This window comes from Cryobacterium sp. Y62, from assembly GCF_002929785.1.
Classification (GTDB): Bacteria; Actinomycetota; Actinomycetes; order Actinomycetales; family Microbacteriaceae; genus Cryobacterium.
Genome location: NZ_PJJK01000105.1, coordinates 1 through 57361, shown reverse-complemented (window position 1 = coordinate 57361; position 57361 = coordinate 1). Strand labels below are relative to the sequence as shown.

At 64.5% G+C, this 57361-nt stretch carries 53 protein-coding genes, 1 tRNA gene and 1 riboswitch (1 of these 55 cut by a window edge); of the genes, 37 read left to right on the top strand and 17 right to left on the bottom strand.

Annotation, left to right across the window (positions count from 1 at the left end; all coding sequences use genetic code 11):
• A protein-coding gene (locus tag CXY71_RS09645; protein WP_104135418.1) for an alkaline phosphatase family protein crosses the window boundary here: on the top strand, nt 1-416 show its 3' portion. The gene continues 481 nt to the left of window position 1, outside the view; the window shows 416 of its 897 coding nt (coding positions 482-897); its start codon lies off the left edge, out of view; it ends in the stop codon at nt 414-416.
• Between the two features lie 187 nt (nt 417-603).
• On the opposite strand, the gene CXY71_RS09640 is transcribed toward CXY71_RS09645, so the two are convergent.
• Nucleotides 604-978: a M23 family metallopeptidase gene (locus tag CXY71_RS09640; protein WP_233204577.1), complete on the bottom strand. Its 375-nt coding sequence runs from the start codon at nt 976-978 to the stop codon at nt 604-606.
• 608 nt (nt 979-1586) lie between these two features.
• Between CXY71_RS09640 and rpsB the strand changes: the two genes are divergently transcribed.
• The 9 genes from rpsB (at nt 1587) to CXY71_RS09595 (ending at nt 8487) form a co-directional block, all read left to right on the top strand.
• Nucleotides 1587-2543: a 30S ribosomal protein S2 gene (gene rpsB, locus CXY71_RS09635; RefSeq protein WP_104135417.1), complete on the top strand. Its 957-nt coding sequence runs from the start codon at nt 1587-1589 to the stop codon at nt 2541-2543.
• Between the two features lie 10 nt (nt 2544-2553).
• Nucleotides 2554-3381 carry a translation elongation factor Ts gene (gene tsf, locus CXY71_RS09630; RefSeq protein ID WP_104135416.1) on the top strand — a complete coding sequence of 276 codons (828 nt, stop codon included), beginning with the start codon at nt 2554-2556 and terminating at the stop codon, nt 3379-3381.
• A 125-nt stretch (nt 3382-3506) separates the two neighbouring features.
• On the top strand, nt 3507-4268 hold the full coding sequence (gene pyrH, locus CXY71_RS09625) for a UMP kinase (RefSeq protein ID WP_104135415.1): 762 nt from the start codon (nt 3507-3509) through the stop codon (nt 4266-4268).
• A 30-nt stretch (nt 4269-4298) separates the two neighbouring features.
• Nucleotides 4299-4853: a ribosome recycling factor gene (gene frr / locus CXY71_RS09620; RefSeq protein ID WP_092108831.1), complete on the top strand. Its 555-nt coding sequence runs from the start codon at nt 4299-4301 to the stop codon at nt 4851-4853.
• Between the two features lie 9 nt (nt 4854-4862).
• Nucleotides 4863-5876, top strand: coding sequence for a phosphatidate cytidylyltransferase (locus CXY71_RS09615; protein ID WP_104135414.1), 1014 nt, complete (start codon nt 4863-4865; stop codon nt 5874-5876).
• A 47-nt stretch (nt 5877-5923) separates the two neighbouring features.
• The gene (locus tag CXY71_RS09610) at nt 5924-6655 is read left to right on the top strand and encodes a DivIVA domain-containing protein (protein WP_104135413.1); all 732 of its coding nucleotides are present in this window, start codon (nt 5924-5926) and stop codon (nt 6653-6655) included.
• Nucleotides 6656-6709: 54 nt separating this feature from the next.
• Complete coding sequence (locus CXY71_RS09605) at nt 6710-7369, top strand: lytic transglycosylase domain-containing protein (protein WP_104135412.1); 660 nt, start codon at nt 6710-6712, stop codon at nt 7367-7369.
• A 60-nt stretch (nt 7370-7429) separates the two neighbouring features.
• On the top strand, nt 7430-7732 hold the full coding sequence (locus CXY71_RS09600; RefSeq protein WP_104135411.1) for a hypothetical protein: 303 nt from the start codon (nt 7430-7432) through the stop codon (nt 7730-7732).
• The gene (locus CXY71_RS09595; RefSeq protein WP_104135410.1) at nt 7729-8487 is read left to right on the top strand and encodes an alpha/beta hydrolase; all 759 of its coding nucleotides are present in this window, start codon (nt 7729-7731) and stop codon (nt 8485-8487) included. The genes CXY71_RS09600 and CXY71_RS09595 overlap by 4 nt, the downstream gene beginning before the upstream one ends.
• Before the next feature lie 14 nt (nt 8488-8501).
• Here the strand turns inward: CXY71_RS09595 and CXY71_RS09590 are convergent, their stop codons facing one another.
• Nucleotides 8502-9551, bottom strand: coding sequence for an AI-2E family transporter (locus tag CXY71_RS09590; RefSeq protein WP_104135409.1), 1050 nt, complete (start codon nt 9549-9551; stop codon nt 8502-8504).
• A gap of 23 nt (nt 9552-9574) precedes the next feature.
• Nucleotides 9575-11242 carry a hypothetical protein gene (locus CXY71_RS09585; RefSeq protein ID WP_104135408.1) on the bottom strand — a complete coding sequence of 556 codons (1668 nt, stop codon included), beginning with the start codon at nt 11240-11242 and terminating at the stop codon, nt 9575-9577.
• 244 nt (nt 11243-11486) lie between these two features.
• Between CXY71_RS09585 and CXY71_RS09580 the strand changes: the two genes are divergently transcribed.
• Nucleotides 11487-13304, top strand: coding sequence for a hypothetical protein (locus CXY71_RS09580; protein ID WP_104135407.1), 1818 nt, complete (start codon nt 11487-11489; stop codon nt 13302-13304).
• Nucleotides 13301-14278 (top strand): tetratricopeptide repeat protein, encoded by a 978-nt coding sequence (locus CXY71_RS09575; RefSeq protein ID WP_104135406.1) that lies wholly within the window; start codon nt 13301-13303, stop codon nt 14276-14278. The genes CXY71_RS09580 and CXY71_RS09575 overlap by 4 nt, the downstream gene beginning before the upstream one ends.
• Before the next feature lie 19 nt (nt 14279-14297).
• On the opposite strand, the gene glgB is transcribed toward CXY71_RS09575, so the two are convergent.
• Both glgB and CXY71_RS09565 read right to left on the bottom strand, forming a co-directional pair.
• On the bottom strand, nt 14298-16646 hold the full coding sequence (gene glgB, locus CXY71_RS09570; RefSeq protein ID WP_199184266.1) for a 1,4-alpha-glucan branching protein GlgB: 2349 nt from the start codon (nt 16644-16646) through the stop codon (nt 14298-14300).
• Nucleotides 16643-18739 (bottom strand): alpha-1,4-glucan--maltose-1-phosphate maltosyltransferase, encoded by a 2097-nt coding sequence (locus CXY71_RS09565; RefSeq protein WP_255411389.1) that lies wholly within the window; start codon nt 18737-18739, stop codon nt 16643-16645. The genes glgB and CXY71_RS09565 overlap by 4 nt, the downstream gene beginning before the upstream one ends.
• Before the next feature lie 114 nt (nt 18740-18853).
• Here CXY71_RS09565 and glgP point away from each other — a divergent pair, with 114 nt between their 5' ends.
• The gene (gene glgP / locus CXY71_RS09560; RefSeq protein ID WP_104135405.1) at nt 18854-21421 is read left to right on the top strand and encodes an alpha-glucan family phosphorylase; all 2568 of its coding nucleotides are present in this window, start codon (nt 18854-18856) and stop codon (nt 21419-21421) included.
• A gap of 34 nt (nt 21422-21455) precedes the next feature.
• Here the strand turns inward: glgP and glgX are convergent, their stop codons facing one another.
• Entirely contained in the window at nt 21456-23534 is a 2079-nt protein-coding gene (gene glgX / locus CXY71_RS09555; protein ID WP_104135442.1) for a glycogen debranching protein GlgX, read from the bottom strand.
• 56 nt (nt 23535-23590) lie between these two features.
• Between glgX and CXY71_RS09550 the strand changes: the two genes are divergently transcribed.
• From CXY71_RS09550 to ligA, 3 genes are read left to right on the top strand one after another with little or no spacing between them, the layout of a single operon-like run.
• Nucleotides 23591-24769, top strand: coding sequence for a cysteine desulfurase family protein (locus tag CXY71_RS09550; protein WP_104135404.1), 1179 nt, complete (start codon nt 23591-23593; stop codon nt 24767-24769).
• Between the two features lie 43 nt (nt 24770-24812).
• A complete protein-coding gene (gene mnmA, locus CXY71_RS09545) occupies nt 24813-25994 on the top strand; it encodes a tRNA 2-thiouridine(34) synthase MnmA (protein WP_255411390.1) in 1182 nt (393 codons plus the stop codon).
• Complete coding sequence (gene ligA / locus CXY71_RS09540) at nt 25987-28260, top strand: NAD-dependent DNA ligase LigA (RefSeq protein ID WP_104135402.1); 2274 nt, start codon at nt 25987-25989, stop codon at nt 28258-28260. Before mnmA ends, ligA begins: the two co-directional genes overlap by 8 nt.
• A 165-nt stretch (nt 28261-28425) precedes the next feature.
• Here the strand turns inward: ligA and CXY71_RS09535 are convergent, their stop codons facing one another.
• From CXY71_RS09535 to CXY71_RS09525, 3 genes are all read right to left on the bottom strand, one after another.
• The gene (locus CXY71_RS09535; RefSeq protein WP_104135401.1) at nt 28426-29568 is read right to left on the bottom strand and encodes a glutathione-independent formaldehyde dehydrogenase; all 1143 of its coding nucleotides are present in this window, start codon (nt 29566-29568) and stop codon (nt 28426-28428) included.
• Nucleotides 29569-29804: 236 nt separating this feature from the next.
• Nucleotides 29805-30626: an aldo/keto reductase gene (locus CXY71_RS09530; protein ID WP_104135400.1), complete on the bottom strand. Its 822-nt coding sequence runs from the start codon at nt 30624-30626 to the stop codon at nt 29805-29807.
• Nucleotides 30627-30665: 39 nt separating this feature from the next.
• Nucleotides 30666-31652, bottom strand: coding sequence for a zinc-binding dehydrogenase (locus CXY71_RS09525; RefSeq protein ID WP_104135399.1), 987 nt, complete (start codon nt 31650-31652; stop codon nt 30666-30668).
• 255 nt (nt 31653-31907) lie between these two features.
• On the opposite strand from CXY71_RS09525, the gene gatC reads away from it, so the two are divergent.
• Genes gatC through CXY71_RS09500 form a run of 5 tightly spaced genes read left to right on the top strand, consistent with a single transcriptional unit; the run spans nt 31908 to nt 36668 of the window.
• Nucleotides 31908-32204: an Asp-tRNA(Asn)/Glu-tRNA(Gln) amidotransferase subunit GatC gene (gene gatC, locus CXY71_RS09520; protein ID WP_104135398.1), complete on the top strand. Its 297-nt coding sequence runs from the start codon at nt 31908-31910 to the stop codon at nt 32202-32204.
• Between the two features lie 2 nt (nt 32205-32206).
• Nucleotides 32207-33754: an Asp-tRNA(Asn)/Glu-tRNA(Gln) amidotransferase subunit GatA gene (gatA, locus tag CXY71_RS09515; RefSeq protein ID WP_104135397.1), complete on the top strand. Its 1548-nt coding sequence runs from the start codon at nt 32207-32209 to the stop codon at nt 33752-33754.
• A complete protein-coding gene (gene gatB / locus CXY71_RS09510) occupies nt 33754-35277 on the top strand; it encodes an Asp-tRNA(Asn)/Glu-tRNA(Gln) amidotransferase subunit GatB (protein WP_104135396.1) in 1524 nt (507 codons plus the stop codon). Before gatA ends, gatB begins: the two co-directional genes overlap by 1 nt.
• Nucleotides 35278-35280: 3 nt before the next feature.
• The gene (locus tag CXY71_RS09505; protein WP_104135395.1) at nt 35281-35553 is read left to right on the top strand and encodes a hypothetical protein; all 273 of its coding nucleotides are present in this window, start codon (nt 35281-35283) and stop codon (nt 35551-35553) included.
• The gene (locus CXY71_RS09500; protein WP_104135394.1) at nt 35550-36668 is read left to right on the top strand and encodes a VIT1/CCC1 transporter family protein; all 1119 of its coding nucleotides are present in this window, start codon (nt 35550-35552) and stop codon (nt 36666-36668) included. The genes CXY71_RS09505 and CXY71_RS09500 overlap by 4 nt, the downstream gene beginning before the upstream one ends.
• On the opposite strand, the gene CXY71_RS09495 is transcribed toward CXY71_RS09500, so the two are convergent.
• Complete coding sequence (locus CXY71_RS09495; protein WP_104135393.1) at nt 36629-37453, bottom strand: cache domain-containing protein; 825 nt, start codon at nt 37451-37453, stop codon at nt 36629-36631. The genes CXY71_RS09500 and CXY71_RS09495 overlap by 40 nt on opposite strands.
• Entirely contained in the window at nt 37450-38256 is an 807-nt protein-coding gene (locus tag CXY71_RS09490) for a FadR/GntR family transcriptional regulator (RefSeq protein ID WP_104135392.1), read from the bottom strand. The genes CXY71_RS09495 and CXY71_RS09490 overlap by 4 nt, the downstream gene beginning before the upstream one ends.
• A gap of 83 nt (nt 38257-38339) precedes the next feature.
• Between CXY71_RS09490 and CXY71_RS09485 the strand changes: the two genes are divergently transcribed.
• The 6 genes from CXY71_RS09485 to CXY71_RS09460 all read left to right on the top strand — a co-directional run bounded on the left by CXY71_RS09485 (nt 38340) and on the right by CXY71_RS09460 (nt 44187).
• Nucleotides 38340-39422 carry an ABC transporter ATP-binding protein gene (locus CXY71_RS09485; protein WP_233198363.1) on the top strand — a complete coding sequence of 361 codons (1083 nt, stop codon included), beginning with the start codon at nt 38340-38342 and terminating at the stop codon, nt 39420-39422.
• 23 nt (nt 39423-39445) lie between these two features.
• Nucleotides 39446-40639 carry an ABC transporter substrate-binding protein gene (locus CXY71_RS09480; protein WP_233198364.1) on the top strand — a complete coding sequence of 398 codons (1194 nt, stop codon included), beginning with the start codon at nt 39446-39448 and terminating at the stop codon, nt 40637-40639.
• Nucleotides 40640-40660: 21 nt separating this feature from the next.
• A complete protein-coding gene (locus CXY71_RS09475; RefSeq protein WP_104135389.1) occupies nt 40661-41584 on the top strand; it encodes an ABC transporter permease in 924 nt (307 codons plus the stop codon).
• A gap of 9 nt (nt 41585-41593) precedes the next feature.
• Complete coding sequence (locus CXY71_RS09470) at nt 41594-42394, top strand: ABC transporter permease (RefSeq protein WP_104135388.1); 801 nt, start codon at nt 41594-41596, stop codon at nt 42392-42394.
• 225 nt (nt 42395-42619) lie between these two features.
• Complete coding sequence (dinB, locus tag CXY71_RS09465) at nt 42620-43834, top strand: DNA polymerase IV (RefSeq protein ID WP_104135387.1); 1215 nt, start codon at nt 42620-42622, stop codon at nt 43832-43834.
• 26 nt (nt 43835-43860) lie between these two features.
• A complete protein-coding gene (locus CXY71_RS09460) occupies nt 43861-44187 on the top strand; it encodes a hypothetical protein (RefSeq protein WP_104135386.1) in 327 nt (108 codons plus the stop codon).
• A gap of 65 nt (nt 44188-44252) precedes the next feature.
• Here the strand turns inward: CXY71_RS09460 and CXY71_RS20690 are convergent, their stop codons facing one another.
• Nucleotides 44253-44474 (bottom strand): hypothetical protein, encoded by a 222-nt coding sequence (locus CXY71_RS20690; RefSeq protein ID WP_146071768.1) that lies wholly within the window; start codon nt 44472-44474, stop codon nt 44253-44255.
• A gap of 43 nt (nt 44475-44517) precedes the next feature.
• Nucleotides 44518-44627, top strand: a riboswitch (TPP riboswitch).
• Nucleotides 44628-44660: 33 nt separating this feature from the next.
• Here CXY71_RS20690 and CXY71_RS09455 point away from each other — a divergent pair.
• The 5 genes from CXY71_RS09455 to CXY71_RS09435 are packed head-to-tail and all read left to right on the top strand — an operon-like array spanning nt 44661 to nt 48568.
• Nucleotides 44661-45311: an ECF transporter S component gene (locus CXY71_RS09455; protein ID WP_104135441.1), complete on the top strand. Its 651-nt coding sequence runs from the start codon at nt 44661-44663 to the stop codon at nt 45309-45311.
• 3 nt (nt 45312-45314) lie between these two features.
• Nucleotides 45315-46889 (top strand): ABC transporter ATP-binding protein, encoded by a 1575-nt coding sequence (locus tag CXY71_RS09450; protein WP_104135385.1) that lies wholly within the window; start codon nt 45315-45317, stop codon nt 46887-46889.
• Nucleotides 46886-47680, top strand: coding sequence for an energy-coupling factor transporter transmembrane protein EcfT (locus tag CXY71_RS09445; protein WP_104135384.1), 795 nt, complete (start codon nt 46886-46888; stop codon nt 47678-47680). The genes CXY71_RS09450 and CXY71_RS09445 overlap by 4 nt, the downstream gene beginning before the upstream one ends.
• Entirely contained in the window at nt 47673-48299 is a 627-nt protein-coding gene (locus CXY71_RS09440; RefSeq protein ID WP_233198365.1) for an AAA family ATPase, read from the top strand. Before CXY71_RS09445 ends, CXY71_RS09440 begins: the two co-directional genes overlap by 8 nt.
• Nucleotides 48296-48568: a hypothetical protein gene (locus CXY71_RS09435; RefSeq protein WP_104135383.1), complete on the top strand. Its 273-nt coding sequence runs from the start codon at nt 48296-48298 to the stop codon at nt 48566-48568. The genes CXY71_RS09440 and CXY71_RS09435 overlap by 4 nt, the downstream gene beginning before the upstream one ends.
• Here the strand turns inward: CXY71_RS09435 and CXY71_RS09430 are convergent, their stop codons facing one another.
• The 4 genes from CXY71_RS09430 to orn all read right to left on the bottom strand — a co-directional run bounded on the left by CXY71_RS09430 (nt 48569) and on the right by orn (nt 51090).
• The gene (locus CXY71_RS09430; protein ID WP_104135382.1) at nt 48569-49855 is read right to left on the bottom strand and encodes a D-alanyl-D-alanine carboxypeptidase family protein; all 1287 of its coding nucleotides are present in this window, start codon (nt 49853-49855) and stop codon (nt 48569-48571) included.
• 24 nt (nt 49856-49879) lie between these two features.
• Nucleotides 49880-50230, bottom strand: a complete 351-nt coding sequence (locus CXY71_RS09425; RefSeq protein WP_104135439.1) for a metallopeptidase family protein — start codon at nt 50228-50230, stop codon at nt 49880-49882.
• Nucleotides 50231-50295: 65 nt separating this feature from the next.
• Nucleotides 50296-50371 (bottom strand) — tRNA-His (locus CXY71_RS09420).
• Nucleotides 50372-50415: 44 nt separating this feature from the next.
• On the bottom strand, nt 50416-51090 hold the full coding sequence (gene orn, locus CXY71_RS09415) for an oligoribonuclease (protein ID WP_104135381.1): 675 nt from the start codon (nt 51088-51090) through the stop codon (nt 50416-50418).
• A 124-nt stretch (nt 51091-51214) separates the two neighbouring features.
• Here orn and CXY71_RS09410 point away from each other — a divergent pair, with 124 nt between their 5' ends.
• The 5 genes from CXY71_RS09410 to CXY71_RS09390 all read left to right on the top strand — a co-directional run bounded on the left by CXY71_RS09410 (nt 51215) and on the right by CXY71_RS09390 (nt 56576).
• Nucleotides 51215-51433, top strand: a complete 219-nt coding sequence (locus CXY71_RS09410; protein WP_233195426.1) for a thioredoxin — start codon at nt 51215-51217, stop codon at nt 51431-51433.
• Between the two features lie 3 nt (nt 51434-51436).
• Complete coding sequence (locus CXY71_RS09405) at nt 51437-52948, top strand: ABC transporter substrate-binding protein (protein ID WP_104135438.1); 1512 nt, start codon at nt 51437-51439, stop codon at nt 52946-52948.
• A gap of 78 nt (nt 52949-53026) precedes the next feature.
• Nucleotides 53027-53974 (top strand): ABC transporter permease, encoded by a 948-nt coding sequence (locus tag CXY71_RS09400; protein ID WP_104135380.1) that lies wholly within the window; start codon nt 53027-53029, stop codon nt 53972-53974.
• Nucleotides 53971-54828, top strand: coding sequence for an ABC transporter permease (locus CXY71_RS09395; RefSeq protein WP_104135379.1), 858 nt, complete (start codon nt 53971-53973; stop codon nt 54826-54828). The genes CXY71_RS09400 and CXY71_RS09395 overlap by 4 nt, the downstream gene beginning before the upstream one ends.
• Complete coding sequence (locus tag CXY71_RS09390; RefSeq protein WP_368665877.1) at nt 54825-56576, top strand: dipeptide ABC transporter ATP-binding protein; 1752 nt, start codon at nt 54825-54827, stop codon at nt 56574-56576. The genes CXY71_RS09395 and CXY71_RS09390 overlap by 4 nt, the downstream gene beginning before the upstream one ends.
• 275 nt (nt 56577-56851) lie before the next feature.
• On the opposite strand, the gene CXY71_RS09385 is transcribed toward CXY71_RS09390, so the two are convergent.
• Complete coding sequence (locus tag CXY71_RS09385; protein ID WP_104135378.1) at nt 56852-57211, bottom strand: DNA-binding protein; 360 nt, start codon at nt 57209-57211, stop codon at nt 56852-56854.
• Nucleotides 57212-57361: the final 150 nt, after the last annotated feature.

The window sequence follows — 57361 nt, the reverse complement described above, 5'->3', positions numbered from 1 at the left end:
TCCGCGCCGCGTTCGTCTACTTTGGCGAGGCCGACGAGGCGTGCCATGAGTTCGGGATGGGTGATGAGTATGAGACTGCGATTCGTCGCTGCGATGCACATCTCGGCAAGCTCCTCAATGCTATTGAGGCCCGACCTGACAGCGACGAGTGGATTGTGATTGTCACGACCGACCATGGCCATGTGGATGCAGGCGGGCACGGTGGCGACAGCCTTGTTGAGCGGCAGGTCTGGATTGCGTGCTCGGAGCCGAGTTTGGAGTACGAGCTTCGTGATTCCGCCACGATCGCGTCCGTCGCAGTTCGGGTCACGACCGGTTCTCGGGCAGCGTGGCCAGCAGGCCAGTCGGCTATGGCTTGCTCCGATAGTTCTCCCCTGACGCCAAGTGTCCCGGCGTCCAGGGCGCGCCGATCGTGATCAACCTTGTTGGGCGCGACGTGCGCTGCCGTGGTGGAGGTCCGTTCGATGACGGTGGCGAGATTGTCGGCATCCCAGAAGGTACCGCGTCGCTCGGGATGGTGTCCTGAAGTATTCCGTGAAGGCGTCGCGCACGAGATCGCACTCTCGCCTCACTGGGTGCTTGATCCAGTTCCATGCACCGCGATCACGGGCCAGTCGGCAGCAGAATGGCCCGTTGGAGGCCGCCGAGATATAGGAGTGGTGAGACGTAACGCCCATGCAGGCGTACCCCGAAGTGCAGACAGCTCGGTGGGCAGTGTCCGCCAGCTGCCACCGTGCCAATCTGCCGCCCAGCCAGCACCCGGTCGCCGACTGCCACGAGCGCCTGTACCGGCTCCACCGTTGTGATCACATCATCGGCCTGGGTGATCGAGAGCACCGGTCGATCAACGACCACGCCGACGAACGACACGACGCCATCGTGCGGAGCCAGCACGGTCTCGCCCGACTGCGCCGCCAGGTCGATGCCGCGATGACCGGCGGCATACGGCGACACCGGCGCAATGAACGGGGCGATCATTCGGTGCGGCTCGGGGAGCGGCCAGCGCCACCCATCCGCTGCCGCAGTAGCGACCGTCCGAAGTTCCGCGCTCGCCGCGGGACACGAACTGATGAGAAGAATCAGCACCATTAAAACGGATGCCGTCAGCCTGCGAGTGTGAATACGGCCCGTCCGAACGTTCCCCGCTAACAGTTGCACCATCGGACCGCGTACAGTCTGCATGCGCCTAACCTTGCCGTGTGTCAACCGTGCGGAACGGGTTGCGCACGCATCGGTGCACTGAACCGAAGAACCATGCCTGTGCAGGAGTCGCTCCGCCGCGTCCGTCTCATCTGCGTCCGTCTCATCTGCGCCCGTCTCATCCACCGCCGCCCCATTCGGTCTCACGCGTACGGTCCCGACCCCCGGCCGACGGTGGTACGCTATCCCTAGCAGCGCTTTGTGCGCTGACTACGCGTGCCCATTTGGCCGCCATGTCCAATCGGTCCCGTCCAGTCAGATTCTTGCAAGTGAATCTAACGAAAACAGGGCGGACGTGTGCCGGGTACCAGGAGCGATGATCGACCGATCATCGCACAAACCGATTGGTGTGCGCGCGAGCGCGCATCAGAACAGGAGTACGGCACATGGCCGTCGTAACCATTCGCCAACTGCTTGACAGCGGCGTGCACTTCGGGCACCAGACCCGCCGTTGGAACCCGAAGATGAAGCGCTTCATCTTCACCGAGCGTTCCGGCATCTACATCATCGACCTGCAGCAGTCGCTCGGGTTCGTTGACAAGGCCTATGACTTCGTCAAGGAGACCGTTGCCCACGGCGGCACCATTCTCTTCGTTGGCACCAAGAAGCAGGCCCAGGAATCCATCTCAGAGCAGGCGCAGCGCGTAGGCCAGCCCTACGTCAACCAGCGCTGGCTCGGTGGACTCCTTACCAACTTCCAGACCGTTTCCAAGCGTCTGGCCCGCATGAAAGAACTCGAAGAGCTCGACTTCGAAGACACCGCCAAGAGCGGTTTCACGAAGAAGGAAATGCTCATCAAGAAGCGTGAGCTCGTCAAGCTGCACAAGAGCCTCGGCGGAATCCGCAACCTCACGAAGACCCCGTCCGCGCTGTGGGTTGTTGACACCAACAAGGAGCACCTCGCCATTGACGAGGCGCGCAAGCTCGGCATCCCCGTCATCGCCATCCTCGACACCAACTGCGACCCCGACGACGTGCAATACCCGATTCCGGGCAACGACGACGCCATCCGCTCTGTTGGCCTGCTGACCCGCATCATCGCGGACGCAGCAGCCGAGGGCCTGATCCAGCGCCACGCCAAGCCGGAGGCTGAAGTAGAGCCCCTCGCCGCGTGGGAAGCTGAACTGCTTCAGGCCTCCGACGCCGAAACCACCCCAGCGCAATCCTCTGCCGAGACCGAGAAGGTTGCCGATGCCGCAGTCGCCGCCGTCGACGTCGTTGCAGAGCCCGCCGTCGCTGACACCAACACCAGTATCGCCGACGCTGTCGCCGACTCCGACGTTGCCGCCGCACTGGCTGCCGTCGCCGACGAGCCGACCGCTGTCGCCGAAGAGACCAAGTAAGGAAGCCGGTATGGCAAACTTCACACTCGAAAACGTCAAGGCTCTTCGCGAGAACCTCGGCACCGGAATGGTCGACACCAAGAACGCCCTCGTTGAAGCCGACGGCGACATGGACAAGGCCATCGAGATCCTGCGTCTCAAGGGTGCAAAGGGCAACGCCAAGCGCGCTGACCGTTCTACCTCTGAGGGACTAGTCGCTGCCAAGGAAATCGGCACGACCGCCTACATGATCGAACTTGCCTGCGAGACCGACTTCGTTGCCAAGGGTGACAAGTTCGTCGTTCTGGCCGACAAGGTACTCGACGCGATCGCCGCCGCTGGCGCGACCACGGTTGAGGCTGGACTGGCCGCAACGGCCGGCACCCAGAGTGTTGCCGAACTCATCGACGGCGAAGCGGCCATCATCGGCGAGAAGTTCGAACTTCGCCGTGTTGCCGCCGTCACGGGCGAATCGTTCTCGATCTACCTGCACAAGACCAGCAAGGACCTGCCCCCGCAGGTCGGCGTTGTTCTCGGCTTCTCCGGAGCCGACGTGGAGACTGCTCGTAGCGTCGCCCAGCACATCTCGTTCGCCAACCCCGAGTACCTCGCGGCCAGCGATGTTCCTGCTGACCTGGTAGAGACCGAGCGCAAGATCGTCACCGAGATCTCGAAGAACGAGGGCAAGCCGGAAGCGGCACTGCCCAAGATCGTTGAGGGGCGGGTCAAGGCGTACCTCAAGCAGGTCGCCCTGCTCGAACAGGACTACGCCAAGGACAACAAGGTATCCGTCGCGAAGGTTCTCGATGATGCAAAACTGACCGTGTCGGGCTTCGCCCGGTTCAAGGTCGGCGCCTAACAACGAATGACGGAGGTCGGATTGCGAAAGCGATCCGGCCTCCGTTTCTATGTGTGCCCCCCGGCGGGGTACGCACGCGCACTTGGTAGTTTGGTATTACCCCACTTCGGAAGGCCCCGCACGACATGACTGACACGGCCAGCATCCCCACCCATAGCAGCCCAGTGAACGCCACTGCCATCGTTAAGAAACGTCGGGTTCTGCTGAAACTATCCGGTGAGGCCTTCGGCGGCGGTGCCGTTGGAGTCAACCCGGATGTCGTCAGTTCGCTGGCGCGTGAAATCGCTGAGGGTGCCAAGCAGGTCGAGGTCGCCATCGTGGTCGGCGGTGGTAACTTCTTCCGCGGCGCCGAGCTCTCCCAACGCGGCATGGACCGCGGGCGCGCCGACTATATGGGCATGCTCGGCACCGTCATGAACGCCTTGGCTCTGCAGGACTTCCTGGAACAGGCCGGCGCTGAAACCCGAGTGCAATCTGCCATCTCGATGACCCAAGTCGCTGAGCAGTACATTCCGCGACGCGCGGAGCGTCACCTCGAGAAGGGCCGCGTCGTCATCTTCGGTGCCGGCGCGGGCCTGCCGTACTTCTCCACCGACACCGTCGCGGCCCAACGAGCCCTCGAAATCGATGCCGACGTTGTGCTCGTCGCCAAGAACGGCGTCGATGGCGTCTACTCCGACGACCCGCGCACCAACCCCGATGCGCAGAAGATTCACCACATCACTTACCTCGACGCGCTCCAGCGCGGCCTCAAGGTGGTCGACTCCACCGCCTTCAGCCTGTGCATGGACAACCATATGCCAATGCAGGTCTTCGGCATGGCCCCGGAAGGCAACGTCACCGCAGCCATCCTGGGCACCGATCTGGGCACTCGCGTCTCCAACTAGAATTGTTCCACCACCAATAAAGGAGTCACCGTGATCGCGGATGTTCTTTCCGACGCCACTGCGCGCATGAACCGGGCCCTCGAGGCTGCCAAAGACGATTTTGGAACAGTGCGCACAGGACGCGCCAACCCGCAGATGTTCGCGAAGATCCTGGTGAGCTACTACGGCACCCTGACCCCGCTGGAGCAACTCGCGTCCCTGCAGAACCAGGAAGCGCGCACCATGTTGATCGGTCCGTACGATAAGGCAGCGCTGCGCGACATCGAGATCGCCATTCGCGACACTCCGAACCTGGGCGCCAACGTCGGCAACGACGGCACCACCATCCGCGCGACCCTTCCCGAACTCACCACGGAACGCCGTAAGGAATTCGTGAAAATCGTCAAGGCTAAGGCAGAGGATGCCCGCATCTCGGTGCGTAACATCCGCCGCAAGGCCAAGGATGAGCTCGACGCGCTCAAGAGCGAGGTCGGCGACGACGAGGTCGGTCGGGCCGAGAAAGAGCTGGAGCTAATCACCAAGAGCCACGTGGACGGCATTGATGACGCATTCAAGCGCAAGGAAGCCGAACTCCTCGAGATCTAGGGACCTCAGATGAACGACAAACCCGGGAACGACCAGCCGCACAAGCGCGGTCACGGTGTTAGTCGTGCCGAGTTTCGGGCGCAGGTGAAGACGACGCGGGCCGATTTTGAACGCCAGGTGCAAACCACCAAGGCTGATTTCGAGCGGCAGGTGCAGGCGACGCGTGCCCAGCTCGATGCCACCAACGAACGCATCGAAGCACGCACCGGGCGCAACCTTATTCTCGCGATCCTGATCGGGCTCGTGCTCGGCGGTGCGATGCTGGTCAGCCTCATCATCATCAAGCAACTATTCATGATCTTTGCGGTCGTGATCGTCGCTTTCTGTGCCTTCGAACTGGCCCAGGCGCTGCGACATGCCGGACACAATGTTCCGCGCATCCCGGTCATCATCTCTGCCGTCGCGATCGTCCCGGCCGCGTTCTACGGCGAGGCGATTGGCCAGTGGCTCGTGATGCTCAGCGGGATCGGGCTGATTGCCCTGTGGCGGCTGGCGCTTCTCGTGATACCGTCACATCGAGCCCCGGTCCGGTCCATTGTCGGCGACGTGGGTGGCGGCATTCTGATTCAGGTGTACGTCGTGTTCCTGGCGAGCTTCGCGGTGCTGCTCGTCGCCCAGCCCGAAGGGCAGTGGTGGGCACTCGCTTTCCTGATCCTGGTTATTTCCGCCGACACCGGGGCCTACGTCAGCGGGCTCAATTTTGGCAAGCATCCGATGGCACCCTCGATCAGTCCCAAGAAGACCTGGGAAGGCTTTATCGGTGCCGGTCTGATCTGTATGATCGCCGGCGTTCTGTTGTCCATCTTCATGCTGGATCAGGAGTGGTGGTTCGGGCTGGTCTTCGGCGTCGTGATTCTGCTCGCTGCGACGTTCGGCGATCTGGCCGAATCGCTGATCAAACGCGACCTCGGTATCAAGGACATGAGTTCCTGGCTGCCGGGGCACGGCGGTTTTCTGGACCGGCTGGACTCAATCCTGCCGTCGGCCGCCGCCGCCTACGCCCTTTACCTGGTCTTTGCGTAAGCAGACCCGATTCGCCCCCCTTCAGCACCACACGAGAGAATAAGGCTATGAGCACCATATTTCCCCGAGTGGGCAAGAAGACTCTCGGCTACAACCTGAGCCAGGTCGATACCTTCCTGGCCGCGGCCCGACGCGCGTACGATCGGCCCGACCTGACCGACGATGCAGCGGATGCCGATACCGGGGTCGTTGAATCCGGCTTCGAATCCGTGGACGAGATCGCTGCCCGCAGTCGCGCTGACCACCACGAGAGCCCGGTATCGGGCACTGTGTTGAACGGTACAGAAGCCATCCACGCCATCGTCACGGCCAAGGCCGCCGCGGAAGCGGACCGCGCCGGCGCGACCTTGACGGCCGAAGCAATTCGACACACCGCCTTCGCCATGCACAAGGGCGGATACTCTCCGGAACATGTCGACGCGGCTCTAGAGCGACTCGAGGACGCCTTCGCAGCCCGGGAACGCGATCACGCCACGCGCACCGGCGGAGAGCATGCGTGGCTGGTCGATGCCGAGAAGGCCGCCACCGTACTTGTCGCCCGCCTCAGCCGTGCGCCCGGGCACCGATTCACCCGTACCAGTGTGCTCGCGGTCGGCTACAAACGGGTCGATGTCGACCGGTTTGCGAACAAACTGGTGAAGTATTTTCAACACGGTCGTGAGCTCACCGTCGACGAAGTGCGAACCTCTGTTTTTCGCCCTGAACGGGGCGGATACCGCGAAGCCCAGGTTGACCTGGTGCTCGACAGCGTCGTCGACGTGATGCTGGCGGTACGTTGAATTGGTGACCGTTATCTGGCCGTTACCCAAATTGTGGGCTAGGGTCATCTAGTAATGGGTAGGCATCTGCAAATAATCGAATCCGTCCCGGCCGCGACGCGGCCGCCGGTTCGTCGAACTCGACGTCGGGCTAAGCCGACTCACTTTCTGTTCGGATTCACCGCCGCTTTCGCGTTCGTGCTCGTGACTGTCGTCGATCCCTACTCGGGTGCCACTGCATCCCCCTACTTTCAACTCGCCGGCAGCACCACCGATGAGGGGCCGGTTCAGGCCGTGCTCGTGGCTGGCAGCTACACCAATACCATCACTCGCGACGGCTTCACCGTCACCGAGAAGCCCAAACCGGTTCCGGTGGTCGTCGCCGTGGAAAAGAAGCGAAGCGTGGCCGCACCGTCCGCCGCTGTGCCGGATCCCGGCTCGGCTCAGGCCTATGCCTACGACGCTGTTGCGGGTCGCGGCTGGGGCGAAGACCAGTACAACTGCCTGATTTCATTGTGGCAGAAGGAATCGGGCTGGCGCGTGAACGCCGAGAACAGTTCGAGCGGTGCCTACGGCATTCCGCAGGCGCTTCCGGGCTCCAAGATGGCCACGGCCGGTGACGACTGGGCGACCAACGCCGGAACCCAGATTGAATGGGGCCTCGGTTACATAACAGCCCGCTACGGAACCCCGTGTGGCGCCTGGGCGAAGTCCCAAGCCTCGGGCTGGTACTAGCCTCACGGTCTCGCTGCCCTGCCGGTACGGCGCTGTTGGGCAGCGACCTAGACTGGTGTGATGGCGCGCAGCAATCGACCCCGAGGCCGCAAGTCAGCTCCGCGAGACGATGACGAAGACGCCGACCTGAACAACCTGCTGGCGGGCTGGCGCCGTAGCGAGATACGCCGCGACGGGCTGTGGCATGTTCAACCGGTTCCGGCCAAGCAAGCCGCGAAGACGTATTTGTGTCCCGGCTGCACCCTCGACATCGCGCCTGGTACGGCGCACATGGTCACCTGGCGCGGCGACGGAGTGCTCGGCGACGCGGCCGACCTGTCCAACCGGCGGCACTGGCACACTCACTGTTGGAGAATCAAATGACCGAGGAGACGTCCGTGACCCTGCCGGTCGACATTCGTGGCGGCATCAAACTGCCCGCCAGTATCGAGTACATCGAACTCAAAACCAGCGATGGCCTCACCCTGGTGGGTGAGTTGGCGACTCCGATCGGGCGTGCGCCGGTGGCGACACTCGTGACGCTGCATCCTTTGCCCACGGCCGGGGGATTCATGGACTCGCACATTCTGCGCAAGGCGGCCAACCGCCTGCCGGCGATGGCCGATCTGGCCGTGCTTCGGTTCAACACCCGCGGGACCTCGTCGCCGCGCGGCACCAGCGGCGGTGATTTCGGGGAGGGCGTCACCGAACGCGCCGACGTGGCCGCGGCGATGGCTTTCGTCGCTGAACGCCACCTGCCCAATCCGTGGCTGGTCGGCTGGTCCTTCGGTACTGAGCTCGCCCTCAAATACGGACTGGAGCACCCGATCCGTGGGGCTATCCTGCTGTCACCGCCACTGCACCGCACGACGAAGGCCGAACTGGCCGCGTGGGCCGGAAATGAGCGGCAGCTGGTCGCGGTCATTCCCGAATTCGACGATTACCTGCGACCGGATGCCGCTCGCTTAAAGTTCGCAAGTGTGCCTGGCCTGCAATTCGTAGCAGTCGAGGGCGGTAAGCATCTGTGGGTCGGCGAAAACCTGACCCGGCGGGTGCTCACCGAGATCGTCACTACCGTCAACCCCGCTGCGCTGCCGCTACCCACCGAATGGATGAACGGCCTGCACGACGCGTTCTGAGCAAGTTCTGAAAACTAGAGCTCGTTTTGGCGGGGGATGACGACCTGCTTGACAATCATGATGACCGACGCGGCAACAGGGATGGCGATCAGCGCGCCGAGAATGCCGAGCAGGCTGCCGCCAGCCAGGGCCGCGATCACCACGACAGCGCCCGGCACTGACACGGCCCGGTTCATGATGTTCGGGCTGAGCACGTATGCCTCCACCTGCATATAGATGAGGTAGTAGATCGCCGCGACCAGAGCAGTCTGCGGCGAGCTGCCGATCTCTGGAATCAGGCAGGTCAGCACGATGATGACCGAGCCCGAAATGGTACCGATGAGCGGAATGAGCGAGAGCAGAAAGGCGATGAAGGCGAGCAACGCCGGAAACGGTGCGCCGATGATAGAGAGAAAAATAAAGCTCAAGACGCCATTGACCGAGGCGAGTGCGGCCTGGCCCACGATGTAGCGGCCGACTGCCGTGGTGATCTGCTCGCTGATATCGGTGAAACGCTCCCGCTTCGACGCGGGAACCAGCTGGTAGGTGGCGCGCTTCATGCTGTTTAGTGAGGCCGTGAAGTACAGCGTGAGAATGAGAATGATGAGAGCGCCGAACAGGCCACCGACAAACGCGAGACCCGACTGAACTACCGTCGTCGTGATGTTGGTGAGGTTGCCGCCCAGAAAATTGGTCACGGTCTTGGTGATCTCCGTGACGTCGAAGCCGGGAAACTGCTTCTGGAGATCAATGAGATAAGTCGAACTATTCACCGCTTTGACCAGTTCGGGGATGAGGTTGGACAGCTTGGTAACCTGGTCAACGATGATCGGAGCAATCGCGAAGACGACGCCGGTGAGCACACCGAGCACAGCGGCGACCACGGTCAGAATCGCAGCCCAGCGAGGAAACCGTTTCTTCTCCAACCAGGAGACGGCCGGATCGAGACCGAGCGCGATGAACAGCGCGGCTCCCACGTAGATGATGATCGTCTGCAGCGTGATTACCGAGGTGATGATCAAAAGGCCGAGGCCTACGCCCAGGGTGCCGACGAGTCCGAACCGAAACGCATTCTGAATTTTCACGTATCGTCTCCAGGAGTAGGGGATTACTCGGCTGCGACCCGCTCTGCCTGGGTCAAAACGCTGCGCAGGCTTTCAAAGTACCCCGCCACAGCGTCGCGCTCAATTCTAATCTGCGCCATGCGATCTTCGGCGTCAGCGACCAGAGCCCGCGACCGTGTCGTAGCGTTCTCGACGAGGGCCGAAGCGCTGGTCTGGGCGTCGTGCAGAATGCGGGCGGCAGTCTCATCGGCGAGGTCCTTATTCGCCTTGGCCTCGGCGCGGGCTCCCGTGTCCAGCTGCTCGTTGAGCGCACGCAGTTCGAGCGTGCGCTCGGTGGTTTCGGCGAGCTGCCTGGCGGCATCCGTTTGGAATTTCTGCGCCAGCGCCACCGCTCCCTGGTGAAGGGTGAGGTGCTCCTGCTCTGCCTCGTCGCGGCGGGCTTTCAACTCGACATCGAAGTCGGCTCGGATCTGGTCAATTTCTCGGGCCAGTTGGGCTGCCTCGTGCTGGCCGGTCGTGAGCGTGGCAGCGAGCTCGGTTTGCAGGTCGANTTGGGCTGCCTCGTGCTGGCCGGTCGTGAGCGTGGCAGCGAGCTCGGTTTGCAGGTCGATGCGCGCCTGCTCGGCCTCGGCCTCGGCCTCGAGGCGGGCTTGCTGGTTGTCCCGGGTCAGGTCGGCGCCGGCCTGTTCCACCTCGGCGGCGAGGGTGGCGCGTGCCTGCTCGATCTCGCGATCGGCCGTGGCGCGTTTGCGCTCGAGATCGCGGGCGAGATCGGTCTGCGCCTGCTCGCTCTCGATCTCGGCGACTGCGCGGGCCTGCTCGAGATCGCGGGCCACGTCGATGCGGCCCTGTTCCACCTCGGCGGCGAGCAGGGTGCGCGCCTGCTCGGCCTCGTGGGCGCGGCTCAGGCGGGCTTCTTCCGTGTCGCGCGCGAGATCCACGCGAGCCTGGTCGGTTTCGGCAGCCAGCGTCACGCGAGCCTGGTCCGTCTCCTGCTTCAGGGTCGCGCGCTGCTGGTCGAGTTCCAGTGCTACTTCGGCGCGAATGAGTTCTGTTTCGCGCGTCAGGCCGGCCGCTTCTTCGCGAGCCTCGGTGGCTTCACGCTGCGCGACGACGCGCACCTCGGCGGCTTCGCGATCCGCTTCAGAACGGATGGCTGACACCTCGCGTTTCACCGTGGCCCGGGCCTCGGCCGCCTCGGTGGCGACGGTCCCGCGAATCAGCGAAGCGTCCCGGGCAGCGTCCTGTATGACCAGCGACTGCTCGTCCTGGGTGCGTGCGCGCAAGTCATCCGTTTCAACGCGAGCATCGTCGAGCAGTCGCCGTGCTTTGACGGCGGCGTCGGAAAGGGTTCGTTCGGCCTGCTCAGTGGAAGTCCGTCGCAGCTGCTCGACCTCGTCGCTGGTCGTGGCGCGCAGTTTCTCAGCGTCGATATCGGCCTGGGCGATCACACGGGTGGACTGTTCCTCGGCGACGCGCAGGGTGTTTTCCAGCTTCGTGCCCAGACCGGAGAACGTGGGACTGCCGACCTCTTCGATCTCTGCGGTGAGGTCATCGATGTGCGCGGCCAATCGTTTGACCTCGCGGCTGGCCTCAGCATTTTGGGTATTGGCCTGGATGAGTTGCCGGCGCAGGGATTGGACCGCCTTGGCGACCTCATCTTTGTCATAGCCGCGAAATACCTGGGTGAAATCGGCGTCGTCGTCAGACACTTGTACTCCTTACACATGGGGCCGGGCCCCTCAATGGATCGTGCATTACGGGGCACCCGTCCAATTTTAGTGTGTTGCTGCCCTGCACGGTACGCGCCGACCGCCAAGTGCGCGCGAAAGAGCTATTAGGCTCCTTTCAGGCGAACGGAGTAACGTAGAAAACCGTGTCTGAGGACTTTCAGTCACGTGGGTCAGCCAAAGTGACTGAACAGTACCAACCAGCTCAATTGCTGAAGGGTGATACGTGCGTTTTGTTCTAGCCATCGTGGCATTCGTTCTCGCCGCCGTGATGATCGTGCTCGGCATCGCGCAGCGCACAATTCTGCTTGAACCGGCCTTCACTTCACTGAGCTCGACGGCCGCCGGCGAGACTTTGTACACAGTGATCGACCCGGGCGCCCTCGCGGCCTCCCCGGGGAGCCAGACAATCAACGTGCGCGGCGAGGGAACCATCTTTCTGGCCTACGGTCGCTCCGAAGACGTGGCCGCCTGGATCGGCGATGACGCCTACTCCACGGTGGCGCTGAGTGAGAAAACGGGCGAACTGACCTCCACAGTCACGGCTGCCGTCGAACCCGACACGGACGTCGACAGCTCGGACGAACCGGCTGCAGCGGATGCTGTCGAGCCCCTGATCGTCAGTCCGGCCGGTTCCGACCTGTGGCTCGAGGAGATCAGTGACACGGATTCGTTGACGACCACGCAGACCCTCCCGGAGGGCATTTCGGTGCTCGTTGCTTCGGACGGAATCGAACCGGCGCCGGCGAGCATCCGTTTGTCGTGGGCGTCGGATAATTCCACACCGTGGGCCGGCCCACTGCTCGCCGGCGGCGCACTGCTGCTGCTGTTCGGACTCGTGTCGTACCTGCTGGCTCTGCTGCACCTGCGCCGGTCACGGCGACCGCGCCGCAACGTTCCGCGCGGACCACGCCTGCCGCGCGCCCCCCGACCGAAAGCCATCAAGGCCAGTCAGATCACCTCGCCGCGCCGCGGTATTGCCCGCCGCATAGCAATCCTGCCGATGATCCTGGTGTCCGGTCTCGCCCTGAGCGGATGCTCGGCCGACCTCTGGCCCGATTTCAGCGCGACGACGATGGAAACGGCGACCCCGACCCCGACTCCGGTGTCCACCGACTCGGTCGAAGCGGCCGCCGAGCTGGCACCGCCGGCCGTCACGGTCTCCCAGCTTGAGATCATCATGGGCGAGATTTCGCTCCTGACGGCGGATGCCGACGCGACCCTCAACGCGGACACTCTTGCGACCCGCTTCACCGGCCCCGCGCTGGAACAGCGCCTGGCCAACTATGCGATACGGGCAGTCGACGCGACGGTGCCGCCACTGCTGGCGTTGCCGGGAGCCCCACTCACCTTCACGCTGCCTCAGCAGACGAATTCCTGGCCGCGAGTGGTGATGACTGTGATTCAGAACGAAACGGATGCCGAGATTCCACCAACCGCAATTATTCTGCAGCAAGAATCGCCGCGGGCGAACTATCTCATCGAGTATGCCTTCCAGCTTGAACCCGCTGCGCGGGTACCCGAAGTTGCTCCGGCTCTGATCGGGGCGCCGGCGATCGCCCCCGACAACAAACTTCTGCTGTTGCCGCCGAACGAACTGGCCGCGGTCTACGCCGATGTGCTCCTGCGGGGCGCTGCGAGCCCGTCCGTCGGCTTGTTCGAAGACGAAGTGGATGCCTTCCGTGCCCAGTTTGACGCCAGCCGCGCCGACCGGCAGGCAGCCCTGCCCACCACCGCATCGATCGAATTCGGCACGGCGGCGGGGGACGGCGGCACCATCGCCCTGGCCACCAACGACTCCGGCAGCATCGTGGCGGTCAGCGTCAACGAGACCGAGATCGTCAAACCGATCAACGACGGTGCCACGGTCAGCCCGAGCGGGGCTGCCAGCAAGGCGCTGTCGGGAATCTCATCGTCGGCCAAGGGTATTCTCAACACCTACAGTGACCAGCTGTTGTTCTACGTGCCGACGGCCGGATCGAGCGACAAAATCATCCTCCTGGGCTTTGCCCAAGGCCTCACCAAATCTGCGGAGCTTCCATGACCAACCTGCCCCCGTCCAGTTCCAATTTGCGCGGAGCGGTTGACCTCTCCTCGCTCGTCAACCGTGGCCAGGCTGCAGCGCCTGCTACATCCGGTGCCGCTGCGGGACCAGCGGCCGGTGGCGCTCCGGCCGGTGTCGTGCCGGTGCCGAGCCTCGTGCTCGATGGCACCGACGCGAACTTCGGAGAGCTGCTCGAGTTGTCCTCGCGCGTGCCGGTGATCGTCGGACTTTGGGCCTCCCAAAGCGAACCTTCTACGGCACTGATGAGCGTGCTGGAGAAGCTGATCACCGATCTGGCCGGCCGGTTCGTGCTGGCCCGCGTCGATATTGATGCCAACCCGCAACTCGCGCAGGCATTCCAAGCCCAGTCGGTACCGACGGTCGCCGCCGTCATCACCGGTCAGCCGGTACAGCTGTTCAACGGCCCGTTGGCCGAAGAACAGATCAGCGACGTGCTTAGCCGCGTGCTCGAACTCGCTGCCCAGCAGGGCGTGACCGGCACGGCCGAGGCGCCGGCCGTTGCCGCAGACGGAGAACCGGCCGAGGTGGTTGAAGAGCCCCTGCCGCCGCACCACCTCGAAGCCTACGCCGCGATCGAGGCCGGTGACTATGCCACCGCGCAGAGTGAATACCGCACGGCGCTCGCCCAGAACCCGAATGACACCATGGCCGTCGCCGGCCTTGCTCAGGTCAGCCTGCTGGCCCGCCTACAGGGCAAAACTATTGACCAGATTCGTAACGGTGCAGCATCCGCTCCCGATGATCTCGACGCACAGCTTCTAGTCGCCGACCTCGACTTGTCCGGTGGGCACATCGAGGATGCCTTTGACCGCCTGTTGAGCCTGTTTCCGGCCCAGCTTGCCCCTGGCCGCAACGCCATTCGCGAGCGCATCCTCGAGCTGTTCGAGGTCATCGGCCAAGACGACCCTCGGGTCCCTCCGACTCGCTCCCGTCTGACAGCCCTGCTCTACTGATCGTCTCGCCTGAAGAGGGTTAGCGGCGAAGGCGCAGCCAGAGACCGGCCAGGGGAGGCAGGGTCAGGGTTGCAGAGGCGGGGCGACCGGCCCAGGGCTCGTTGTAGGCCTCGACGTTTCCTTGGTTACCCACCCCGGAGCCGCCGAAGTCGCTGGCATCCGTATTGAGAATCTCTTCCCACGCTCCGGCGAACGGCAGACCGACTCGGTAGCCGGTGTGCGGCTGCCCGGCGAAGTTGAAAAAGCAGGCCACCGGAACGCCGTGGTTGTCCCAGCGCAGAAACGACACGACGTTTTGGCTGGCGGCGCCGGCGTCGAGAATCTCGAACCCACCCGCATCGTTGTCGCGGCTCCACAGGCTCGCGTTGTCGCGGTAGACCCGGTTGAGCTGACCGACCAGGTTGAACAGGCCGCGGTGCGCCGGCTGATCGAGCATCCACCAGTCCAGTGCGCGCTCCTCGCTCCACTCCGAACGCTGTCCGAACTCGCTGCCCATGAACAACAGTTGTTTGCCCGGGTGCGCCCACATGAACGAGAGATAGGCGCGCACGTTCGCAAGCTGCTGCCAGGAATCGCCGGGCATCTTCGAGACCAGGGCGCCCTTACCGTGTACGACCTCGTCGTGGCTGATCGGCAGCAGAAAATTTTCGCTGAACGCATAGATGAACGAGAACGTGATCTCGTTGTGATGATACGACCGGTACATCGGGTCGACCTGCATGTACTCGAGCGAATCGTGCATCCAGCCCATGTTCCACTTGAAGCCGAAACCGAGCCCGCCGCCGCTGGTCGGGGACGTCACCCCTCCCCAGTTGGTGGATTCCTCGGCGATCATGATGGTGCCGGGATTACGCTTGTAGGCGGTCGCGGTGATCTCCTGCAGCAGGCTGATCGCCTCGAGGTTCTCGTTGCCGCCATACTGGTTCGGCTCCCACTGGCCGTCTGCCCGCGAATAGTCGAGGTAGAGCATCGAGGCGACCGCGTCGACGCGCAGGGCATCAATGTGGAATTCCTCGAGCCAGTACAGGGCATTCGCGACGAGGAAGTTGCGCACCTGCAGCTGACCGAAGTCGAAGATGTAGGTGCCCCAGTCCAGCTGTTCACCGCGGCGCGGGTCCGGGTGCTCGTATAGGGCCTGGCCGTCGAAGCGGGCGAGGGCGAAGTCATCCTTCGGAAAGTGGCCGGGCACCCAATCCATGACCACGCCGATGCCGGCCTGGTGCAGCCGGTCGATCAGGTAGCGCAGGTCGTCTGGCGAGCCGAAACGGCTGGTCGGCGCGTAATAGCCGCTGACCTGATAGCCCCACGATCCGCCAAACGGATGCTCAGCCAGGGGCATGAATTCCACATGCGTGAAGCTGAGTTCGTTCAGGTACCCGACCAGCTCGTCGGCGAGTTCCCGGTAACCGAGCCCGGGTCGCCAGGAGCCCACGTGCATCTCATAGATGCTCATCGCCTGGTTGTGCGGATCGTTGGCGCTGCGGTTGGCGAGCCATTCGGCATCCGCCCACTCGTAGTTGGATGCGGTAACGACCGACGCCGTCTGTGGCGGAACTTCGGCGAGGCGGGCCATCGGGTCGGCCTTTTCGACCCAGACGCCGGACTGCGCGAGCAGCTGGAACTTGTAGTTGGTGCCGAGCGCGAGGCCCGGAATGAACAATTCCCACACGCCGGTGCTGCCCATGTTGCGCATGGCGTGGGTGGAGCCGTTCCATCCGTTGAAGTCACCGATGACCCGCGCGGCCTGCGCGTGCGGTGCCCAGACGGCAAACGAGGTACCGGTCGAAGGGGCCGTGACGCCCTGGTGCTGACGGTGGTGTGCCCCGAGAACGTCCCACAGGCGTTCGTGGCGGCCCTCGCCGATCAGATGCAGATCCAGTTCGCCGAGGGTCGGAATGAAACGGTACGGGTCGTCGCAGATCCACGGTGGCGCAGACTTATAGCGGGCCTCGATCGTGTAGTCGCTGAGCCCGACGGTGCTGTCCCCCTGCCAGATGCCGTGCGCAAGGTGAGCCAGCTCAACGTGCGACCCGTTGGCGAGAATCGCAAACACTTCGGTGGCGAGCGGTCGCAGCGCTCGGATGATGACGAGCGGGTCAGACACGCCGGCCGGGTGGGCAAGGTGTTGGCCGAGAATCTCGTGCGGGTTGTAGTACCGGCCGGCGGCGACGGCCTCGAGCACATGCTCGGGGATGGGCGCGGGTTCCATCGGGGCCGAGTTCTTCTGGGCTTTGCTGGGCCCGGATTTCGGGGACTGTGCTTTCTTGCCGTCGATTTTCTTTGCCGGACCCTTCGGGCTTGTGGACTCGTGCTCGTTGTTTTTCTGGTGTTTCTTGTCTTTCTTGTCTTTCTCTTTGTGACCGCTCATGCTGGGTCCCAAGTGTGCGGTGTGACGTGCAGAATATGTACCGGCTCTGTGAACGCGTCGAGTCGCACAAAGTTGTCGGCCGCCCAAGTCCAGGTGGCTCCGGAGACCAGATCGTGCACGTCAAAGCTGTCACCGCGTGCAATACCGAACCGGGTGACGTCCAGGTGCACGATACTTTCGCGCACGGAGTGCGGGTCGACGTTGGCGACGATAATGAGGGCATCCGCTTGGCCGGTGCCGGTGAACGCGGCGTCGAGGTACTTGCTATAGACCAGAATCGAGTCGTCGTCACTGGCATGGATATCGAGGTTACGCAGTTGCGCGAACGCCGGATGCTTCGCCCGAATGCGGTTGAGCAGCGTGAGGTAGGGTGCGAGGGATTTGCCGAGCTCCTCGGCCTTGCTCCAGTCGCGCGGCCGATACTCGTACTTCTCGTTGTCGATATTCTCTTCGGCGCCGGGCCGGGCGACGTTCTCGAAGAGGTCGAAACCCGCGTAGACACCCCAGCTGGGCGCTGCCGTCGCGGCGAGGGCCGCGCGAATCTTGAACGCGGCCGGGCCGCCGAACTGCAGGTATTCGGTAAGAATATCCGGCGTGTTCACGAACAGGTTGGGGCGCAGAAAGTCTGCCGTGTCGGTGGCGAGGCCGTCAAAGAATTCCTCGAGCTCAGTCTTCGTGTTGCGCCAGGTGAAGTAGGTGTACGACTGCTGAAAGCCGACCTTGCCGAGCGCCTGCATGAGCGCCGGGCGGGTGAACGCTTCGGCCAGAAACACCACGTCGGGGTCGGTCGCATTGACCTCCGCGATGAGCCACTCCCAGAAGTCCAGCGGCTTGGTGTGCGGGTTATCGACCCGGAAGATGCGCACGCCAAGGCTGATCCAGTAGCGCAGCAGGCGCAGCGCCTCGAGCCGGATGCCGGCCGGATCGTTGTCGAAATTGATCGGGTAGATGTCCTGATATTTTTTCGGCGGGTTTTCGGCGTAGGCGATGGTGCCGTCGGGCAGGGTCGTGAACCACTCCGGGTGCTCTTGTACCCAGGGATGGTCTGGGGAGGCCTGCAGGGCAAAGTCGAGGGCAATCTCAATGCCGAGGCCGGCCGCCTTTTTCAGAAAGGACGTGAAGTCGGCGATGGTACCGAGATCGGGGTGGATAGCGTCGTGACCGCCGTCGGCCGATCCGATCGCCCAGGGCGATCCAGGATCGCCGGCGGCTACGGTGAGTGAGTTGTTCGGACCCTTACGGAAGGCCTGCCCGATCGGGTGGATCGGCGGCAGGTAGAGCACGTCGAAACCCATCGCCGCGACGGCGGGGAGACGCTTCGCAGCGGTGCGGAACGTTCCGCTCTTCCAACTTCCATCTTTTTGCCGAACGGCGCCCTCCGAGCGCGGGAAGAACTCGTACCACGAACCCACCCCGGCCCTGGCACGTTCGACGATTATGGTGCGTTCGGCCGAGAGCGAAGCCAGCCCGGCGAGGGGGTGGGTGGCGATGGCTTGCCGCAGCGCGGCATCCGCTACCGCGAGTAGTCGTGTGGCGTCCGGTTTGCTGGTGTCGGCGAGGGCGGTCGCTGCAGCCTGAAACAGGCGGCGGGCCGCGAGCGGGCGATTCTGGTCGATGCCGCCCTGCAGCATCAGCGCGCCGCCGATACTGAACATGAGTTCTACGTCGATGCCGGCCGGAACCTTGATCTGCGCGTTGTGTTCCCAGGTGGCGAACTCGTCGGCGTAGGCGCGCACCCGATACCGCCAGTGGCCAGCGACGCCGAGGAGCACCGGCACGCCGTAACGGTCGGTCCCCTCGCCCTGCAGTAGCATGGGATGCCGGGTTTCGCTGCCGTCGGGCGCCGTGAGCTGCAGGTCGACACCGATCAGGTCGTGGCCCTCACGAAAAGCGGTGGCGCCGAACGGTACGACCTCGCCGGCGAAGGCGCGGGCCGGCCACTGATTGTCGTTCAGTTGGGGCGAGAGGTCGAGCACAGGAATGCGACCAACGGCCGCGCGGGACGCAACGCCGGCTGCCTGCGGAGACGCACCGGTCTTGGCGCTGCTCGATGTTATCGGCAGAGTCGTCTTTTTTGCTGCTGTCTTGGCCACAGAACGACCGTAGCGTGAAAGCATGGCAATCATGCCAGTCTCGCCCGCCTCGCGTGCGGGACGCGAACAATCGGCGTTACGTGTTCAACATCTGGCACCCCTAAGGTTGTCCTCGTGAAGGCCATCCGCAAATTTACCGTCCGTGCCGTCCTCCCCGAGCCCCTTGCGGCGCTGGAGGAGCTTGCCGGCAATCTTCGCTGGTCGTGGCACGAGCCCACCCGCCAGCTGTTCGAGCGCATCGCCCCCGAACTTTGGCGCGAGATCGGCACCGACCCGGTTGCCCTGCTCGGCGCGGTCGACCCGCACCGTCTCGACAACCTCGCCCAGGACCACGACTATGTGGCCGAGGTCAACGGCACCAGGGACGCCCTGCGTGACTATCTGGAGCAGCCGCGCTGGTACCAGAGCCTCGAGGGCGAGAAGCCCGCCGCGATCGCCTACTTCTCACCGGAATTCGGCATCGCCGCCGCCCTGCCGCAGTACTCTGGCGGCTTGGGCATTTTAGCCGGCGACCACCTCAAGAGCGCCTCTGACCTCGGCCTACCGCTCGTCGGCGTCGGCCTGTTCTACCGCGCCGGCTACTTCAGCCAGGCCATCTCGCCGGACGGCTGGCAGATGGAAAGCTACCCGCTGCTCGACCCCGATGGACTGCCGCTTTCCGTATTGCGCCGGGCCGACGGCTCCGCCGTACAGGTCTCGCTGGCTCTGCCGGATGACCGCACCCTGCACGCCCGAGTGTGGCAGGCCAAGGTCGGTCGGGTGCGCTTGCTGCTGCTCGATACCGACATTCCCGAAAACGCCGACGACCTGCGCCTGGTCACCGACCGACTCTACGGCGGCGGCGGCGAACACCGCCTGCTGCAGGAACTATTGCTCGGCATCGGGGGCGCGCGCGCCGTCAAACTGTGGAGCTCGCTGCACGGCCTGGCCGAACCCGAGGTGTTCCACACCAATGAGGGCCACGCCGGTTTTCTTGGCCTCGAGCGCATTTCGAGCCTGATCGGCGAGGGCTTGAGCTTTCAGGAAGCCCTGCAGGTGGCCCGCGCCGGAACCGTCTTTACTACCCACACCCCGGTCGCCGCCGGCATCGACCGGTTTGAACGTTCCCTGGTTCGCCGCTATTTCGGCACAGACCTGCTGCCGGGCGTCGATGTGGAGGACCTGCTCGCGCTCGGTGCCGAAAGCTACGCCGGCGGTTCCTCCGACGTGTTCAACATGGCCATCATGGGCCTGCGCCTGGGCCAGCACGCCAACGGCGTGTCGACCCTGCACGGGGAGGTCAGCCGCCGCATGTTCAACGGCCTCTGGCCCGGTTTTGATTCAGCGGATGTCCCAATAACGTCGATCACGAATGGTGTGCACGCTCCAAGCTGGACCGACCCGGCCCTCAAGAGCCTCGCGCTCAACAAACTCGGCACGAGTGACACGTCAACGGCCAACTGGGCCTCCGGCGAGGTTACGGACCAGGATCTTTGGTCGGTGCGCGGTCAAATGCGCCTGCAGTTCGTCGAGGATGCCCGCCGACGCCTGCTGAACGCTTGGCGCGACCAGAATCCGGGGGGCATCTCCCCGGCCTGGATCGGCCGGGTCTTCGACCCGAACGTGCTGACAATCGGATTCGCCCGCCGTGTTCCCACCTACAAGCGCCTGACCCTGATGATGCACGACCCCGAACGCTTGCGTGCCTTGCTGCTGCACCCGGAGCGTCCGATTCAGATCGTAATTGCCGGCAAATCTCACCCCGCCGATGAGGAGGGCAAACGACTGATCCAGAAGATCGTGCAGTTCGCCGCCGACCCGGCGCTTCGCGGCCGCATCGCGTTCCTGCCGGACTACAACATTGCGATGGCCCAGCTGATGTATCCGGGAACGGATGTCTGGCTCAACAATCCGCTCCGCCCGCTCGAAGCCTGCGGCACTAGCGGCATGAAGGCGGCACTGAATGGCGCGCTCAACCTGTCGATCCTCGATGGTTGGTGGCCGGAATACTACGACGGCAAGAACGGCTGGGCGATTCCCTCGGCCGATTCCGCCGGGGACTCCGCCGAACGCGACCGGCTCGAGGCCGAAGCGCTCTACGAGCTGATCGAGCATCAGGTCGCGCCGATGTTCTACGAGCGCAACGCCGACGACGTGCCTGAACGTTGGGTGTCTAACATTCGGCACACGCTTTCCACGCTGTCACCGCAGCTTTCGGCGGACCGGATGGTGAGCGAATACGTGCAGCGGCTGTATCGTCCGGCTGGCCACTTTGAGGCGCTGATGTCGGCCAACAACTACCGGGCCGCCCGCGAACTGGCCGCGTGGAAAGGCAAGATCGTCTTCGCCTGGCCGCAGGTTGCTGTGACTCACGTCGAATCCGGCGGGGTGTCCTCGGTGCCCGAGGTCGGTGACGACCTGCACCTCCGCGCGCACGTACAACTGAATGGGCTTTCCGCCGACGATGTGACCGTCGAGGTCGTCTATGGCAAGAGCCTCGGCACCGACGAACTGCGCGATGTCGCCATGCAGGCGCTGGCTCCGGCTCCGCTGAAGGATGCTCCGGCCGGCGGCGCGACCCTGTTCACCGGAACGGTCGAACTCGACCGGGCCGGAGCCTTCGGCTACACAGTACGGGTCGTGCCGAAGAACTCGTTACTGATCAGCCCTGCCGAGATGGGCTTGGTCGCCGTCGCGAACTAGCGGTTGCGGCCGGCCCGTCGCTTCACGCCGGCGGTCAGGGGCGCGCGGTGGCGCGCGGCACGAATGCGCCGTGCGCGCGCATGAGTTGCATCGAAGCACCCGGCACGAACAGGGGAGCGCTCGGTGCATGCTCGATGACCAAGTCGCGCAGGTCATCGTGACTGGAATCCCAGAGCAATGTGTAGGCATCCACTCCCTCGTGTTTGGGCAGCGTGACGGTCTGATCCTGCTCGCGAGCGTTCACCACGAGCAGGATGCGATTGAAGGCTTCGTGCTCCGGTGTGGACGCCGCCATGTACTGCAGGGTACGTTCAGTGGGCGAGTTCCAGGCGTCACCTTGCAGCGCCTCACCGGCGATGTTGTACCAGTCCAGCTGGCTTGCGCTCGGGGTGGTCTCGCCGAATCGACCGAAGTGCACCGGCCGCAATGCCGGGTTCTCCCGGCGCAGCTGCAACAGCCGTCGGGTGACCCGGTGCAGGTCCTGCTGCCAGTCATCAAAGTCCCAGTTGAGCCAGGTCAGTTCGCTGTCCTGGCAGTAGGCGTTGTTGTTACCGCGCTGGCTGCGACCGAATTCGTCACCGGCGGTGAGCATCGGAATTCCAGCCGACAGCAGCAGCGTGCCGAGCAGATTACGCATGGCCTTGCGCCGGGTCGCCAGAATCGCCACGTCGCGGGTCGGGCCCTCGACGCCGTGGTTGTACGAGCTGTTATTGTCGGTGCCGTCGCGGTTCGACTCGCCGTTGCCGAGGTTGTGCTTGCTGTTGTAGGCGGTCAGGTCAGCGAGCGTGAACCCGTCGTGCGCGGTGATGAAGTTGAGTGAAGCGAGTGGACCGCGCTCCTTGGAGAAGGTGTTTGACGAACCGGCGACGCGGGTCGCGAAGCGTCCGATGCCGCTGCCAGCCGAGCCGGTCCGGCGCAAGCTCTGCATGTCGGATAGCCAGAAGTCGCGCATCCGGTCGCGGTAGCGGTCGTTCCATTCGGTCCAGCCGGGCGGAAAGTTTCCGGTCTGCCAGCCGCCCTGGCCGACATCCCAGGGTTCGGCGATGAGCTTCACTCCGGCCAGGTCGGGGTCGTCACGAATCTGCGCGAGCAGCGGATGCTGTGGGTCGAACACGACGCCGGCGTCACGACCGAGGGTCGCGGCCAGGTCGAAGCGAAAACCGTCGATCTGTACCTCGTTCGCCCAATATCGCAGCGAATCGAGCACGAGCCGCCGGGGCACATCATGGCTGAAGTTGATGGTGTTGCCGCAGCCGGTCACGTCGATGTAGGCGCCGGACTCGTCCTGGCGGTAGTAGGCGGCGTTGTCGATGCCGCGCAGACTCGTCACCGGGCCATTGCGTCCCTCTTCGGCGGTGTGGTTGTAGACCACATCGAGGATGACCTCGAGCCCGGCCTCGTGCAGCAGCTTGACCATGCCCTTGAATTCTCGCAGTACGGCTTCCGGACCGGCCGACTGAGCGGCCTGGGTGGCATAGTCGGCGTGCGGCGAGAAGAAGTTGAGAGTGTTGTAGCCCCAATAGTTGATCAGGCCCTGTTTGATCAGGCGTTGCTCCGACACGAAGGCCTGCACCGGCAACAGTTCGATCGCGGTCACGCCGAGATCTTTCAGGTAATGGATGGTCGATTCATGGGCCAGACCGGCGTAAGTTCCGCGCAGGGCAGCCGGAACGAGCGGGTTGAGCCGGCTGATCCCGCGCACGTGCGCCTCGTAGACGACGGTGTGATCGAGCAGCGTCGCCGGTTTGGTGGCACCGTTCCAGTTGAACGCGTCATCGACGACCGAGGATTGCCACAGCCCGGCACCGACCCGAACCAAGCCGCGGGAATATGGCTCGATCAGGGTTTTCTCCGGGTGAAAAGAGTTATTGGGGTTTGCCGGACCCGACACCCGAATGCCGTAACGCCGTCCCGGCGACAGGGTCCGAGATTTTCCGGACCAGACGCCGTGCAGGTCCTTGGTCATCGGCACACTCTTGATGATCCAGTTGGGGTCGGTGTCGTCGAACAGACAGAGGTCCATGGCGTCGGCGTGTTCGGCCCAGACGCGCAGTTCGCCACCGGCGCTGGTGAGTCGCACGCCGAGATTGCGCAGGGGGTCGGCGGAACTCATGAGTTCAAGAGTAAGCCGTTCGCGCACCGGCATCCGCTCATCTGTAAAATGGTGGAATGGTTGTCTATTTGGATCATGCGGCGACCACGCCCATGCTTCCCGCCGCTATTGCCGCGTACGCCGAAGCGATGGGGGTCGTCGGTAACCCCGCGTCCGTGCACAGCCAGGGCCAGAATGCTAAACGGATGCTCGAAGAATCGCGCGAGATCGTGGCGGCGAGCCTCGTCTGTGACCCGATCGAAGTCGTTTTCACCGGCAGCGGTACCGAGGCGATCAACCTCGGCATCAAGGGATTGTACTGGGCGCGCGCGCCACGCCGGCGCATTTTGGTGCCCGGCGGGGAACACCACGCCACGCTCGATACGGTCGAGTGGCTAGCGCAGCACGAGGACGCCATCGTCGAGTGGATTGCGCTCGACGACCGGGGCCGCATCGACCTCGGCGCGCTCGAGGCCGCCATTGCGCGCGACCCGCTCGATATCGCTCTGGTCAGCGTGATCATGGCTAACAATGAGGTCGGCACCATCGAACCCGTCGCGGAGGTGGCAGCGCTCGCCGCAGCCCATGGCATTCCGGTGCACGTCGACGCGGTCGCGGCCTACGGTTATATACCGGTCGATTTTCGTGCGCTCGCGGCCGCGGGCGTGTCGGCGCTGAGCGTGTCGGCGCACAAAGTCGGCGGCCCGGTGGGTATCGGGGCGCTCGTGCTCGGCCGGGCGACGACCGTCGAACCTCTTATTCACGGTGGTGGCCAGCAGCGCAAGGTGCGTAGCGGCACCCAGGATGTCGCAGCGGCGGTCTCGTTCGCCGTGGCAGCATCCGCTCTCATCGCACACGGCGATGAAAACGCTCGCCTGATGGCGCTGCGCGATCGAGTGATCGCCGGTGTGGCCCTGGTCGCGCCCGGAGCTCAGCTCAACGGTGACTCGACTCACCGGCTGCCCGGCAACGCCCATTTCAGCTTTCCGGGCTGTGAGGGCGACTCGTTGCTGTTCGCCCTCGATGTCGCCGGGGTATCGGTGTCGACCGGATCGGCCTGCCAGGCCGGCGTGCCGGAACCCTCGCACGTGCTGCGGGCGATGGGACGCAGCGAGAGCGAATCCCGCGGGGCGCTGCGCATCACGCTCGGGCACACATCGACCGACGCCGACGTCGACGCACTGCTGGCGGCACTGCCTGCGGCGCACGCCCTGGCGCTCGCCGCGGGTATGGCCGATCGGGTGCCCGGGCACTGACCGTTACGTTTGCAGGGTCAGCACGGGCGCGTACACTCGTTGGGTGAAGGTTTTAGCAGCAATGAGTGGCGGTGTAGATTCCGCCGTCGCAGCCGCGCGCGCGGTCGAGGCAGGGCACGAGGTGGTCGGCGTGCATCTCGCACTGAGCCGCATGCCGGGCACGCTGCGCACCGGCAGCCGCGGCTGTTGCACCGTGGAAGATTCGATGGATGCCCAGCGCGCCGCCAACATCATGGGCATTCCGTACTACGTTTGGGATTTCTCCGAACGGTTTAAGCTCGACGTCGTTGACGACTTCATCGCCGAATACGCGGCTGGCCGCACCCCGAACCCCTGCATGCGCTGCAACGAGAAGATCAAGTTCGCCGCCCTGCTCGAGAAGGCCATGGCCCTCGGCTTCGACGCCGTATGCACCGGCCACTACGCGAGCATTCTGACGGATTCCTACGGCAACAAGCAACTGCACCGCGCGGCCGCATGGGCTAAAGATCAGTCCTACGTGCTTGGCGTGCTCACCGCCGACCAGATCAACCACTCCATGTTTCCGCTCGGCGCCACGCCGACCAAGGCCGAGGTACGGGCCGAAGCCGCTGAGCGCGGCTTCTCGGTGGCCAACAAGCCGGACTCCTACGACATCTGCTTCATTCCTGACGGTGACACCAAGGGCTGGCTCGGCGAACGCGTAGCCCCCGCCACCGGCGACATTCTGGACCGAGAGGGCAATACGCTCGGCCAGCACGACGGCGCCGTCGCGTTCACCGTGGGCCAGCGTAAGGGGCTGTCGATCGGCACCCCGGCCGCCGACGGCAAGCCGCGCTTCGTGCTCGAGGTGCGCCCGATCACCAACACCGTCGTCGTCGGCCCGAAAGAGGCGCTCGCCATCAAGGAGATCGCCGGCAACAAGTACACCTGGGCCGGGCTCGCGCCCGAGCACCCCGAGGTGGAGTTCGCCTGCCACGTGCAGATTCGTGCCCACGCCGACCCAGTGCCGGCTGTTGCTCAAGTCGTGTCCACCACCGCGTTCACCGGAGTAGACGGCACTGTCGAATTGCGCATCATCCCGAACGAGCCGCTCGCCGGCGTCGCCCCCGGGCAGACCGCCGTCGTCTATATCGGAACCCGGGTGCTCGGCCAGTGCACCATCGACCGCACGGTTAGCGCCGTGCCGGTTTTCATTGATTCTGCAAGCACCGCTTCGGCCAGCCCCGTCCCGGTCAATGCCTGAGTCCGTCGCCGACACCACCCCCGACGCGACGCCCCTGGATAGCCTCGTCGTCGCCTCTGCCGAGGCCGCCGACATCACCACCCGCGTGCTTGTCGCCCGTGATGCCTACTACAGGCAGGATGCGGCTGTTTTCTCCGACGCCGACTACGACCTCCTACTGCAGCGCCTTGCCGAACTTGAACGGCTCTACCCCGAGCTGCAAAGCCAGGACAGCCCAACCCAGACGGTCGGCGGGCGCGCTGAAACGACCCTGTTCGATCCGGTCACCCATGCCGAACGGATGCTCAGCCTCGACAACGTCTTCTCGATCGAAGAATTCGAGACCTGGGCTCGCAAGGCCGCGGAGAATTCCGGCCGCGCCGTGCACTACCTGTGCGAGCTCAAGATCGACGGTCTCGCGATCAACCTGCGCTACGCCAACGGGGTGCTCGTCTCGGCGGCCACCCGCGGCGACGGGGTCGTCGGCGAAGACGTCACCGAGAACATCGATCTGGTTCCCGGCATCCCGAGTCGGCTGGCCGGCACCGGGCATCCGTTGTTGATGGAGGTGCGTGGCGAAGTCTTCTTTCCTGTGGCGGCGTTCGACGAACTCAACGCCGCGCAATCCGCTGCGGGAGAGCGGGTGTTCGCGAACGCCCGCAACGCAGCGGCTGGGTCGCTGCGACAGAAGGCCGCTGGCAAGAACACCGACCAGCTGCGCCTCATGAAGGCGCGTCTGGGGCGGCTGCGCATGCTGGTTCACGGCATCGGCGCTTGGGAGAATCCGCCCGTGCAGACCCAGTCTGAGGTCTACGGCCTGCTCGAGGGTTGGGGGCTGCCGACCAGCAGTTACTTTCGCGTGGTTCCGTCGGTCGCCGAGGCGGCTGAATTCATCGAGTACTACGGAGCACACCGCGGCAGCGTTGTACACGAACTCGACGGCATCGTGGTCAAGATCGACGAGCTCGCCCTGCACGCCGAGCTTGGCGCCACCAACCGGGCGCCGCGCTGGGCCATCGCCTACAAGTACCCGCCGGAGCAGGTCAACACGAAACTGCTCGACATCGTCGTGAGTGTTGGCCGCACCGGGCGTGCCACCCCGTTTGCAGTAATGCAAAAAGTGCTCGTGGCCGGTTCCGAGGTGCGCCAGGCAACCCTGCACAATCAAGACGTTGTCAAAGCCAAGGGCGTGCTGATCGGCGACATCATCGTGCTTCGCAAGGCCGGTGACGTGATTCCCGAGGTGCTCGGGCCGGTCGTCGAGCTGCGCGACGGCACCGAACGCGAATTCGTCATGCCGCTGAACTGCCCGGAGTGTGGCACGCCGCTCGCCCCGGCCAAAGAGGGCGACATCGACCTGCGCTGCCCGAACGCCCGCAGCTGCCCCGCGCAGGTTCGTGGGCGGGTAGAGCACATCGGCAGCCGAGGCGGCCTCGATATCGAGGTGCTCGGCGAGGTCGCGGCCTCCGCGCTCACCCAACCGACCGTGCCGGCCGACCCGCCGTTGTCGACCGAGGCTGGCCTGTTCGACCTCGAACTCGCCGACCTGCTGCCGATCCAGGTGCTCGTGCGCGACGCCGAAACGGGCTTACCTAAGGAAGACGACGGGGTTGCGAAAATTCGTATGCCGTTCTGTCGCAATCCGAATCCCGCCGAGAAGAAGCAGGGTCTGACCGGTCTTCAGCCGTCGTCGAACGCACTTAAACTGCTGGTCGAGATTGAGAAAGCCAAGACGAAGCCGTTATGGCGCATTTTGGTGAGCCTGAACATCCGTCATGTCGGCCCGGTCGCCGCTCGTGCACTGGCCAACCACTTCGGTTCGCTCGATGCCATTCGTGCCGCGACCCGCGAAGAACTCGCCGGGGTCGACGGGGTCGGCAGTATTATCGCTGACGCCGTGCTCGACTGGTTCCAGGTGGATTGGCACGTCGATATCGTGACCCAGTGGGCCGCGGCCGGTGTGCAGTTTGCCACGCCGGGCCACGCCGGTCCAGGCGCGGCCGAGACCGCTGGGGGAGTGCTCGCCGGGCTGACCGTGGTCGCCACCGGATCGCTTGAGGGTTTCACTCGGGAGGGCGCGCAGGAAGCGATCATCGCCGCCGGCGGTAAGAGCGCGTCGAGCGTGTCGAAGAACACGGATTTTGTCGCCGCCGGGCCGGGCGCAGGATCCAAGCTCGGTAAGGCCGAAACCCTCGGCATCCGCATTCTCGACGCCGACGAGTTTCGCACCTTGCTCGCGGGAGGGCCGGACGGGTTGGCGCCCGCGTCCTCCCCGGTATCCACATAGGCGGTCGCACAGGCCCCTGGGGTCCCCGTAGAATATGAGCGGTCGCCCACCGGGCTGCCGGTGTTTCTCCGAGTGGGCGACCAGAGCCTGACGAACTTGAGTTCACGCCCTCGACGGTCGAGTCCGAGCGATGATCGCACCTTGGCGAGGCCGTTCAATAGTGGTCTATTCGGGCTTGAGGATGACTTTGGTCCATCCATTGTTACGGTCCCCGAAGTTCTTGTAGGCATTGGGGGCTTCGCTGAGCGGGATCTCGTGCGAAACGATCCAGGATGGCTTGGCCTTGCCCCCGGCAATCAGCTCACGCAATTGCCGATTGTATTTTTTCACCGGACATTGGCCGCTGCCCATGCTCTGGCCTTTGAGCCACTGCAGACCGTAGTCAATGGCAATCTTGCCCCGCTTGGCGTTCTCGTCGAAGCCGCCGGGATCTGCCGGCAGGAAGACGCCGACAACGCCGATGCCCCCGGTGATGCGCACGGACTGAATCAGCCGGTTCAGAGTCATAGCGGGATCTTCGGTGCCTTGTGGGTCGTGGGACTGATAGCCCACGCATTCACAACCCCGGTCCGCGCCGATACCCTTGGTCTGGTCCAAAACGAACTGAACCGGGTCCGTCTTTGAGTCATCAACGGCGATTGCGCCGATCTGTTCGGCCAGAGCCAGCCGGTCTGGGCGTCGGTCCACGACCCAGACTTTACTGGCACCCTTGATTGTCGCAGACAGGGCAGCCATCAGCCCGACCGGACCCGCACCGTAAATCGCGACTGTGTCCCCGGGGATAACGCCGGCCATCTCTGTAGCGTGGTAGCCGGTAGGAAAGATGTCCGAGAGCATGACGTAATCGTTTTGCTTTTCTATTGCGTCTTCACCCAGGCGCAGGCAGTTGTTGTCGCCATAGGGCACGCGCAGCATTTGGGCCTGCCCGCCGGGGTACGGACCCATTCCGGCGAAGCCGTAGGCGGCGCCTGCACCGATCGGGTCCGGTTGAGTGGTCATGCAATAGTTGGTGAAACCGCGTTCGCAATTCTTGCAAAAACCGCAGGAAATATTGAACGGCAGTACGACGTGCTCGCCGACTTTGACCGCATCGACTCCGTTACCGACCTCGATGACCTCGCCCATGTTCTCGTGGCCAAACGTGCGTCCAACCGCGAAATCGGTGCGTCCCTCATACATGTGCAAATCTGAACCGCAAATATTTGTCGCCGTAATGCGTACGAGAACATCAGTGGGACGTTCGATCTTGGCATCTGGAACTTCTTCAACATTGACCTCATTGGGGCCCTTGTAAACGACTGCTTTCATTTTTTCACTCCCTGAATTTTTGACCGTGTATGACGGAAGGTCCGTCTTCACTTTCGGAGGTATTGAATGGATGAATATCCGACAGCCTTAAGCTGTGCAGAAAATGAGCATGTCTCATTAATATCACGATCGGACGTGACCTGCCACTGTGCATCTCGTGGGAAGCCGGCAGGGCGGTGACGAAATTTAGAGAACTCCGCCTGGCCAGAGTGCACTTCAAGAAAGAGTGGACGGCGTCACAGAATATCGAGTGGTTGCTTGCTGCGGGGCGCCGGAAATGCGTTATCCAGAGACAGACAATCCTCGGAATCGAGGACTACCGCGCCCGCGCCGACATTCTGCTGCACGTGCTCGAGCGATGATGCCTTGGGGATCGCGATGACACCCGGTTGCCGGATGACCCAGGCGAGCGCGATCTGGGCACCAGTCACGCCGTGGCGCTCTCCGATTTCGGCCAGTAGTGGATGCGCAAGCAGGGTCGGTCCCTGACCGAGTGGCGAATAGGCCATGAGTGGCATGCCCCGGTGTTGTTGCCAAGGCAGGAGGTCGAACTCGATGCCCCGACTGCCGAGGTTGTAGAGCACCTGATTGGTGGCGCATCCGCCTGGTGCTCGCTCCAGGTCATCTTGGTCGAAATTCGATAAACCCCAGCTTCGTATCTTGCCCGCTGCACGGAGGTGTTCGAACCCGTCAACGGTCTCGGACAGTGGAAAACTGCCGGACCAATGCAGTAAATAGACATCGAGCCGATCGGTTTCGAGCCGGCGGAGGCTGCGCTCGCACGCCGCGACGACGCCGCTGCGACTCGCGTTATGTGGGTAGACCTTGCTGACCAAGACGACCTCATCGCGTTGGCCTCGGATGACCTCGCCGACCAGTTCTTCCGAGGCACCATCGCCATACATTTCGGCGGTGTCGATCACGGTCAGGCCGGCGTCGATCCCCGCCCGCAGGGCTGACACCTCGCTCTTTCGTTTTGCGGCGTCCTCACCGAGATGCCAGGTTCCCTGGCCGATGACGGGCACCCGAACGCCGTTGAAGAAGTCGGTTTCGCGCATGCAGTTCCTTCCCGAGTGTGCATTTCCAGACGGTCTGGCTTACGTATTCAGAATGCTGAGAACGATCTTGCCGAGGTGCGAGTTCGCGGCCATGAGATCTTGCGCCTGTTGGACTTCGGTCCAGGGCAGGATCCGATCGATCAAAGGGCGTAGTGCTTCGAAAGCCGGGTCGACCTCGGAGCGCAGCGCGGCGACGATGGCGGTTTTTTCGGCAGCGTCACGGGTGCGAAAGGTGACCCCGATGATGCTCAGTCGTTTAAAAGCCAGTGCTTCCAGATCAAGATCACCATGGGCACCGCCGAGGCGCCCCACACCGACCAGGCGTCCCAGGAGTGCTGCGCAGCGAATATTGTCCGCAAGATACGGACCGCCAACGTGGTCGATGATGACGTTGACCCCGCGGCCATCCGTCAGTTCCAAAACCCGATCTGCGAAACCGGCCTCACCGACCTCGACCACGTGATCGGCACCCTGAGAACGGAGCAGGTCCGTTGCCCGGTCCGTGCGAACGGTAGCAATGATCAGTCCAGCGCCCAGGTACTTTGCCAGCTGGACGCACTGAAGCCCCACCGACGAGGCAGCTGCATGAACGAGCACCGTTTCGCCCGGCTCAAGGCCACCCGCAGTGCGAAGTGCATTGTGCTCGGTCATCAATCCGAGGATGGCAGCAGCACCCTCCGCGTAGGTCCACGCCGGCGGAATCGGTACAACCAGCGCCGCGTCGACAACGACTTCCTCGCTCAAACCTCCACTGACGGTAGTCATGATGCGGTCCCCGACGTGAACGCCCTTCACCTCGCTTCCCACACTGACGACGTCGCCCGCGGCATCCAGCCCCACAACGACCGGAGCGCTGCCTGCGCTGATCGGCTGGTGGGTTCCCGCGCGCTGGCCCAGGTCGGCACGGTTCACCGACGCAGTCCGCACACGGATCTTCACCTGACGCGGGCTCGGTTCAGGGCTCGGGAGATCCCGCATCGAAAGCACGGATCCGCCCGGGTTCTGCTCAACAACAAAGGCTCTCATATCTGCCAGTGTGCTACGAAACGGTTACTGCCCGCTGAAATTTTGGCTTCGTGGAGGGTTCTTTTTCGTCGTCGGCGATACCGAAGGTCACTCGATCAACGCGAAAGCGGGCCACCCGGTGTCGGTTCCGGTACCGGGCAGCGGACACGGACTACACCAGAGGCGCGGGTGCGCACCTGGTGCGGTTGGCGGATCGGGCGTGCGGCGCCTGGCGAATAGGATTGGAGTATCCACCCCAATGCGTATCGGAGCACCATGTCTGAAATCACGGCCGAGCAGGTTGCCCATTTGGCATACCTCGCTCGGATCGACCTCAGCCCCCTCGAGATCACCAGTCTCACCCGTGACCTCGGCCAGATCGTCGACTCGATTGCCAAAGTGTCTGAGGTTGCCACAGCCGATACACCGGCCACGAGCCACCCGATGCCGCTGACCAACGTGTTCCGCGAAGACGTCGTCGTGCCCTCGCTGACGGTTGAGCAGGCTCTGTCCGGTGCCCCCGATCGCGCGGGGGACAAATTCCGCGTGCCCGCTATCCTGGACGAGGAGTAAGTATGCCCTATCTCACCAAGCTCTCCGCCGCTGCGCTGAGTGAACTGTTGGTCAGCAAGCAGGTCAGCGCCGTCGAAGCGACCCGCGCCCACCTTGACCACATCACGGCGGTCGACACCGACCTTCATGCTTTTCTGCACGTCGCCGGCGACGCCGCCCTCAACAACGCCGCGAAGATCGATGCCCGCCGGGCTGCGGATGAACCGCTGCACCCGCTCGCTGGTGTTCCGATCGCGATCAAAGACGTGCTCGCCACCCAGGACATGCCGACCACCGCGGGGTCCAGAATTCTGGAAGGCTGGGTGCCGCCGTACGATGCGACCGTCGTCGCCCGACTGCGTGCGGCCGGGCTGATTCTGCTCGGCAAGACCAACATGGACGAATTCGCCATGGGGTCCTCCACCGAGCACTCCGCTTATGGCGTCACCCGCAACCCCTGGGACCGCGACCGCATCCCCGGTGGCTCCGGCGGAGGCTCGGCCGCGGCCGTCGCGTCCTACCAGGCGCCGCTCGCCCTCGGCAGTGATACCGGCGGGTCCATTCGTCAGCCCGCCGCCGTCACCGGCTCGGTCGGCGTCAAGCCCACCTACGGTGGGGTCTCCCGCTACGGTGCCATCGCTCTCGCCTCGAGCCTCGACCAGGTCGGCCCGGTCTCCCGGTCTGTCTATGACGCCGCCCTGCTGCACGACGTCATCGGCGGACACGACCCGCTCGACTCCACCTCACTGACCGACAGCTGGCCATCGATGGCGGCCGCCGCCCGCGAAGGACTGCAGGACGGTGCCCTCAAGGGCGTGCGTGTCGGCGTCATCAAAGAGCTCTCGGGCGACGGCTTCCAGGCCGGCGTCACCCAGCGGTTCAACGAGACCCTCGCGCTGCTCGCCGCCGCCGGCGCCGAGATCACCGAGGTGTCCGCCCCGAACTTCGAGTACGCCGTCGCGGCCTACTACTTGATTCTGCCGGCCGAGGCGTCGAGCAACCTGGCCCGCTTCGACTCGGTGCGCTTCGGTATCCGGGTCAACCCGAAGAACGGCTCGCTCACCAGTGAGCACGTGATGAGCGCCACCCGCGAGGCCGGTTTCGGTGCAGAGGTCAAGCGCCGCATCATCCTTGGCACCTACGCCCTGAGTGCCGGCTACTACGACGCCTACTACGGCAGCGCGCAGAAGGTGCGCACGCTGATCCAGCGTGATTTTGCGGCCGCATTCAGTCAGGTCGACGTACTCATGTCGCCGAGTGCCCCGACCACCGCCTTCAAGTTCGGCGAGAAGCTCGCCGACCCGATGGCCATGTACCTCAACGACGTGACCACCATCCCGGCAAACCTTGCCGGAGTGCCCGGAATGAGTATCCCGATCGGACTGGCGCCGGAAGACGGTCTCCCCGTCGGCCTGCAGATCATGGCGCCTGCTAAAGCGGATGCCCGCCTCTATACCGTCGGTGCCGCCATCGAGCAGCTGCTCGAAACCAGCTGGGGACACACCATGCTCAGCCAGGCCCCAGCCCTGACCCCGACCGAAATGTTTGCCAGTGAAGAGGGAGCCGTCTGATGCCCAACGCAGAAAAGAAGAACCGGGCCGAATTGATGGACTTTGACCGCGCACTCGAACTGTTCGAGCCGGTGCTCGGCTTCGAGGTGCACGTCGAACTCAACACCAAGACCAAAATGTTCTGCGGCTGCGCCAACGAGTTCGGCTCCGGCGCCAACACGAACACCTGCCCGACCTGCCTCGGTCTGCCAGGCGGACTGCCGCAGGTGAACAAGAAGGCACTGGAATCCAGCATCCGCTTGGGGCTGGCGTTGGGTTGTGAGATCGCGGAGCACTCGCGATTCGCCCGCAAGAACTACTTCTACCCCGACACGGCGAAGAACTTTCAAACCAGCCAGTACGACGACCCGATCTGCCACGACGGATCGATCACGATCGAACTCGAAAGCGGCCGCCTGGTCACTGTCGAGATCGAACGCGCCCACATGGAAGACGATGCCGGCAAGCTCACCCACATGGGTGGCGCCACTGGACGCATCCAGGGCGCCGACTACTCACTCGTGGACTACAACCGCGGCGGCGTGCCGCTGGTCGAGATTGTCACCCAGATGATCGAGGGCGCCGAACACGACGCTCCCGAGATCGGCAAGACCTACGTCGCGGCTATTCGCGAGATCGCCAAGGCGCTCGGCGTCTCCAACGCCCGGATGGAAGAGGGCAACGTGCGCTGCGACGCCAACGTCTCCCTGCGCCCGCGCGGGTCGAACGTGCTCGGCACCCGCACCGAGACCAAGAACGTCAACTCGCTGCGCTCGGTCGAACGCGCCGTGCGCTACGAGATCCAGCGTCAGGCGGCCGTGTTGTCCGGCGGCGGCACCATCACGCAGGAGACTCGGCACTGGCACGAAGACACCGGCATCACCAGCGCCGGTCGGCCTAAGAGCGACGCCGATGACTACCGCTACTTTCCGGAGCCCGACCTGCTGCCCATGGCGCCGTCGCGCGAATGGGTCGAAGAGCTGCGGCTCACCCTGCCGGAGCCGCCCGCCGCCCGCCGCAAGCACCTGCAAGCCGCGTGGGGGTTTGTGAACCTCGAGTTTCAGGACGTCGTGAACTCAGACCTTCTCGACGCGGTCGAGGCGACGGTCGCGGCCGGGGCCTCCGCTCAGGCTGCGCGCAAGTGGTGGACTGGTGAAATCGCCCGCCTCGCCAATGTGGCCGGGGTCGCGGCCGACTCGCTCGTCACTCCGGTGCAGCTCGCCGCGCTGATCCAGCTGGTCGAAGCCGGTACCCTCACCGACCGCCTGGCCCGCCAGGTGCTAGAGGGCGTCATCGCCGGCGAAGGCACCCCTGTCGAGGTCGTCGAGAGCCGCGGCCTGGCCGTGGTCTCCGACGATGGCCCCCTCATCGCCGCCATCGATGCCGCGCTGCTCGGCCAGCCCGACGTGCTCGCCAAGATTCGGGGCGGCAAGCCGCAGGCCGCTGGCGCAGTGATCGGCGCGGTCATGAAGGCCATGCACGGGCAAGCGGATGCTGCGCGCGTGCGCGTACTCGTGCTCGAACGCGCCCAGGCGATCGAGTAACGCATGAGTGGTCAGGGCGCTGTTTTCGGAGTGGGCGTGCAGGTCATCGTGCGGCTCGATCGCAGCCGGTATCCCGAGTCTCTCAGTGACGACCCGATCGGCGTGATCGTGGCGGCGGGGGAGTCTGAGGGGGCCGGACTCTACGCACCGACCGTCGTGCGGGAAAAATTCTGGGTCGTTCGATTCGAGGAACCATTCTTCGGTCTCGACGGCTCTGGCCCGCACGACTCCGCGCGCATCCCGCAGAGCTTCCTGGAAGCGGCGCCGGAGGCGTGAATGCACTCACTCCAGAGCCGGGCGAGCGCGCCCCGTCGACCCGCGACATCCGTCGGTGGCGGCAGTACCTGGCTGACGAACAGGCCGAGGCCGCCGTGTATCGCGACCTCGCTAACCGTCGGGCTGGTGAGGAGCGCCAAATTTTGCTCGCCCTCGCCGAGGCGGAGGGGCGGCACGAAGAACACTGGCGGCAACTGCTCGGCAGCGATGTAGGCTCGCAGCGTCGTGGCGCGCTGCGTACCCGGTTTTTGGGGCTGCTCGCACGGCGGTTCGGGTCGGTGTTCGTTCTCGCCCTTGCCCAACGGGCCGAGGGCCGGTCGCCCTACGACGCGGATGCTGACGCGACCAACGCCATGGCGGCCGATGAGACCGTGCACGAAGAGGTCGTGCGCGGCCTCGCCGCCCGCGGGCGCAAACGCCTGTCCGGCACCTTTCGCGCTGCCGTGTTCGGTGTCAATGACGGCCTAGTCAGCAACCTCGCCCTCGTGCTCGGCATCGGCGCCACCGGCGTGCCGGCCGCGGCGATTCTGTTCACCGGGATTGCCGGATTGTTGGCCGGGGCGCTCTCGATGGGCGCTGGCGAATATGTCTCGGTGCGGTCCCAGCGGGAGTTGCTCGAGGCATCCACCCCGGCCGCACCGGCCAAGAGCGTGCTCTCGCACCTCGACCTCGCCGCCAACGAGCTGACCCTGGTTTACCGGGCTCGCGGCATGTCCGAGGCCGAGGCCGAGACCTATGCCCGTGGAGTGCTGGCCACCGCGTATGCGGTAACCGGTCCGATTTCCGCGGTCACCAACGCGATCGCCGAGCCCGCCGAGCCCGACGAGCACGAGGCTGTCGGCACGGGCACTGGCGCGGCGCTCTCAAGCTTTTGCTTCTTCGCATCGGGAGCGCTGCTGCCCGTGCTGCCCTACTTGTTCGGCCTGAGCGGCTACCCAGCCATGATCCTGGCGACCGTGCTCGTCGGCGTGGCATTGCTCGCGACCGGCGCCGTCGTCGGCCTGCTCTCCGGCGGGCCGCCGCTCAAGCGTGCCCTGCGGCAGCTCGTCATCGGCCTCGGCGCGGCCGCGGTGACCTACCTGCTCGGCTTGGTCTTCGGCACCTCGATCGGCTGACCCTCGGCCGGGCCGACCACGACGGCGAGTCCGGTCTGGCCGCACCACCGGAACGTGTGTGCCCCGTCGGCTAGGAGAGCCGGTGTCGGTGCCCGGTCGCGCAGGCGCTCGGTCAGCCCCGGCAGTCGCAGCAGTGCGCCGGTGGCGAGGTGGACGTCGGTCGAGACGACGACCCGCGCGCTGGCGTTGATGACCGTCACCGGCACACCGCCTGCGCCCAGGCGCGGCACGAGTTCGCGCTCGATCTGATCCACCGACAGGTCGATTCCGACCACGCCGATTAGCTCGGATCCGCCGCGGTAGACCGGCAGGGTCAGCGTGAGGGTGTACTCGTCGGTGCACAGATAGTCCACGTAGGGCCCGGTCACGTGCCGGCGCCCGGTCTGGGCGGGAATCCGCCACCATTCCAACGCCGTGTAGTCGCGGAAACTCTCATCGTGAGGATCTTCAACCGTTTCCAAATGATGGATGCCGGTGGCCGGCAGCGCAGACTCCGCCTGGTTCTGCCCGCCCAGCCACCAAGCCAGGTGCCAACCCAAGAAGCTCGGCGCGGAGACGAAGCCGGCCCCGATCACCATCCCATCGGAGTCGGCGAGTTCCGTTCTGACCAGGGTTTCGATCAGGGGATCGAGTGTGGTCTGGCCGCAGTCGGGCTGGCTGGCGCAGTCTTCGACCCGCGCGGCCCAGCCCTCGAGGCGCGCGAACACGGGGTCGAAGACGGCCGCTATCCGGGACACGCTGGCGAAGCTTTGCGCATCGCTGTGAATGAGCGACTCGAACGTCATGAGCGGGTCTCCTCGCGCTCCGGTGTCGTTGTTCTGGCTGGCATTTGTGACACGCTTTCCTGTTCCAGAATGGACTTGGCCTCGATCAGCCACTCGATGGAGTCGGTGATCTGGGTCACGGTGAGCTGCCGGGCCCGAGCGCCGTTCTCGGCGACGACGGCGGCGACCGTCTCGCGTTGCACCGCACGGCAGCGTTCCCGCCGGAGGGGGTCGCGCAGGCTGAGCCAGAGCAGGGAGCCGAATTCGGCCTGCAAGCGCAGTTCTTCGCGCACCAGTCGGGCGGACTGGCTCAGCGCGGCCACCTCGAGACGAAACGTGCCCTGGCCGCGGCGCGCGGCATCCGCTGTGCCGGCATCGGCGCGATCGAGAATGCGCTCGAGGTTGTCGATATCTGCCGCACTGGCGCGGTCGGCGGCGAGTTCGGCGGCCAGACCGGCGATCGCGGAATAGTGCACGCCGAGGTCGCGCATTTGAACCCGCGACCAGGCCAGCAGCCGTTCGTCCTGAAGGTCGTTCGCGCCCCGCCCGGCGAACGTGACAAAACTGCCACCGTCGCGGCCGCGCTTGGTGTGCACGAGCTTGTTGCGACGCAGAATCTCAAGTGCTTCTCGGGCGGTGACCGTGGCGACGCCGAGCTGCCTGGCCAGTTCGGCCTCGCTCGGCAGGCGTTCACCGTCGTGCAGCACCCCGAGCACGATGGCATCGGTGAGGCGCTGCAAAACCAGTTCGGCCCGGCCGGCTCCGTCAAGCGGGGTAAAAATAGCCGCGCGGGTTCCCGATCCGGCGCGGATGGACTGCGGCATGGGCTGCTCATTTCAGGTTGTGACCCGACCGTAACATCACGGCGCACTTTTATGACATCTAACTCCATATGATTAGCCTGTGAGTGAGCAGGGAGTCGTTCTATGAGCAGGAAAATATCGTGACCGGTGCGCAGCCCGCCATCCGCTTGACCGGGCTGACCAAGAGTTTTGGCTCGGTCAACGCCGTCGACGGGGTCGACCTCGATATCGTCGCGGGGGAATTCTTCTCCATGCTCGGACCGTCCGGTTCGGGCAAAACCACGGTGTTGCGCCTGATCGCCGGCTTTGAACAGCCCACCAGCGGTACGATTTCGCTGCTCGGCCAGGACGTCACCGACCGGGCGCCGTTTGACCGCGATGTCAATACCGTGTTTCAGGACTACGCCCTGTTTCCGCACATGAGCGTGCTCGATAACGTCGCCTACGGGCTGCGGGTGCGTGGGGTTGCCAAACGGGCCAGGCAGGAGCAGGCCAGACAGGCCCTCGACACCGTGCGGCTCGGTGGATTCGCCGATCGCAAGCCGAGCCAGCTCTCCGGCGGGCAACGCCAGCGGGTCGCCCTGGCACGGGCGACCGTCGTGCAACCCAAGGTGTTGCTGCTGGACGAACCTCTTGGTGCCCTCGACCTCAAGCTGCGCGAGCAGATGCAGGTCGAGCTTAAGGAACTGCAGCGCAATCTCGGCATCACCTTCATCTTCGTCACCCACGATCAGCAGGAGGCGCTCACCCTCAGCGACCGCATCGCGGTGTTCAACGAGGGCAGGATCGAGCAGCTCGGCACGCCGGCCGAGATCTACGAGCGACCATCTTCGCCCTTCGTCGCGGCTTTCGTGGGCACGTCCAATATTTTCGACGACGACATCTCTCGCGCGCTCCTTGGCCGAAACGGCACCCATTCGGTGCGTCCGGAGAAGATCAGCGTGACCACCGAGAACCTGCCCCTGAACGCCGATCGCACCGCGGCCGGCGTTCTCGCGGAGGTCATCTACGTCGGCAGCAGCACCCAGCTCATCGTCGATCTCGACGTCGGAACGCGCGTCGTCGTACTCGAACAAAACGATGCGCATCGTGTGGCGACAAACGGACGCGGCGCTCGGGTCACCGTGGGCTGGAACAGCTCCGACATCGTCACCCTCGCCGAGCCTGCCCTCTCTTCCCACCCCTGACCGATTCACGAATGGAGAACGTCATGAAACGCACCCCCGCACGCCGAACATCGCTCACCCTCACCGGTGTAGCGATCCTGACTACCGCACTGCTCCTCACCGCCTGCGGCACCAGCCAGGGCGGCGGCGCGACCGAACCGACCGAGGCTCAGACCGAACTCGGCGAGCTGGAGGGCAGCGTCTCCCTGCTGGCCTGGCCGGGCTACGTCGAGGACGGCAGCAACGACCCAGAGGTTGACTGGGTGAGCGCGTTCGAAGACGAGACCGGCTGCACCGTCACGAGCAAAACCTACGGCACTTCCGACGAAGCGTTCAGCCTCATGAAGACCGGTGACTACGACGTCGTCGCTGCCTCCGGTGACGCCTCGCTGCGGCTCGTGGCCGCCGGTGATGTCGCCCCCGTCAACACCGACCTCATTCCCAACTATGAGGGCATCTTCGACTTTCTAAAGATGCAGTCCTGGAACAGTGTCGACGGTGTCTCCTACGGCATTCCGCACGGCTACGGCGCCAACCTGCTGATGTACAACACGGAGGTCGTGACCCCGGCGCCAACGTCCTGGGACGTGGTGTTCGACAAGTCGTCCGCCTATAAGGGTGCTGTGACAGCCTACGATTCGCCGATTTCCATAGCGGATGCCGCCGTCTACCTCATGACGCACCAGCCGGAACTGAAAATTGAGAACCCGTACGCTCTGGACGAGACGCAGCTGGCGGCATCCGTTCAACTGCTCAAGGATCAGCGCGTGAACATCGGCGAATACTGGTCGGACTATCTCAAGGAGGTGCAGGCCTTCGAGACCGGCGACACCGTCGTCGGAACCACCTGGCAGGTTATCCGCGACTCGCTCGCCGAGGGCACCCCGGCCGAGGTCGTGCTGCCCGATGAAGGCGCGACCGGCTGGTCGGACACCTGGATGATCGCCGCCAACGCGAAGAGCCCCAACTGCGCCTACGCCTGGCTCGACTACATCGCGAGTCCGGAGGCCAACGCGCAGGCCACCGAGTACTTCGGTGAGGCGCCCTCCAACGCCGGTGCCTGCGACTTCACGGTCAACCCCGATCACTGCGAGAGTTACCACGCCGGCGATGCCGAGTACGCTGCGCAGATCTGGTACTGGTCAACGCCGATCGCTGAATGCCTCGATGGGCGCACCAACGTGAAATGCACCGACTACTCCGACTGGACCACGGCCTGGCAGGAAATCAAGGGCTAGCGCCCCGAATAGAGGTAGACCATGACGGTTGACGCTTCCGCGCCACCCCGTCGGGCGGTGGTGCCCCAGCCGCGGGGCACCATCGCCCGGCAGGGCTCGGTATTTCTCAGTCGGCATTCGCGCTTGCGGCTGTCTCTGCTACTAAGCGCGCCCCTGTTCTGGCTCGGGCTGGTCTACATCGCTGCCCTCGCCGCGCTGTTGATCACCGCTCTGTGGACCGTTGATTCGTTCACCGGGCAGATCTCGCAGACCTGGACGGTCGACAACATCGTGGCGGTGCTGACCGGTTCGCTCTATCAAACTGTGACGCTGCGAACGGTCGGTGTGGCGCTGCTCGTCACGATCATCGACATTGTGATCGCCCTGCCGATCGCGTTCTACATGGCGAAGGTGGCCAGCCCGCGCGCGCAACGCCTCCTCGTGATCGCCATTCTGATGCCGCTCTGGGCGAGCTACCTCGTCAAGGCCTACGCCTGGCGTTCGGTGCTGTCTCAGGGCGGCATCTTCGAATGGATGATGTCGCCGTTCGGTGGGCACAGCCCGGGTTACGGGCTGCCGGCGACGATCATCACGCTGTCGTATCTCTGGCTGCCGTACGTGATTCTGCCGATTTATGCGGGCCTGGAGCGGGTACCGGATTCGCTGCTGGAAGCATCCGCTGATCTCGGTGGTGGCACCTGGTCGACGCTGCGCCTGGTGGTGCTGCCGATGATCTGGCCGGCCATCATCGCCGGGTCGATCTTCAGCTTCTCGCTCTCCCTCGGCGACTACATCACCGTGAATATCGTCGGCGGTGCCAATCAGATGCTCGGCAACCTCGTCTATACCAATGTGGGCGCGGCGAACAATCTGCCGCTCGCTGCGGCAATCGCGCTCATTCCCATTCTGATCATCTTCGCCTACCTGGCTGCCGTGCGGCGCACGGGTGCGCTCAATAATCTGTAGGAGCCTGTCATGCGTCTGAGTCGACCGGCACGTGGACTGCTCGCGGCCATCACGGCCGTAGTGTTGGCCCTGATCTACCTCCCGCTGCTCGTGGTGTTCGTGAACTCGTTCAGCACCAGCAAGAATCTCACCTGGCCGCCGCCGGGCTTCACCCTGGAATGGTGGGCAAAGGCCTTTCAGAGCGAGGGTGCCCTCGAGGCGGTCTTGACCAGCCTGCAGGTGGCGCTCGCCTCGACGGCGGTCGCGCTCGTGCTCGGCACCCTCATCTCCCTCGGACTGCAGCGCTTCGAATTCTTCGGGCGGGACGCCATTAGCCTGCTGGTGATCCTGCCGATCGCGCTACCCGGCATCGTCACCGGCATCGCACTGAACAACGCCTTTCGCACCGGCCTGGGCGTACAGCTGTCGATTTTGACGCTCATCATCGCTCACGCCACGTTCTGCATCGTGACCGTGTTCAACAACGTGATCGCCCGACTGCGCCGTCTCGGCACCAGCCTCGAAGACGCATCCTCCGATCTCGGCGCCGGTATCTGGACCACGTTTCGGCTGGTCACCTTTCCGCAATTGCGCTCGGCGCTGTTCGCCGGGGGACTGCTCGCCTTCGCCCTGAGCTTCGATGAGATCATCGTGACGACGTTCACGGCCGGGTCGAGCGTGAAGACCCTGCCGTTGTGGATTTTGGATAACCTGTTCCGACCCAACCAGGCCCCGGTCGTCAACGTCATCGCTGTGGTGCTCGTGCTCGTCTCGATCATTCCCATCTACTTTGCGCAGCGCATCGCCGGCGCCGAGAAAGTTGTGCGCTAACCGTTCCCGCGGAGAAAGAGTCAGGCCGTGCCGTCTCGTGCCACCGGGGGCTAATTCAGGAAACGCGAACCACCGGCAACCGGGCGCCACGTGTTTTCGGGGCACGAACTGATCGCCCGTCCGGATTTCCTGACTTAGCCACCAGGAACGGCCATAACGGGGCAAGGGAGGGGCATCTGGCTCTCGTTGTAGTGGATAGGCGGAGGATCGGGTTAGGGTTCTTCGGTGGGTAGACAGGATGGCAGTGGACGGCAGGTGTCGGCGGGCGACGTCGACGACCGTTCGGCGACCGTGCTGCACGTCGACCTCGACGCGTTCTTCGTATCGGTCGAGCTGCTGTCGCACCCCGAGTACGTCAACCTGCCGGTGATCGTTGGCCACCGCGGTGGCCGGTCGGTCGTCACGGCGGCGAACTACATTGCCCGCAAATACGGTGTGAACTCGGCTATGCCGATGGTGCTCGCACTGCGGCAATGCCCGAATGCCATCGTGCTCGAGCCGCACATCGGGCTCTATCGCGACTTTTCCACCCGGGTCATGAGAATTTTCGATGACGTGACCCCGCTGGTGGAACGGCTGGGCATCGACGAGGCCTTTCTCGACGTGGCCGGCGCGACCAACCTATTCGGCTCACCGGCCGTGATCGGTGAGATCATTCGTGCGCGAGTGTTCGCCGAGACCGGGCTTATCTGCTCGGTGGGCGCGGCTTCCACCAAGTTCGTCGCCAAACTCGCCTCCGGCCTGGCCAAACCCAACGGACTGCTCGTCGTTCCCGCCGAGGATACGGTCGAGTTTCTGCATCCGCTGCCTGTCGCCGCGCTGTGGGGCGTCGGGGCCGCCACCGAGCAGGCGCTGAGTCGACTCGGCCTGAAACTGATCGGAGATATCGCGCACACGCCACTGGCGGTGCTGCGCAAAGCGCTGGGGGAAGCATCCGGTCAGAAACTGTTCGACCTGTCCTGGGGTCGCGACCCGCGCGCGGTGACGCTGGAGCGGGAGGAGAAGAGCATCGGCCACGAGGTGACCTTTGAACACGATGTGACGGATGTTGACCGGTTGCGCAGCGAATTGCTGCGGCAATGCGCTCTCGTGGCGGTGCGGCTGCGGCGGGGCGATCTCGTGGCCCGGCGTGTCTCCCTCAAGCTGCGCTACACCGACTTCAGCACGGTGACCCGGTCGCGCACGCTCGCCGAACCCAGCAATGTGGGCCGGCGCATCTACGAAGAGGCGGTGGCCGCGTTCGACCTGCTGGCGGCCTCAGGTATTCGGGTGCGGCTGATCGGGGTACGTGCAGAGCAGCTTGGCACGGCATCTGGCTCGGTCGGACTCTGGGACCCGGACGAAGACTGGCGCGGCGCGGAGCTGGCCGTGGATACCGTGACCGAGCGATTCGGTGTGGGAACCGTGCGGCCCGCCTCGCACTTCAAACCTCGCCCCTGACGTCTCAGTCGCGCTAACCTGTTGGCATGACCAGCCTCCCGGAAAAACTCGCAGAAACGTTCCGTTCCGCCGGTGTGAAGTCGGCATACGGTGAACCCGTGCAGATTGATGGCGTCACCCTGGTGCCTGTCGCGCTCGCCTACTACGGCTTCGGAGGCGGTGATGCCGGTGAGGGTGGAGCTGGTTCCGGCGGGGGAGGCGGCGGCGTGTCACTGCCGATCGGCGCCTACGTCAAGTCGGGCGGTACAGCCCGGTTTGAGCCGAACGTCATCGCCCTGCTCGCCGTCGGTGTGCCATTTCTCATCGTCGCCGGTCGCGCCCTGGCCCGGGTGATCAGAGCCCTAAAGAAGTAGACGTACCCTGTGCACCTGGCCCGGGCCCGGAAAGTGGGCCCATGATAGAACATGGGCGCACGGAGCTAAGGTAGGCCCGCACCGGTGTGGCGCAACCGCCGCGCGGCGCGCGGGCGACGCCCGAATCGTCGCCGCACCCAGCGCGGAACTCTTGGGCGCAGCCAAGCGGGAAAGTGCCAGGGGCCGCTCACCGACAGACCCTGCGCTATTCGCCGCCGCCGCAGAACGAACCGGCGCATGAGCAGCAGATACAGGGCCGCCAAAACGAGCAGAACGCCGATGCTCATGTCGTGATCACCATGCCGTCAGTCTAAGCGGGGCACTATACTTAGGTACGATCACGGGAGTCCGGTACACCGGGCTGAGAGGAAGCTGAATAAGCTTCGACCGTCGAACCTGATCTGGATAATGCCAGCGCAGGGAGGCTTCTCAATCCCGTGCCCTGTATTCACCTACGGAAAGGGCACGACACAGTGCACGCTACAACGAGTTCACTCAAGCAATCTGTTTCATCACAAGCCACTAAGCGCAACTTTCGCTGGCGCGTCGTCGACATCGTCGTAGCGAGCGTCATCGGTGTCGCGAGCGGTGTTATCTTCTGGGCCTGGGGCCTCGCGTGGTCCCCGCTCAGCGCGATTCTCGCGTTCACGCCCGGGCTTGAAGGCCTTTTAGCCGGCGGCTGGCTGTTCGCCGGTGTGCTTGGGGGCCTCATCATTCGCAAGCCCGGTGCGGCTCTGTACACCGAAGTTGTTGCCGCCGTCGTCTCCATGCTGATCGGAACCCAGTGGGGATTCTCCACCCTGATCTGGGGCGTCGTTGAAGGACTCGGTGCCGAAATCATTCTGGCCCTGTTCCTCTACTCCAACTGGCGGCTCGGCGTCGCACTGCTCGCCGGTGCCGGCGCGGGTGTTGCTGTTGGATTGCTCGACACAACTCTCACGAGCTATGCGGCACTGGATTTTGGCTACAAGGCCGTCTACTTCGTCTCCGCCGTCGTCTCTGGCACGGTGCTGGCCGGGTTGCTGTCCTGGCTCGCCGTGCGCGGTCTGGCCCGAACCGGCGCCCTCAGCCGGTTCGCCGCCGGTCGGGAAGGGTCGCGCGCGCCCGCTGCCGCGATCAGCTAGCGGATGCCTGAAACTTCGCCGATCCCGCACGGCCGCGACCCGCGGATCCCGGCCGTGCGGGTTCCCTCTGCTCTGATTCGAAACCCGCAGATCCGAGCGGCGCACATTCGCGCCAGTGACTGGGGCTGGCGCCACGCCGGTCGCCACAACCAAGCGGTCTCCGGTCTTGACCTGCAGATCGAGCCCGGCGAACGGGTGCTCCTGCTTGGGGCCAGTGGTGCAGGCAAAAGTACCCTGGTGCACGCTCTCGCCGGGGTGCTCGGTGACGCCGAAGACGGCGACGAAACGGGCAGTCTGCTCATCGATGGGCATCGCGCCGCCGAGGCGCGCGGGCGGGTCGGCCTGGTGCTGCAGGACCCGGATTCTCAGGTCGTGCTCGCCCGGGTCGGCGACGACGTCGCTTTCGGCTGCGAGAATTTCGCCGTGCCGCGTGCCGAGATCTGGCCTCGGGTGCGGCAGGCCCTCACCGAGGTCGGTCTGGACCTGCCTCTTAACCATCCTACTTCAAGCCTGAGCGGTGGGCAAAAGCAGCGCCTGGCCCTGGCCGGTGTGCTCGCCATGCGGCCGGGGCTGCTGCTGCTCGACGAGCCAACCGCGAACCTCGACCCGGGCGGGGTCATCGATGTGCGGGATGCCGTCGTGCGCTCGCTCGACCACTCCGGGGCAACGTTGGTGGTCATCGAGCATCGGGTCGAGGTCTGGCAAGACGTCGTTGACCGCGTCATCGTGCTCGACCCGACGGGCGGTGTGCTCGCGGACGGTCCGACCCGCGAAATCCTGTCCAGCCAGGGTGAGCGGTTGGCGCAGGCCGGCGTCTGGGTACCCGCCCGGCCACCACGGTTTCCCACGCGGCACCCGATCCGGCATCCTGAGACCCTGCTGCGGGCGGAGGGACTCGCAGTCGGTCGCGTTCCGTTTGGCCGGCGCACGGCATCCGTTGTCGCCGATGGCATCACCTTCGACCTGCGCGCGGGCACAGCGACTGTCGTGACCGGGCCGAACGGTGCCGGAAAGTCCACCCTGGCGCTCACGCTGGCCGGGCTGCTAAAACCCGCCGGCGGGGCACTGCGAGCAAGCGATGACTTTTCAGCCGGTATCCCGGCCGAGCCGCACCGGTGGCGCTCGAAACAGCTACTCACCCGCATTGGGACGGTGTTTCAGGACCCCGAGCACCAGTTTCTGGCCGCTACCGTGCGCGATGACCTGCTGATCGGCCCGCGCGCTCTCGGGCTCAGCGTGGCCGAGCAGAGCACCCGGGTTGGTGATCTGATGCATCGACTGCGACTGGATCATCTCGCCGACGCCAACCCGTTCACGTTGTCGGGTGGCGAGAAGAGGCGGATGTCCGTAGCCACCGTTCTTGCCACCCGGCCCCGTCTGCTCGTGCTCGATGAGCCGACGTTCGGGCAGGATTCCCGCACCTGGCAGGAACTCGTGATCCTGCTGGCTGAGCAACTCGACGAAGGAACCGCGCTGGTTGCGGTCACCCACGACGCGCAGTTCGTCAGTGCCCTCGCCGACGAAGAATACCGGCTGGGCATGCCCGACTCGATCAGGCTCGGGGCGGACGCCCGATGAGTTTGCTGACCCCGACGATTCGCCCAAGCGTTGTCGCCCGACTCAACCCGGTCTCCAAACTGACCGTGGCCCTCATCGTGAGCTGCGCACTGCTGCTCTCCATCGACTGGGTGTCGGCTGGCGTCGCCCTGCTGCTCGAGGCTGCGCTGTTGTTCTGGTGTGGCCTGGGCGCCAGGCAGTTCTGGTTGCGAACCGCGCCGGTGTGGATCGCAGCCCCGATGGCGTCCGTTACGACGGTGCTCTACGGCGAAGATTCCGGCGCGCTGCTGTGGCAGTTCGGCTTCATCTCGGTGACCGAGGGCTCAGCGCAACTGGGACTGGCCATCGGGCTGCGCGTGCTTGCAATCGGCCTGCCCGGCATCGTCTTGTTAGCGACGACCGACCCGACCGACCTCGCCGACGGGCTCGCCCAGATATTGCGTCTGCCGTCCCGCTTCGTGCTCGGCGGACTCGCCGGACTGCGCCTGGTCGGCATGTTCATCGAAGATTGGCACTCGCTCACCCTCGCCCGACGGGCCCGCGGAGTCGGTGACGGCGGCGGCGTACGGGGTGCTGCCCGACGATTCTTCGGTCCGGCCTTCTCTTTGCTTGTCATCTCGGTACGGCGCGGCAGCAAACTCGCCACGGCCATGGAAGCCCGCGGCTTCGGCAGCGACGAACCGCGCACCTGGGCTAGGCTCTCCCGATTTCGGGCAGCGGATGCTGTGCTCGTCACAATTGGATTCGTGATTGCTACCACCGCCATCGGCGTTGCGGTGTGGGCAGAGACCTGGAGCTTCATTCTTGCCTGAGGCAGAGTCTGGCGCCCGCGCGGAGCTGCTGGCGCCGGTGCTGCAGGCCGTCGCCGCTGCCGGGCCGAACCCGGTGGTACTCATTGACGGGCCAAGCGGCGCGGGCAAGAGCACCCTCGCTGACGCCTTAGCCCGGCAGTGGCCGGGCAGTCATACCCCGCAGCTCGTGCGCATGGATGACATCTACCCCGGCTGGGACGGACTCGATGCCGCTATTCGGCATCTGCGGTGGCACGTTCTCGAACCCCGGCGAGCAGGCGGGGTCGCGGCGTGGCAGCGCTACGACTGGAGCGCGAATCAGCGAGCGGAGTGGCATCCGCTTGCCGAAGAACGACCACTGATCGTTGAGGGCTGCGGTACTCTCGCGGCCGCGCATGAGCCGCTCAGCGACGTACGCGTCTGGCTGGCCGCCGATGACGACCTGCGCAAACAACGAGCGCTCGACCGCGATGGCGAGGCGTTTCGAACGCACTGGGACCAGTGGCAGGAAGAATGGGCGGCCTACCTCACGGAGGAGGAACCCGAACGTCGTGCCACCGTGCGCGTCAGGGCGCCTGCGACACAGACGATCGACCCCCAGGGCATCGCGGGATTCGCAGGACTAGATTGGAACCCATGAATACCTCCGACCGTGACGATGCCGGTGCCCCCACCCTGTATACCGCCGAGTTCATCGACGGCCCGCTCGAGGGCCAGATCGATTCCCGGGCGCTCGTGCGCGGTAAACACGCCGCCCGCATCAGCATGGTCGCCGCCGTCGCCGGTCTGGAATCGGTGTTCTGGTACGACGAGGTCGACGAACGCGATGTGAACGGGCAACACCGCGTGCGCTACGCCTTCGACAAGGGCGAGAGTGATCCGATCGACACCGAGGTAGAGCCGATCTAGCTACTGATCGAGCAACGCCGTGATCATCACGATCGGGTGCAGCAGCCGCCACCCCGGCCCCGGGTTGTTGATCGCGCGGTCGAGCTTCAGCGCGGCCGAGAGCTTCTCCCCGGCCACGGTGAGCTGTACCTTTCCAATGTTTGCGCCGGTGCGCGCGGTGGTGAAATCCTTGAGTGTGACCGTGGCGGCTTCCGGCGTGGCGGCCTGCCAGGCATAGCGAGTGCGCGAGACTCCGACCACGGCGGAAGCCTCCTCACCCCAGGCCGATTCAAACGCCGCGTACTCATCGCCAGCTGCCAGCACCGACAGCGGTCCGACTCCGGCCCTGGCGCTCTCCATGAGTGCGGTTAGGTCCGCGGTGAGGGCATCGTAGGTCGGTTCGCCGATGAAAGCGCCCGAGAACGTGAAGCTCGACGCGCCGTCGCTGACCTCGGCGGTGAACAGAAAACACACGCCAGCCGCGTCCGTGTAGCTGCGCGAAATACCGGTGATGCCCTCTTCGGGCAGAAACGAGGTGGTGTTCTCGACACCGCGACGGTCCGCCAAAGCGGATGCCGGGCGCTCCACTATCGAAGACACAATCGGGTCGGTCGCGGCGAGACCCGCGAGGCGAGCCAGATCGGTAGCGGTCCCAGCGCTGCCATCGCTCAGCCCGGTAGCGTCCACAACGGCGGAATCGGTCAGCCCGTTCTCCGCGAGCCAGGCGTTGGCGGCTTCAACGTAGGCGTCCAGAGAGCCGAAGGCCCAGCGTGCCACACTATCGGCGTGGTTGTTGCTCGAGCCCAGCAGCAGGGCCTGCAAAAATTCCAGCTCGGTCCACTGCTCGTCGGCGAAGACCGTGACCGAGCGAGCACCGGCCCGATCGTAATCCAGATAGCTCTGAAAGTCGGCGGCAGTCAAAGTCACGACTGGGCCGGATTCCCCTTCCGCGATCGGCTTGGCATCGAGAACGACGAGGGCGGTGACAACCTTGGCGATGGACGCCATCGGCAGGGCGTCCGCCGTTCCGGCGACGGCGATCGGCTCCGCAGCCTGCGAAACCGCACCGATCGACGTGGTGCCGGAGACATCACTCGTCGTCGCGGCGAGCACGGCGATGGCGCTCGCGCCATTGGCGGAGAGCACCGGGGGAGTGGAGGCCGAGGCACCGGTGGTGGGCGTGACGGTGGTGGCGGTCACGGCGGGTAGCGGACCGAGAAGCATCGCGGGGCCGTAGACACCGAAGCCGAGAATCACGACGGTGCCGACCAGAATTCCGACAAGACGGCCAGGACGGAAGGAGCTCATTCCCCAAGGGTAGACCGCTTGAGGTCAGCCCCAGCCGAGCTCGTGCAGCCTGTCGTCGTCAATGCCGTAGAAGTGAGCGATTTCGTGAACGAGGGTGATGTGAATTTCGTCGTGCAGATCGTCGAGGTTCGTACAGATGGCGAGCAGCGGCTCGCGGTACAGCACGATGCGATCGGGCATTTCGCCGAAGCCGTACTGGCCGCGTTCGGTCAGAGCCACGCCGTCATACAGGCCCAAGGTATCGAGAGTACCGTCTTCGGGTCGATCTTCGACGACGAAAACAATATTGTCGAGGCCGTCGACCATGTCATCGGGCAGCAGATCGAGTTCATCAACAACGAGCTTCTCGAAATCGGACGCGTCCAGCTCTAGCATCGTCATCTGCTCTCGACGGCTCGATGGCCGAAACAACGATACTTTTCGCAGCTACGATATTTCATTGGGGTGAGTAACGGGGATTGAACCCGCGACCTCCTGGACCACAACCAGGCGCTCTGCCAACTGAGCTATACCCACCATGCTTCCCCACGTTTACAACGCGGGGCAACTCAGCCATCTTATTACACCTCGGAGGCGAATAAGTGCACAACCTCCGCGGCCTGCGACTTGGCTTCGTCGCTCGAGGGCCCTGGGTCGGCCACAAACACCGTCTGGCGGTAGTACGCGAGCTCGCGGATCGACTCGAGAATGTCGGCCAGGGCGCGGTGGCCGCCGTCCTTGGCTGGGGCATTGAAGTAGACGCGTGGGTACCAACGGCGGGCCAGCTCCTTGATCGACGACACGTCGACGTTGCGATAGTGCAGCTGATTGTCGAGGCGCGGCATATAGCGGGTGAGGAAGGCGCGGTCGGTGCCGATGGAGTTGCCGGCCAGCGGTGCCTTCTGTTCGGCAGGAATGAACTTCAAGACATATTCGAGTACCTGGTATTCAGCCTCGGCCGCACTGATGCCGTTCGGAATCTCGGTGATCAGCCCAGAGGAGGTGTGCATGTTGCGCACGAAATCGCCCATATTTGCGAGGGCAGAGTCGTTGGGCTTGATGATGAGGTCAAGACCAGGGTCGAGCACATTGAGGTCGTAGTCGGTGATGACGACGGCGATCTCGACGAGCTCGTCGCGGTCCAGGTCGAGCCCGGTCATCTCGCAGTCGATCCAGACCAAGCGGTCGGGGCTCTTCGAGGTCGGGGAAGCGGTCGGGTCTGTCGTTGGTGCTGTATCCGTCGTGCTGTTCGTCATGCCTTGAGTCTACCGGTGGCCCCCGACAGGGCCTGTAAACTTGAAAACACTGTTCTTTTGCGCGTGATCTGCGAGGCCCCTGATGGAATTTACCCTGTATTCGTCGTCATTCTGTGAGCCGTGCATGCAGACGCGTGCCGTGCTGGCCGAGGCGAAACGACTCGTTCCCGGTTCGACCGTGCGCGAGATCGATGTCGCCGGAGCACCCGAGCAAGCCGAGGCCCTGCTGATTCGCAACACCCCGACCGTCATCATTACCAACGGCGAAGGTGCCGAGGTCTTTCGTGCAGCCGGCGTGCCGACCCTGGCCCAGGTTCTCGTCGCCGCGGCCAAAGCACTCTGAGTGATGAGGGCCCCCACCCGGCGCACGATTCTCGCCAGTATTACGGCCACGCTGATCGCGTCGCTGGCTTTGGTGGGGTGTTCTACCGGTACCGCGTCCGCCGACGGTGAACCAGACACGACGTTGACCGTTGGTCTGCTGGCTACGCCCGGCAACCTCGACTACACCACGACCGCCGGTGCAGCCATTCCGCAGGCGCTCCTCTATAACGTTTATGAGGGCCTCGTGAAACTCGACAACGACGGCACGATCATTTCCCTGCTCGCTAAGTCCTGGACGGTCAGTGACGACGGCCTGGTCTACGACTTCGTATTGAACGAGGGCGTGACCTTCTCGGACGGATCCCCATTCACCGCCGATAGCGTCAAGTTCAGCCTCGAACGCGTGAAAGATAACTGGACCGCGAACGGGCCGGCCTACCTCGATCCGATTGCCAGCATCGAGGCCATCACTGACACCGACGCTCGGATCACCCTGTCGATACCGAGCAACGGCTGGCTCTTCAATATGACAGGTCCGGTCGGCACCATGTTCACCGAAGCCGGCATTGCCGACCTGGCTACGGCACCGGTCGGAACGGGGCCCTACACGGTGCGCTCCTTCAAAACCGGCGACAGCCTGGTCCTGGCTGCCAGCGCCAACTACTGGGGAGAGGCGCCGTACCTGACCGATGTCACACTGCGCTACTTCACCGACGCGACCGCACAGACCAACGCCCTGCTCAGCGGTGACATCAACCTCATTTCGGGCATCTCGCAGTTTCAGCTGGTCGATCAGTTCAAATCAAACTCCGACTACCAGGTGCTCGAGGGTGCCAGCACGGGTGAAGTCACCCTGTCGATGAACAATGCCAGCGACGCGTTCAGCGATGTTCGGGTGCGGCAGGCCGTCATGTACGCCATCGACCGGCAGGCGGTCATGGACACGGTGAGTAGCGGCTACGGTCTGCTCATCGGCTCGATGGTACCGCCGACCGACCCCTGGTACGACGCCGAGCTCGCCGACCTGTACCCCTACGATCCCGCCCAAGCGACCGACCTCCTCGCCGCGGCAGGCATGAGCGACCTGACCGTCGCGTTCAAGATTCCGAACCTTCCCTACGCAGTGGCTGGCGCGCAGGTGGTCAAGGCGCAGCTTGCCGAAGTTGGCATCAACGCCGAGGTGACCGCCTTCGAATTTCCCGCGGTATGGCTCGACGAGGTGTTCGCCGACCACGACTACGACCTGTCGCTCATCATGCACAGCGAACCACGTGACGTCAGCGTCTTCGCGGCCCCCACCTATTATGCCGGCTACGACTCGCCCGCAGTGATGGCAAAATTCGCTGAGGCGGATGCCGCCGACCCGGCCGCTTATGTAGCGCTCATGAAGGAGGCGACGCGCACGATGGCTGAGGAAGCATCTGCTAATTGGCTGTACCTGCAGCCGGCGATCTCACTGGCCGACGCCGATCTGCTCGGCGTGCCGAAGAACACGCCGAGCCTCGCGCTGGACCTGTCGACCATCGCCAGGTAACGGACGAAGCCGTTCACCCCTACGGTTGATGTCGAGCGGATGTCGCATCCCTCTCACGCGCTTTCGAGAAAGTCTGCAATGGTCCTGGTGATTCTGCGTCGTATCGTCGTCTTCGCGACGACAGTCGTCGTGGCCTCGATCGTGACCTTTCTCCTGCTGGCTATCTTGCCCGGCAACGCGGCGCGCATCGCCCTCGGCGTGCAGGCCACCGAAGCGGATGTTGCTGCGCAGGCCACGGCGATGGGTCTCGACCGCCCACCGATCGTGCGCTACCTGGATTGGATCGGGCACGTGCTCGTCGGCGATTTCGGCACCTCCACAGTGTCGCGTCAGCCGATCGGCCCCGACATTGCGGATGCCCTCGGCATCACGGTGATCCTCGTTCTGACCAGCGTCGTTCTGGCCTTGCTGTTCGCGATCCCGTTTGGAATCTTGACCGCGGTCCGGCAGCGCGGGCCGGACGGCGCGATTTTGTCGGGCATCAGCCAAATCGGTGTTGCCGTGCCCGGGTTTCTGGCCGGACTGCTGCTCGTAACCCTCTTCGCCGTGACCCTGCGCTGGCTTCCGGCAGGCGGCTGGGTTGATCCTGCCGACGATTTTGGTGGCTTCATCGAGCACCTCATTTTGCCGGCGATTGCCCTCGGCAGCGTGCAGGGCGCCGTGCTCAGTCGCTATGTGCGCTCGGCGGTTCTCGACGTCATGCGCGACGACTTTATGCGCACGGCCAGAGCCAAGGGCCTCGGAACAGCACGCGCCCTATTTCGGCACGGGCTGCGCAACGCAGCTGTGCCGGTGATGACCGTGCTCGGTCTGCAGATCGCCACGCTGCTGATCGGCGCCGTCGTGATCGAGCGGGTGTTCAGCATTCCCGGCCTCGGCAGCCTGCTGCTCGACAAGGTCGCCCTGCGCGACCTGCCCGCCGTGCAGGGCATCGTGCTGGTGCTCGTCGTGTTCGTGCTGGTGCTGAACTTTCTCGTCGACCTGGCATTCACTGTGATCGATCCCCGACTGCGGAGCGCGTCATGACCGCCATCAGGCCCGCGAAGTCCGCTCGTCGTACGGTTCGTGGTGGCGACGCAACGCTCCGGGCCGGCCTTGCGCTGATCGGTCTCGTCGTGCTGGCCGCCGTCGTATCTCTTTGGTGGACACCGTTCGACCCGGAAGGGATCTTCTCGGACTCGATCCTGCTGCCGCCCGGCTCGGAACACCTGCTCGGCACCGACAGCTTCGGGCGCGACGTCTTCAGTTCCCTGCTGCGCGGCGCTCAAATCTCCCTGCTCGTGGGCACCGTCGCCGTTTCGATCGCGGCCGTGCTCGGCGTGCCGTTCGGTATCGTGGCCGGCATGAATCCGGGCCGGCTTGACCAATTCATGATGCGCGGCAACGACGTTTCGCTCGCTTTCCCGGCCCTGCTGCTCGCGATCATCTTCGGAGCTATTTATGGTGCCGGAACGGTCACCGCGATGGTGGCGCTCGGCATCGGCACGGCACCCGCGTTCGCCCTCATCGCCCGCAGCGGAACCCGGCAGATCATGAGCCGCGAGTACGTACTGGCCGCGCGTGCCTCGGGCAAGAACGGCCTCTTCATCGGCGTGCGGCACGTTCTGCCCAATATCAGCGGCATGCTTATCGTGCAGGCATCTGTCTCATTCGGCATCGCGGTGCTCGCCGAGGCCGCGCTGTCCTACCTCGGGCTCGGTACGCCCCCGCCCACGCCCTCGTGGGGCCGTATGCTGCAGGATGCCCAGAGCTACCTGTTCATCGAACCGTTGCTCATTGTCTGGCCGGGAATCGCCATTGCCATCGCGGTGTTGGGCTTCAACCTGCTCGGTGACGGCCTGCGCGATCGATTCGACCCTCGCATGCAGGTGAAACGTTGACCGCGCCCGCCCTCAGCGTGACCGACCTGCGGGTCAGCTCGCCCTTCATGGAGCTGCTGCACGGCCTCAGCTTCGACATCGCCGTCGGCGAACGGGTCGGCCTGATCGGGGAATCCGGGTCGGGAAAGTCGCTCGCCGCGACATCCGTTATGGGGCTGCTGCCCGACACCCTCACGGCCACCGGCTCGGTGCGCCTCAACGGCGGCGACGCCAACTTGCTCACCGCCGACGAACGCCGCCTGAACCAGGTGCGCGGCAACACCATGGCGATGGTCTTTCAGGAGCCGATGACCGCCCTGAATCCGCTCATGCGGGTGGGAGCCCAGGTCGCCGAAATCATGACCGTGCATCGCACCCAAAATGGTCGGCGACAAGCCCAGGACCGTGCCATCGAGCTACTGGCCCAGGTCAGGCTTCCCGACCCCGCCCAGGCGGCCCTCGCTTTTCCGCATCAGCTCTCCGGCGGTCAACGCCAGCGCGTACTGCTCGCGATGGCCATGGCGAACGACCCGCAGCTGCTGCTCTGTGATGAACCGACCACGGCCCTCGACGTCACAGCGCAGGCCGAGGTGCTTGGGCTCATCGGGGGTTTGGTGGCCGACCGGGGCTCCTCCCTTCTCCTGATCACCCACGACATAGCGGTGGTCGCGCAGGTCTGCCGGCGGGTGCTCGTCATGCACCGGGGCACTATCGTCGAGGACGGGCCGGTAGGGCGCGTATTGGCCGCGCCGAAGCATCCGTATACGAAGAATCTCATTGCCGCCGCGGATCTCTCCGTGGTCGATGACCGTGGCCGACTGCGCACCCCCCCAGCAGCCCGGACACTCATCGCACCCAGCCGAATCGAAGCGGATGCTGCGCCGGCGGCGATCCTGCCGCCGTACCGCGCCGCCCACCAGCGCCTCGCACCGGGTGGCCCTCCAATAGTCTTCAACGAGGTGTCCGGCGAACCCGCCATTCGGGTGCGAGAGCTCAGCCGGCAGTATCGGAGGCCCGGTGGCCGTCTATTCGCCCCGAAACCGATCGTGCACGGCCTGCGCGACCTCTCCTTTGACGTGGCTGCGGGACAACGCCTGGGCATCGTCGGCGAATCGGGTTCCGGCAAATCAACCCTCATGCGCATCCTGTGCGCCCTCGACCAGCCCAGTTCCGGCACGGTCGACGTGCTCGGGCAACAGCTCGGGGGAGCCTCTGAGCGGCAACTGCGCGAGTTTCGTCGTGAGGTGCAGATCGTTTTCCAGGATCCGATGGGGTCGCTGGATCCTCGCATGAAGGTGCGCGACATCGTCGCCGAACCCCTGCAGCACGTCGGTCGGGCCGAGATGCGAGCCCGGGTGGAAGCCCAGCTGGCCGCGGTCGGACTCGACGCCGACGTGATGGACCGGCATCCGCACCAGTTCTCCGGAGGCCAGCGGCAACGAATTTCCATCGCACGAGCGCTCATCACGAGGCCGCGGCTTTTGGTCGCCGACGAAGCAGTCAGTGCCCTGGATGTGTCGGTGCGGGCGCAGGTGTTGAACCTGCTCGCCGAACTGGTCGACCAATACCGGCTCACACTCGTGTTCGTCTCGCACGACCTCGGCGTAGTCCGTCACCTGTGCGATACCGTGGCCGTCATCTCCGACGGACGCATCGTCGAGTGTGGTCCGACTGGTGATGTCTACGACCGCCCCTTGCACCCGTACACCCGGAAGCTGATCAGCGCGACGCCCTCGATGCCCGACCTGGCCCCGCGCAGCGCTCCCTGACCTGGGCAGGCTTCGTCGACCTGAGCGCTGCGGCGACCTGACCCCGCCGGCGACCTGTAACCTTGAAAGGTCCCGCCCCCGTAGGTCAGTGGATAGAGCACCGGCCTTCTAATCCACTGTTCTCGCCCTCGGATTCCAGTGTTTGCAAGGGTTGAAGGGCTAGGTATGCCTTCAGGTGGTTCTGCGTGCCCCTTGGAGCGGGTCAACCTGCAAACAAAAAGAGTCGCACCGGCGAGACTTAGAAAGTCAGGCGCGCGGGGCTCTACGTTATTCGTTTAGAGCGCGTTGGCTGGGTCATCTGCGCTGAGCTCACCAACCCATTCGGCCAGGTCCTCGTGCCGGATTATCAGCTTGCTGCCGACCCATCGCGCAGCGAGCGGGCCACGTATGACAGCAGCGCGGAGCGTGGAGACGGATGGGCCGCAGGCGGCGGCCGCTGCCTGCATCGTGTACGCGACGGGCGGCGCCGCGACGGTGATGTAGGTGATGCCGGGCTGGGGAATGACGTGTGCAGTGATTTGGTCCGTGCGGTCTCTATGCGCAGCCCACGAAATCGGCTGGAACCGAGCAGCACGCACAACGCGACGGCGGCGAAGACGGTCAATCTTCACGACGCTCGACTCCGGGAGCGACATGGGACCGCATGTCCAATGCACCCAACGGATGCGAACGGTTACCTCATCGACGGCTGATCGTCACCCGAGTGTTAACGCCGACTGAAAACAGGGCCACTTCTGCCAACTGAAAACAGGGCCACTCTCGTGTGGTTCTAGTGTGCCGTAGTC

Coding starts and splice junctions, on each gene's coding strand:
- CXY71_RS09410 (WP_233195426.1), top strand. CDS start 51,215: ATGCAGACGCGTGCCGTGCTGGCCGAGGCGAAACGACTCGTTCCCGGT.
- CXY71_RS09615 (WP_104135414.1), top strand. CDS start 4,863: ATGAACGACAAACCCGGGAACGACCAGCCGCACAAGCGCGGTCACGGT.
- CXY71_RS09505 (WP_104135395.1), top strand. CDS start 35,281: ATGAGTGGTCAGGGCGCTGTTTTCGGAGTGGGCGTGCAGGTCATCGTG.
- gatC (WP_104135398.1), top strand. CDS start 31,908: ATGTCTGAAATCACGGCCGAGCAGGTTGCCCATTTGGCATACCTCGCT.
- CXY71_RS09495 (WP_104135393.1), bottom strand. CDS start 37,453: ATGACGTTCGAGTCGCTCATTCACAGCGATGCGCAAAGCTTCGCCAGC.
- CXY71_RS09475 (WP_104135389.1), top strand. CDS start 40,661: ATGACGGTTGACGCTTCCGCGCCACCCCGTCGGGCGGTGGTGCCCCAG.
- gatA (WP_104135397.1), top strand. CDS start 32,207: ATGCCCTATCTCACCAAGCTCTCCGCCGCTGCGCTGAGTGAACTGTTG.
- CXY71_RS09395 (WP_104135379.1), top strand. CDS start 53,971: ATGACCGCCATCAGGCCCGCGAAGTCCGCTCGTCGTACGGTTCGTGGT.
- CXY71_RS09525 (WP_104135399.1), bottom strand. CDS start 31,652: ATGAGAGCCTTTGTTGTTGAGCAGAACCCGGGCGGATCCGTGCTTTCG.
- CXY71_RS09470 (WP_104135388.1), top strand. CDS start 41,594: ATGCGTCTGAGTCGACCGGCACGTGGACTGCTCGCGGCCATCACGGCC.
- CXY71_RS09550 (WP_104135404.1), top strand. CDS start 23,591: ATGGTTGTCTATTTGGATCATGCGGCGACCACGCCCATGCTTCCCGCC.
- CXY71_RS09490 (WP_104135392.1), bottom strand. CDS start 38,256: ATGCCGCAGTCCATCCGCGCCGGATCGGGAACCCGCGCGGCTATTTTT.
- CXY71_RS09460 (WP_104135386.1), top strand. CDS start 43,861: ATGACCAGCCTCCCGGAAAAACTCGCAGAAACGTTCCGTTCCGCCGGT.
- CXY71_RS09425 (WP_104135439.1), bottom strand. CDS start 50,230: ATGCTAGAGCTGGACGCGTCCGATTTCGAGAAGCTCGTTGTTGATGAA.
- CXY71_RS09595 (WP_104135410.1), top strand. CDS start 7,729: ATGACCGAGGAGACGTCCGTGACCCTGCCGGTCGACATTCGTGGCGGC.
- CXY71_RS09385 (WP_104135378.1), bottom strand. CDS start 57,211: ATGTCGCTCCCGGAGTCGAGCGTCGTGAAGATTGACCGTCTTCGCCGC.
- CXY71_RS09400 (WP_104135380.1), top strand. CDS start 53,027: ATGGTCCTGGTGATTCTGCGTCGTATCGTCGTCTTCGCGACGACAGTC.
- CXY71_RS09605 (WP_104135412.1), top strand. CDS start 6,710: ATGGGTAGGCATCTGCAAATAATCGAATCCGTCCCGGCCGCGACGCGG.
- CXY71_RS09445 (WP_104135384.1), top strand. CDS start 46,886: ATGAGTTTGCTGACCCCGACGATTCGCCCAAGCGTTGTCGCCCGACTC.
- CXY71_RS09640 (WP_233204577.1), bottom strand. CDS start 978: ATGATCGCCCCGTTCATTGCGCCGGTGTCGCCGTATGCCGCCGGTCAT.
- gatB (WP_104135396.1), top strand. CDS start 33,754: ATGCCCAACGCAGAAAAGAAGAACCGGGCCGAATTGATGGACTTTGAC.
- CXY71_RS09535 (WP_104135401.1), bottom strand. CDS start 29,568: ATGAAAGCAGTCGTTTACAAGGGCCCCAATGAGGTCAATGTTGAAGAA.
- CXY71_RS09430 (WP_104135382.1), bottom strand. CDS start 49,855: ATGAGCTCCTTCCGTCCTGGCCGTCTTGTCGGAATTCTGGTCGGCACC.
- pyrH (WP_104135415.1), top strand. CDS start 3,507: ATGACTGACACGGCCAGCATCCCCACCCATAGCAGCCCAGTGAACGCC.
- CXY71_RS09435 (WP_104135383.1), top strand. CDS start 48,296: ATGAATACCTCCGACCGTGACGATGCCGGTGCCCCCACCCTGTATACC.
- CXY71_RS09450 (WP_104135385.1), top strand. CDS start 45,315: ATGCCTGAAACTTCGCCGATCCCGCACGGCCGCGACCCGCGGATCCCG.
- orn (WP_104135381.1), bottom strand. CDS start 51,090: ATGACGAACAGCACGACGGATACAGCACCAACGACAGACCCGACCGCT.
- CXY71_RS09405 (WP_104135438.1), top strand. CDS start 51,437: ATGAGGGCCCCCACCCGGCGCACGATTCTCGCCAGTATTACGGCCACG.
- CXY71_RS09575 (WP_104135406.1), top strand. CDS start 13,301: ATGACCAACCTGCCCCCGTCCAGTTCCAATTTGCGCGGAGCGGTTGAC.
- glgX (WP_104135442.1), bottom strand. CDS start 23,534: ATGAGTTCCGCCGACCCCCTGCGCAATCTCGGCGTGCGACTCACCAGC.
- CXY71_RS09530 (WP_104135400.1), bottom strand. CDS start 30,626: ATGCGCGAAACCGACTTCTTCAACGGCGTTCGGGTGCCCGTCATCGGC.
- glgB (WP_199184266.1), bottom strand. CDS start 16,646: ATGAGCGGTCACAAAGAGAAAGACAAGAAAGACAAGAAACACCAGAAA.
- rpsB (WP_104135417.1), top strand. CDS start 1,587: ATGGCCGTCGTAACCATTCGCCAACTGCTTGACAGCGGCGTGCACTTC.
- CXY71_RS09480 (WP_233198364.1), top strand. CDS start 39,446: ATGAAACGCACCCCCGCACGCCGAACATCGCTCACCCTCACCGGTGTA.
- tsf (WP_104135416.1), top strand. CDS start 2,554: ATGGCAAACTTCACACTCGAAAACGTCAAGGCTCTTCGCGAGAACCTC.
- CXY71_RS09600 (WP_104135411.1), top strand. CDS start 7,430: ATGGCGCGCAGCAATCGACCCCGAGGCCGCAAGTCAGCTCCGCGAGAC.
- CXY71_RS09610 (WP_104135413.1), top strand. CDS start 5,924: ATGAGCACCATATTTCCCCGAGTGGGCAAGAAGACTCTCGGCTACAAC.
- CXY71_RS20690 (WP_146071768.1), bottom strand. CDS start 44,474: ATGAGCATCGGCGTTCTGCTCGTTTTGGCGGCCCTGTATCTGCTGCTC.
- ligA (WP_104135402.1), top strand. CDS start 25,987: ATGCCTGAGTCCGTCGCCGACACCACCCCCGACGCGACGCCCCTGGAT.